Here is a 47,191-nt window from a genome sequence, read left to right on the forward strand (position 1 = left end):
CTCGCCGCCGCGCTGTACGTGGTCACCAGCACGACGTGGAGCGCGGTGGAACGGGCCGTCCTCTACCCGTAAGGGGCCTGGTTACGGTCCAGTACGTGAACAAGGTCTTGCGGAGTGGACCGGGTGATTGGAGGATCAGCCAAGTCCTCCGATGGCTGCACACGTCGGCCGGGCGCCCGCGATCGAAGGAGAAGGTGACCATGAAGCTGCTGCGAGTCGGTACGGCGGGAGCGGAGCGGCCCGCGCTGCTCGACGCCGAGGGAACCCTCAGAGACCTCTCGGGAATCGTGGCCGACATCGACGGCGAGCTCCTCGCCGACGCGGCCGCGCTCGGCCGGGTACGGGCCGCCGCCGAGTCCGGCGAGCTGCCGGTCCTCGACGCGACCGGGCTGCGGATCGGACCGCCGCTCGGCCGCATCGGCAAGATCGTGTGCATCGGGCTCAACTACCACGACCACGCCCGCGAGACCGGCGCCGAACCGCCCGCCGAGCCGGTCGTCTTCTTCAAGGCGCCGGACACGGTCGTCGGGCCGAACGACACCGTGCTCGTCCCTCGCGGCTCCCGCAAGACCGACTGGGAGGTGGAGCTGGCCGTCGTCATCGGGCGTACGGCCCGCTACGTCGAGTCGGCCGAGGAGGCCTTGGGGCACGTCGCGGGGTACGCCGTCGCGCACGACGTCTCCGAGCGGGAGTTCCAGATCGAGCGGGGCGGGACCTGGGACAAGGGCAAGAACTGCGAGACGTTCAATCCGCTCGGGCCCTGGCTGGTGACGGCCGACGAGGTCGCCGACCCGCAGGACCTCTCGCTGAGGCTGTGGGTCAACGGCGAGCTGAAGCAGGACGGCATGACGGCCGAGCAGATCTTCCCGGTGGGCGAAGTCGTGCGGTACGTCAGCCAGTTCATGACCCTCTACCCCGGGGACGTCATCAACACGGGGACGCCGGCGGGGGTCGCGATGGGACGGCCCGAGCCCAAGCCGTATCTCCGCGCCGGGGATGTGGTGGAGCTGGAGATCGCCGGGCTCGGCCGTCAGCGCCAGGAACTGAAGGACGCGTAGGCGCTCCGCTGGAGGGCCGGGGAACTGCGGTTTCGTTGTCGGGTGCGGGTGATTCGTGGCTGGCCGCGCCCACGCGGCGGAGCCGCATATCAAACACAGCCCCGCCCCCCTTCGGGGCGCTGCCCCTCACTTCAGTAGATCGGCCAGCCTGCGCCACTCCTCCCTCGGCAGCGCCTCCCTCGCGCCGCCGGTGACGATCTGCAGGGCCACGTGGTCCGCGCCGGCCTGGTGGAAGGTGTCGATGCGGTCGCGGACATGGTTCTCGTCGCCCCAGGCGAAGACCGCGTCGACCAGGCGGTCGCTGCCGCCGTCGGCCAGGTCGTCCTCGGTGAAGCCGAGGCGCAGGAAGCTGTTGGTGTAGTTCGGCAGGGCGAGGTACATCGAGAGGGTCCCGCGGGCCAGGGTGCGGGCCCGGTCCGGGTCGGGCTCCAGGACCACCTTCAGCTCGGGCGCCAGCAGCGGGCCCTCGCCCAGGATCTCGCGGGCCTGGGCGGTGTGCTCGGCGGTGGTCAGGTACGGCACCGCGCCCGCCGCCCGCTCGCCGGACAGCTCCAGGATCTTCGGGCCGAGGGCGGCCAGCACCCGGCGCCCCGCGGGCACCCCGGCCGCGTCCAGCGCGTCGAGGTAGTCGACCAGCGCCGCGTACGGGCGGCGGTACTGCTCGGCGAGCTTGGCGTGGCTCACGCCGAGGCCGAGCACGAAGCGGCCGGGGTGGGCCGCCTCCACCTCGGCGAAGGCCGCCGCGCTGATCTCCGCGTCGTACTGCCAGATGCTCTGGATGCTGGTGCCGACGGTGAGGCGGTCGGTCCCCTCCAGGAGCGGTACGGCGTGCGGGGCGGCGCTGCTGCCGCCCAGCCATACGGCGCCGAAGCCGAGTTCCTCCAACTCGGCTGCCGCTTCTGCGAGTTCACCGCGCCGGGCGGGATCCTCCGACCGCAGACCGATGTTCCAGATGCCGTACCGGCCGATGCTGTCCTTCAAGGTGCTCGCGGTGCTCATGGGGTGTCCCTCCGGATGAGGCCTTGATCGTCTGATCGTCACGTCTGCAGCCATTCCCAACCGGAGGGATCCCGCCACGAATTCCCGGCAGGTGTCACCTGGTAACCGGAGGATGTCCCGGCCTTCAGGCCGGGGAGGAATCCGGCTTCCCGCGTGGCGGAGCAGGGTGAGCCTGATCGCTGCCAGGGCGATCAGGCGTCCCGGAAGACGTGGTGGCGAGAGCAACCTCAAGCAGATGCAGGATCTCGGAGTTGATGGACCGCCGGTCGGCAGCCGCCTGAGCGGTGAGCCGGGCGTGGAGATCTTCGGGAAGGCGCAACGCGAAGCGAATCATGATGCTACGGTAACCGCATGACGACATCATCGGTAGCCGAGATCGCCGGGTATGCCCGGTGGACGTTCCGGCTGCGCGTGTCGTCCACCGCCCACACTGCGCTGATGACGGAATGGGACCGCTGCCGCTGGATCTGGAATGAATGCGTCGCCAAGTCCAAGGCCGTACACCTGCGCAACAAGGCCACCGGAGACAAGCAGACGTGCGGCCCGGCGCAGCTCGACAAGATGCTGACCCAGGCCCGTGCCCGCACCCCGTGGCTGCGCGAGGGCAGTTCGGTCCCGCAGCAGCAGCTCATCCGTGACTTCGGCAAGTCCCGCGCCAAGGCACAGAAGGACATCAAGGACCGGCTGCCCCCGCACCGCCGCGCGGGGATGCCCGCGTACAAGAAGAAGCGCGAAGCCGACCCGAGCCTGAACTACACCAAGCGCGGCTTCCGCCTGAAGGACGGACGACTGCACCTGGCGGGCGGGATCACCCTGACGGTCGTGTGGTCCCGCGGTCTTCCTGCCGACCCATCCAGCGTCCGTGTCTATCGGGACGGTGTCGGCTACTGGTACGCGTCCTTCGTGGTTCCCGCCCCCGTCGAACCGCTGCCGCGAACCGGTGCGGTGATCGGCATCGATTGGGGCGTGACCCAGACCGCGTCCACCACCTCCGACGCCCACGACCTGCACCATGCCCAGCACGGGAAGAAGGCCCGGGCGAAGCTGACCCGGTACGACCGGATGATGGCCCGCCGCAAACCGAAGAAGGGCCACGCCGGATCGAAAGGCTACCGGGAGGCGAAGAAGTGGCGGGCGAAGACCTACGCGAAGATCGCTCGGCAGCGGCAGGACACCGCCCGCAAATGGGCCAAGCGCGTTGTCGCCGACCATGATGCCCTGGCCGTCGAGGACTTCAAGCCGAAGTTCCTTGCCAGGACAACGATGGCCAAGAAGGCCGCTGACGCCGCCATCGGCGCCACCAAGCAGGCCCTGATCGAAATGGGCCGCAAGCACGGCCGTGCCGTGCACCTGGTCCACCCCGCGCACACCACGATGGACTGCGCGCAGTGCGGAGCGAGAGCCAAGCACGCACTGCCGCTGGGAATGCGTACCTACACCTGCACCGCGTGCGGGGCCGTGTCCCCCAGGGACAAGAACTCCGCACGCGTGATGCTCGTCCGGGCTGGTCTCAACCCGGCTGGTGCCGAGGGCGTAAGACCACCGGGAGCGCCGCTCCCGGAGGCTGCCTGAGCCAGGAATCCTCTCCCCTCCGGGGAGAGGGGGATTCAAACCTTCAGGAACTCTTCCAATGCCGCCACGACGAACCTGTGGTCGTCCAGCTGGGGCAGGCCGGAGACCGTCACGGCGCCGATGACGCCCACGTTCTCGACGTTGATCGGGAACGAGCCGCCGTGGGCCGCGTAGACGTCGGGGTCCAGGCGGGAGGAGTCCTCGAAGGTGGTGCCCTTGGCGCGGAAGCGGGCGCCGACGAGGTAGGAGGAGGCGCCGTAGCGCTCCACCACGCGGCGCTTGCGGGCGATCCAGGCGTCGTTGTCCGGGGTGGAGCCGGGCAGGGCCGCGTGGAAGAGCTGCTGGCCCGCGCGGTGGATGTCGATCGCGACCGGCGCCTGGCGCTCGCGGGCCAGCTCGACCAGGAGCGAGCCGAGGGCCCAGGCGTCGTCGTACGTGAACTGACGGAACACCAGGCGGCGTTCCTGTGCCGCCAGTTCCTCGACGGACGGGGTCAGTTCGGGGGTCGAGCGGGGAGTGATCTGGGGCATCAGAGGGTCACCGTCACCTTGTCCTGGGCCGAGCGGCGGGCCGCTTCGAGCACGTCGAGGGCGGCGGCCGCCTCCAGGGCGGTCACCGGGTTGGGGCCGGTACCGCGCAGGGCGTCGGCCACGGCCGCGTAGTAGGCGGGGTAGTCGCCCGGCAGGGTCGGTACGGGGGTGCCTCCGCCGGTCAGCGGGGACTCGCCGGCGCCGATACGGCCCCACAGGGGCTCGGGCTCGGCACCCCACCGCGGGCCGGGCCGCAGGCCTTCCCGCAGCGCCCCCTCCTGCGGATCCAGGCCGTACTTCACATAGCCAGCCGCCGAGCCCAGCACCCGGAAGCGCGGGCCGAGCTGAGGGGTGGTCGCGGAGACGTAGAGGTGGGAGCGGACGCCGTTCGTGTGCGTGAGGGCGATGAAGGTGTCGTCGTCGGTCTCGGCGCCGGGGCGGCGGACGTCCGCCTCGGCGTACACCTCGGCGGCCGGGCCGAACAGGACCAGGGCCTGGTCGACGACGTGGCTGCCGAGGTCGTAGAGGAGACCTCCGATCTCTGCCGGGTCGCCGGACTCGCGCCAGCCGCCCTTGGGCTGGGGCCGCCAGCGCTCGAAGCGGGACTCGAAGCGCCGTACGTCACCCAGCTCTCCTTCGGAGATCAGCTTGCGCAGGGTCAGGAAGTCGTTGTCCCAGCGGCGGTTCTGGAAGACGGACAGGAGCAGGCCGCGCTCCTCGGCGAGGGCTGCGAGGTCGCGGGCCTCGGCGGCGGTGCCGGCGAGCGGCTTGTCCACGACCACCGGCAGGCCCGCCTTGAGGGCGGTGGCGGCCAGCGGCACGTGCGTCTTGTTCGGGGACGCGATGACGACGAGGTCCAGCTCACCGGCGCGGTCGAACAGCTCCTCGGGGGTGCCGGCCGTGCGGACGTCCCCGAACTCCGACCGGGCCTGCTCCTGCCGCTCGGGGTTCGAGGTGACCACGGTGTCCAGGGCGAGGCCCTCGGTGGCGGCGATCAGCGGGGCGTGGAAGACGGAGCCGGCGAGGCCGTAGCCGATCAGGCCGACGCGGAGGGGGGTGGCAGCAGTCATGGGTTGGGCCATGCGTCCCACTTTCGCAACGCTGTTGCCAAAGTGCAAGTGGCGGGGACAATGGGTGGCGTGAACAGGACGAGGGCGAGGGCGGGGGCCGGGGCGAATCTGCGGGCGGTGCGGTCGCACAACACCGCGCTGGTGCTGGGGCTGCTGCGGGACGCCGGAGCGGGGGGCATCAGCCGGCTCGAACTCGCCGAGCGCACCGGGCTGACCCCGCAGGCCGTCAGCAAGATCACCGCGCGGCTGCGGGAGGAGGGCTTCGCCGCGGAGGCGGGACGGCGGGCCTCGACCGGGGGCAAGCCGCGGACCGTACTGCGACTGGTGCCGGAGGCCGGGCACGCGGTGGGCGTGCATCTGGACCGGGACGGGCTGCGGGCGCTGCTCGTCGATCTGGACGGGGCCGTGGTGGCGGAGCGGCGGGCGGGGCTGGATCTGGGGGCCGGGGCGGAGACGGTGCTCGGGGTGGTCGTCCGGGCGGTGGAGAGGCTGGTGGCGGATGGCCTGGGGGTGGGTGACGGGAGCCCTTCCGGTGCCGGGAGCCTTTCCGCTGCCGGGACGCTGCTCGGGGTGGGGGTGGCGTTGCCCGGACCGCTCGACCATGTGCGGGGCGTGCTGCACCGGATGACCGGCTTCCCCGAATGGGACGGCTTTCCGCTGCGGGACGCGCTGGAGGCCCGGCTGGGGGTGCCGGTGGTGGTGGACAAGGACACCAACGCCGCCGCGCTGGGGCTCTCGGTGGGCGGTGAGGGCGGATCGGGCTCCTTCGCGTATCTGCATCTCGGTACGGGGCTCGGGGCCGGGTTGGTGATCGGCGGAAGCGTGCACCGGGGGGTGCGGACCGGGGCGGGGGAGTTCGGGCACCAGGTGATCCAGCTGGACGGGCCGTTGTGCCCGTGCGGGAACCGGGGGTGCGTGGAGGTGCTGTGCCTCGGGGCCGTGGAGCGCGGGGAGCCCGGGGAGGCGGCGCGGGTGCTGGGGGTGGGAGCGGCCAATCTGGTGGGGCTGCTGGACATCGACGCGGTGCTGCTCGGGGGGCGGACGGTGGCGGGGGCGCCGGAGGTGTTTGTGCGGGGAGTCGGTGAGGTGCTGGAGGACCGGGTCCGGCGGGAGGGGCGCGGCGGGGAATCGGTACCGGTTCGCGTGGCGGCGGGCGGAGAGCGGGTCGTCGCCGAGGGGGCTGCGCAGTTGCTGTTGGGGCCGTTGTTCGGGCGGGGGGATGGGTGAGGGCCCTGTGCGAGGGCTGGGGCTCGGTCGGGTGGAGGGCGCGGGTTGGCTGGGGCTGGGCGGGGTCGCTTGCCGGGGCGTGCAGGGTGCCTCCCCCACGCTCGGCTTCTCCCCCACGCTCGGCTTCGCTCGCGCGGGAGGTGCCCCCATCGCGGGGGGACCCCCATCGCCCACCCGTGCCGCCCTGGGGGTACCCCCTGCTCGAAGAGCTTGGGGGAGGCACGATTGCCCGGAGCTGGGGCGGCGCGCGATCACCCGCGGCTGCGGCTGCCCGCGGCTGCGTGCGTCGGCTCATCGCCCCACCATGGAATCAACCGCATCAATCGACTCGACGGGCGACTCCCGTCCCGCAGGACGCACCAGTCGCCGCAGTGAGGAGTGAGCATGCGCTGCTCCCGTACCCACTCCAGGATTTTCATCGCCGCCGCCCTCCTGGCCTTCGCCGGGCCGGTCGCCGTGTCGCCCGCCTTCGCCGCTTCGCCCGCCTTCGCCGCCTCGCTGGTCGGCACGGTCAGTCCCGCCAAGGTGAAGGCCGGTCAGGACGTCCATCTCACGCTCGCCGGATGCAGCAAACCCCGCGAGGGCGGTCGCGCCGAGGGAGCGCTCATCGAGACGGTCGACCTCACGCTCAAGGTGACCGGCACCCTGGTCGGGACCGCCCGGATCGACCCGGACGCGCATACGGGCGAGACACAGATCCACCTGGCCTGCGTCTCGGACCCGGACGACGTGGCCACGGTGGACGTCACGATCACCAGCTGACCCGGCGACCCGGCACGGCACCCTGGATCCTGCGCTGATCGAGCGGACTTCGCAGCCGCTGCGGGGTGGCATCCCGCGCACCCGCAGGGGCCCGGCATGGTTATGTGTTCATGCGATGGTTCGCCTCTCCGCCCGTGTCCCTGTCCCTGTCCCGACGCCTCGCGGTGGCCGCCGTCGCCGCCACCGCCCTCGTTCTCGTGTCGCCGCAAACCGCCCGGGCGGCCGCGGCCGCCCCACCCCCCGCCTGCGTCGGCGTGAACGCGCACGCCTTCCCGCTCACCGCCCGGATCCGCGGTGGACCGGGCTCGTACGAACCGGGCGGTGGCTACGGCACCTGGTACATCGACCTCGGCAACACCACCCGCCACACCTGCACCGGCATCCATCCGGTCGTCGTCCTCGTCGACAGCAAGCGCACGCTGAAGCCGGGCCAGCCGCAGCTGGACTTCTACGACGGCGCCAAGGCCCGCCCGGTGTCGTTCGAGACCACCGATGAGCAGGAGCTGGTCGGGGTGCTGGACGGCCAGGGGTTCGGCGGGTTCGCCGTGCCGGCCGGCGGGACCGTGAGTGTCAAGGTCAGGCTCGCCCTCACCTCCGACGCCCCGGCCGACCAGGTCACCGCCAGCGCCGCCGTCGTCCAGCGCCGGGGTGAGGACGGGGACTGGGTCGGGCAGTCCAACGCGTACCGGTTCGCCATCGCGCAGGACGGGGAGAAGCGCGGGGAACGCACGACGTCCGACCCCGGCCGTACCCAGGACGGCGGAGGTCTTCCGCCCCGCCCCGCCTCTGCCACCTCCACCGCTTCCCCCCACACCACCGCCCCCAGCCTCCCCTTCGCCGAAGCGGCGGCGGAAGCCGGTGAGCGGGCTCGCGAGCTGGCGCGTACCGGGCTCGGCCTCGCCCACGGGCTGTTCGCGGCCGTCCTCGCCCTGCTGGCCGTCGGCGGCAGCGCGTACCTCCTCGTCCGCCGCCGGCGCTGACGTCGGGTCCCGTGCCGGCCGTCCCCACCCCGTCTGCGACGATCCCTGCGTGGACTACCCGAACGACCAGGCCCCCGGCGCCCCCGTCCGCTCCGGCATCCCCGAGCACGGGCGCATCCCCAAGTACTACGCGGTGAAGGCGCGGATCGCCGCGCTCCTCGACGAGCTGGGGGAGGGCAGGTCCATCCCCACCGAGCGGGATCTGGCCGAGCGGTACGACGTCGCGCGCGAGACCGTGCGGCAGGCGGTACGGGAACTGGTGCTGGAGGGGCGGCTGCGGCGCCAGGGCCGCGGGACCGTCGTCGCCGGGCCCAAGCTCGAACAGCCGCTGTCCCTCGCCAGCTACACCGAGGGCGTGCGCCGCCAGGGCCGTACCCCCGGCCGTACCCTCGTCACCCTCGACCGGTTCCCGTGCCCGGACGCCCTCGCCGCCGAGACCGGGCTCACCCGGGGCGAGCCGGTGTGGCACCTGGAGCGGGTGCTGCTCGCCGACGAGGAGCGGGTCGGGCTGGAGAGCACGTACGTCGCCGTCGCCCGGGTGCCGCGGCTGGCCGACGACTTCGATCCCGACTCCTCCTTCTACGGCTACCTCACCGCCCAGGGCATCGCCTTCGGTGACGCCGACGAGCGCATCGAGACCGTGCTCGCCACGCCCCGCGAGGCCCTGCTCATCGGCACCCCGCCCGCCCTGCCCATGCTGCTGATCCACCGCGTCTCCCGGGACACGGGGGGCCGGCCCCTGGAGCGCGTGCGCTCGCTGTACCGGGGAGACCGGTTCTCCTTCACCGCCCACCTCAAGGGCTGAAAAACGCCGATATCGACGCCCACTCCAGTGTCACGAAAAGGTAACGGGTCTAGCCCAAACGTGATGGGTCGTTCACGCTCTCGTTGTCAGCCGGATGCCTCCGGTTACCCGATCCCGAGGAGCGTTGCCGCCGTGAGAGTGACAGTCGTCGGAGCAGGCGTGGTGGGCACCATGCACGCCTGGCAGGCAGTGGAGCGCGGCCACCAGGTCGTCCAGATCGAGCGTGAGGCGGAGGCGCGCGGCGCCTCGCTGCGCAACTTCGGGCAGATCTGGGTCAGTGGCCGCGCGGGCGGAGAGGAGCTGGAGACCGCGCTGCGGGCGCGGGAGCTGTGGGAGGGCATCGGTGCCCGTGTGCCCGAGCTCGGCTTCCGGGCCAACGGGTCGCTGACCCCGGTGCGCGGCGCCCTCGAACTCGCCGTCGCCGAGGCCGCCGTCGCCCGCCCGGACGCCGCCGCCCGCGGCTACAAGCTGCTGCTGCCTGGCGAGGCGCGGGCCCTCAATCCCGCCCTGCGCGGCGACTTCACCGCCGCCCTGTACTGCGAGCGGGACGCGGCCGTCGAGCCGCGCACCGCCCAACTCGCCCTGCGCGAGGAGCTGTTGAAGTCCCCGAACTACACCTTCCTGCCGGGGCGGGAGGTACGTGACGTGGTCGGCGCCGGAGCAGTACGGGACGACCACGGGGACGTCCACCACGCCGACGCCGTCGTCCTGTGCACCGGCGCCTGGCTCGGCGGACTCGTCCGCGAGCTGGCCGGGCCCGAGTTGCCCGTGCGCCGGGTCCGCCTGCAGATGATGCAGACCGACCCGCTGGGCGAGCCGCTCACCACCTCGGTCGCCGACGCCGACAGCTTCCGGTACTACCCGGCCTACGCCTCCCCGGCACTGGACGCGCTCAACGCCGAGCAGCCGCAGCCGGAGACCGCCGCCGAACACCGGATGCAGCTGCTCATGGTGCAGCGCGCCGACGGCGGACTGACCATCGGCGACACCCACGAGTACGAGCACCCCTTCGCCTTCGACACCGTCGAGGAGCCCTACGAGCACCTCGTCGCAGTCGTGGAGTCCCTGCTCGGCCGGCCGCTGCCGCGCATCCGCCGCCGCTGGGCTGGTGTGTACGCGCAGTGCACCGACCCGGGCCGGGTCGTGCACCGGCAGCGGGTGGGCGACGGGGTGTGGCTGGTCACCGGGCCCGGCGGGCGCGGCATGACCTGCGCCCCCGCGATAGCCGAAACGACCGCGAACGAACTGGGCTGGTGAGCACCACGATGACCACCACGATGACCACCACAGCAACTGCTTCCGACATCCGACTCGTCGTCCTCGACATGGCCGGCACCACCGTCGCCGACGGCGGCCTCGTCGAGCGTGCCTTCGCCGCCGCCGCTGCCGAACTCGGCGTCGAGCCCGGCTCGGCCGAGCACGCCGGGCACCTCGCGTACGTCCGCGCCACCATGGGCGAGTCCAAGATCTCCGTCTTCCGGCACCTGTTCGGCGCCGAGGAACGCGCCCAGCGGGCCAACACCGCCTTCGAGAAGGCGTACGGCGACCTCGTCGACGAGGGCCTCGTCGCCCCCGTCCCCGGCGCCCGCGAGGCCATCGAGGAACTCGCCGGCAGCGGCCGTACCGTCGTCCTGACCACCGGCTTCGCCCGCGTCACCCAGGACGCGATCCTCGACGCCCTCGGCTGGCGGGACCTCGTCCCGCTCACTCTGTGCCCGGCCGACGCGGGCGGGCGCGGGCGGCCGTACCCCGACATGGTCCTGGAGGCCTTCGTCCGCACCAAGGCCGCCGAGGACGTCCGGCAGATCGCCGTCGCCGGGGACACCTCGTACGACGTGCTCAGCGGGGTGCGCGCCGGAGCCGGGCTGGTCGCCGGCGTACGCACCGGGGCGCACGGGGACACGGAGTTCCGCGCCGCCGGCGCCACCCACGTCCTCGACTCCGTCGCCGGCCTGCCCGCACTGCTGGCGGGAGACCGGTGAAGCGGCCGCCGGGAGCTGACTGACCTGGACAATCCTGGAGCAGACCGGGATCAAGATCAGGCCACTGAACATTAGGCTGTGGGCGTCGGTACGTCGTGGTTCCGGCGCCCCATCTTCTTGACCGTACGCACACGACGTCGACGAATGATGATGACTGACGCTCCCGCCCCCCGCCGCCGCGCGCGCCGCCGCCAGGAGACGCACAACGTGACTCCACCCACGCGTAAGCGCGCGGGCTTCCTGTGTCGGTGGCTAGGCCACGTCGCAGAGGGCCAGCCCGGCCCTGTTGAGAACATTCGTCGCGCCGACGTGGTCCGCGTTCGCGGTGAACCCGCACGCCATGCACTGGAATTTGGCTTGGCTGACGCGGTTCTCCTTCGCGACGTGCCCGCAGCCCCCAAGCGAGGGCGGGCACGTGCGGGAGGTGTTGCGCGCGTCCACGGGTACCGTGAGGCGACCGGCGCTCTCAGCCTTGTTCGCCAGGATCCCGAGGAACTGCGCCCAACCCGCGTCGAGGATACTGCGGTTGAGTCCAGCCTTCGCGGCAGCACCGTTCGGCAGGAAGCTGCCAGGCGTGTCCGGGTCGGCCTTGGGCGCGGGCGTCTTGGTCATGCCCGCGGTGTTGAGCCGCTCGTGCGCGATGACGTCGTGGTCACGTACCAGCGCGTGTGCGGTCTTGTGGTGGAAGTCGAGGCGCTGCCGCCGGATCTTGGCGTACAACTTGGCGACCTTCCGGGCGGCGGCGCGGTGGCGCTTGGTGCGCTGCCGAGTCCGCTTGGGGAACGTCGCAAGGTGACGCTGGGCTTCGGCGAGGCCTTCTGCTGCTGCGCCAAGAAAGCGAGGGTCGGCGACGTGCTCGCCGTCCGAAGTGGTCAGAAAATGCACGGTGCCCATGTCGATACCCACGGTTGCGCCGGTGGGCGGCAGTTCCTCGGCGCGGGCGAGGTCGCACACGAGGATCACGTACCAGCGGCGTCCTTCACGCTTGACGGTGATCGTCTTGACGCGGCCCTGTACAAGCCGGTGCTGGTGGACGCGGATGTGGCCGACACCCTGGAGGCGCACGCGGGTCTGCCGATCGTGCGGGGTGGATTCCCAGCGGCAGCCGTCGCCGTCCTTTGGGAACGTGACGCTGTCGAAGTGCCCGACACCCTTGAACCTGGGATAGCCGGGTTTCTCACCGGCCTTGGCTCGGCGGAAGAACGCCTGGAATGCCTTGTCCAGGCGACGCAGGGTGGCCTGCTGGCTGGAGAACGACCAGCGGCCCTGACGTTCTGGGTCGAATGCCCGGATCGCCTTGAGCTGTGCGGACTGGTCGCCGTACCGGACGGTGGTCTTCGAGACGTGCCGGTACGCGGCGCGGCGCTCCTGAAGTGCGCCGTTGTACAGGGAGCAGTGGTCCCGAAGCATGTCGGTGAGCGCTGCCGCCTGCCCCTTGGTGGGGCGCAGGAGGAACTTGTACGCCCGGATCACGGGCCGTCCTCCTTCCGCTCCCTCCAGGGCCGCTCCCACTGGGTGTCGATGTACCGGCGAATGGTGTCCGCGGACACGTCGCCGACCGACGCCGCGAAGTACGAGGACGACCACAGTGTCGGGAGTTGTGACTTCAGGTGCGGGAATTCGTCGCGCAGGACGCGGGACGTGAAGCCCTTGAACTGGTTCGCGACGTATGAGGCGGACGACTTCGGGTCGTGTTTAACGAACAGGTGGACATGGTCGGGCATCACTTCGAGTGCCGCGATCTCCCATCCTCGTTCGTCGGCCTTCTGCCGGATCAGCTCGTCCAGACGTGTCGCGACCCGGCCGCTGAGGACCGGACGGCGGTACTTCGGGCACCACGCCACGTGGAGCCTGAGGTCGTACACGCCGCCGGAGAACCGGCGAACCTTCGTGGTCGCAACCATGTATCGATTATACACGCGGCATGTGTCTAATAGTCCGCGAACGTCGTGGCCGACGCCGACAGTGCGGATCAGTGGACAACGCTGAGGTCAGAGCAGTGCTGAGAAGTAATTCCCGCCGGCTGAAGCCGGTGGTCCCCTTGCTAGGAGGATTGATGGCAGACCGCAAGCCGATCGAGTCGTGGCTCACCGACATGGACGGTGTCCTGATCCACGAGGGCGTTCCGATCCCCGGCGCCGACGCCTTCCTGAAGAAGCTGCGCGAGTCCGGGCGGCCCTTCCTGGTGCTCACCAACAACTCCATCTACACCGCCCGTGACCTGCACGCCCGGCTGCGGCGGATGGGCCTGGACGTGCCGGTGGACAACATCTGGACCTCGGCTCTCGCCACCGCCCAGTTCCTGAACGACCAGCGGCCCGGCGGCAGCGCCTACGTCATCGGCGAGGCCGGCCTGACCACCGCGCTGCACGACATCGGCTACATCCTCACCGACCACGAGCCCGACTTCGTGATCCTCGGCGAGACCCGCACCTACTCCTTCGAGGCCCTGACCAAGGCCGTCCGGCTGATCAACAACGGCGCCCGGTTCATCGCCACCAACCCGGACAACGTCGGCCCCTCCACCGAGGGCGACCTGCCCGCCACCGGCTCGGTCGCCGCCCTGATCACCGCCGCGACCGGCAAGAAGCCGTACTTCGTCGGCAAGCCCAACCCGCTGATGATGCGGGCGGGCCTGAACGCCATCGGTGCCCACTCCGAGACCTCCGCGATGATCGGCGACCGCATGGACACCGACGTCCTCGCGGGCCTGGAGGCCGGTATGCGGACGTTCCTGGTGCTCAGCGGGGTCACCCAGCCCGACGAGGTCGACCAGCACCCCTTCCGGCCGTCGAAGGTCGTCGACTCCATCGCGGACCTGGTCGACCTCGTCTGAGCAGGCATTTTCAAACCTCTCCTCGCTCGAATGGAGCAATCGGGCGCCCTCCGAGGATGCGGGGGCGCCTGGTGCGGGGGAGCCTCCAGATAACTGGAGGTTCACGATGGGCTCACTACGCCTCACTCTCTGTACCGGAATCCTGGCCGCCGCCGCGCTCACACCGTCGGCTCACGCCGTCGACGGCGGCTCGGTCGACGTGACCCCCGGCTCCCCGGGGCCCGGCACCGATGTGTCCCTGCGGGTCCACGGCTGCTCCGGGCCCGAGGGCACGGCCGTCTCGACCGCCTTCGTCGCCGACGCCCGGCTCACCGGCAGACAGGGCACCCTGTCCGGCGAGACCCGCGTCCGCTCCTCCCTCGCACCCGGCACCTACGACGTGCGGGTCACGTGCGCCGACTTCGTCTTCAACAGCAGGCTCACGATCCCCGACCGAGGCATCGGGGCCGGCCGGGGCACGGACCAGGGAGCCGGCCCGGGCACGGATCACGGCACCGACCCCGGATCGGGCCAGGGAATCGGCCGGGGAACGGACCAGGCGAGCGGCTGGGGAACGGACCAGGGAGCCGGCCGGGGCACAGACCACGGCACGGATCACGGCACCGACCGCGGATCGGGCCAGGCAACCGGCCGCGGATCCGACCAGGGCGCCGGCCAGGGAACGGACCAGCGGACCGGTCCGATGGACCAGCCCGACCCGCGGCCCGATGCGGCGGCCTCGCCCGTCGCCCCCGTCCACGCGGGCGGCGGTGGCACGGCCACGCACTTCGCCACCGTGGCCACCAGCGAGTCCGGACCCGGCACCGCCCAGACGCTCACCGGCCTCGGACTGGCCGGGATCGCCGCGCTCGCCGTCGGGCTCCGCGCCCATCGGGGCCGTAACGGCCGCGACCGCGGCAACCCCCGCTGACCGGCCGTATGACCGGCGACCGCGAGCACCCGCACACCACCACCGGCACCGGGCGTCTGCTCACCGTCCTGGCCTGGGCGGTGCTGCTGTTCGGGCTGTGGCTGTGGGGGCGGGAGATCACCGGCCTGCCGGACCGCACGGGCGGCCCGGCCACCGGTGACGTGTTCGCCGTCGGCATCGCTCCCACCTCGCTGCCCCGCCCGGCCGCGCCGCTCGCCGACGCCGTGCCCCAGCGTCTCGACATCCCCCGGCTGGGCGTCCAGGCACCCGTGGTCACCCGCGGCCTGGACGCCCAGGGCGCCGTCGACCCGCCGCCCTTCGACCAGCCGGGCGTGGTCGGCTGGTACGGCGCCGGTCCCAAACCCGGCGCCCAGGGCGCCGCCCTCCTCGTCGGGCACGTCGACACCGAGACCCGGCCCGCTGTCTTCTACAAGCTCAGCACGCTCACCCCGGGCGCCACGGTCCGGGTGGTCCGCTCGGACGGCACGGTCGCCGAGTTCACCGTCGACGACGTCCGCGTGCTGCCCCGCACCGACTTCGACGCCCGCCAGGCCTACGGCCCCCACCGGGCCGGCCGCGCCGAACTCCGCCTGATCACCTGCGGCGGCAGCTTCGACCGCGCCACCAACAGCTACACCGCCAACGTGGTCGTCTCCGCCTACCTCACACGAACCACGCCCTGAGTCATGAGCACCACGCACTGCGTACTGCCCCCGCGCGCCCCGTCACGCGACCTCGTGGCGAACCGTCCCGATATGCCAGCATGGGACGGCATTCGGGCCAGTGCGCCCATGACCAGTGCGCCCATGACCAGTGCGCCCATGGGGGACCAGGGGGGAATCGCATGTACGACAACAGGGGGGCCCGGCCGACCGCGCGGGCGTCCGCGGCGGCGGTGCTGGGGGCGGCACTGCTGCTCGCCGGCTGCTCCTCGTCAGGCGGGGGCGGGGGCGGGGGCGGCGGCAAGAACACCGACCCGGGGGCGCCGATCACCCAACAGCCCACGTCCGCCGACCCGTTCTGGGTGAACCCGGACGGCACCGCCGCCCGTCAGCTCGCCGCCTACACCAAGGCTGGAAAGACATCCGACGCGGAACAGATCCGGAAGATCGCCGAGCAGCCGGTGGGGGAGTGGATCGGCCCGGAGAACCCGGAGCAGGAGGCCCGCGGCTTCACCGAGGCCGCCCAGCACGCCGACCGCACGGCCCTGCTCGTCCTCTACGACATCCCGCACCGCGACTGCGGCCAGTACTCCCAGGGCGGCGCGGCCGACGGCGACACCTACCGCGCCTGGATCGACGGCGTGGCCCGGGGCATCCAGGACCGCCCCGCCGTCGTGATCCTCGAACCGGACGCCGTACTGCACCTCGTGGACGGCTGCACGCCCGCCCCGTTCCACGAGGAGCGCTACGACCTCCTCAAGGGCGCGATCACCACGCTCAAGTCCCTGCGGAACACCAAGGTCTACCTGGACGCGGGCAACGCCGGCTGGGGCCGGCCGGACCAGATCTACCAGTCCCTCCAGCAGGCCGGCATCGACCGGGCCGACGGCTTCGCCGTCAACGTCTCCAACTTCTACTCCACCCAGGACTCCCTCGCCTACGGCAAACAGCTCTCGGCGAAGGTCGGCGGCAAGCACTTCGTCATCGACACCAGCAGAAACGGCAACGGCCCCGACACCTCCGGCGACCCCTCCCAGCGCTGGTGCAACCCCCCGGGCCGCGCCCTGGGCGAAACCCCGACGACGCGGACGTCGGACCCCCTGGTGGACGCCTACCTGTGGGTCAAGCGCCCGGGGGAGTCCGACGGGACGTGCAAGGGAGGGCCGAAGGCGGGGGAGTGGTGGGCAACCTACGCTCTTGAACTGGCGAAGAACAGCCAACCTTAAGGGGCGCGGGGAACTGCGCGACCAGCCACGACGAGCCCGCAGCCGCCGAACCAGCGCAGTTCTCCGCCCCTTTCGCGCTACGGAACCCGAACCCACTGCGCCTTACTGGGCGTCCCCTGATCGTCATCCACAAACAGCATGTACCACCCCGAGGTCACCAGATTCCGGTTCCCCGGCACCGTCACCGTGACCTTGTCCCCGGCCGTCTTGAAGTCGAGTGCAATGGACCGCTGATCCACATCCGTCACATGCGTCGACGCACTCGGCCGAATCAACCGCACCTTCTTGATGTCGGCCGCGTGATCCGACGTGAACGTCCCCGAAGCGCCGCGGGCAATCGTCTGCGGACCGCCGCCGAGCGACGGCCGTGAGCCCCGGTACAGATACGGCGGGGTGTAGATCTCGATCCGCTGCTCGAACTTCCCCGGCTTGGTGTTCGCCTTGTCGCCGTACAGCGAGTCGGACCCGAAGAACATCACCCGCCCGTCCGGCAGCAGGATCGACCCGGAGTGGTAGTTCCGCCCCACCAGCGGATCGGCGACCCGGGTGAAGCTGTTGCTGTCGGGGTGGTAGAGCCGCGCCTGGAGAATGTCGGAGTCACCGCGCCCCCGGTAGTCCTGCGAGCCGCCCGAGACCAGCACGGTGTCGTCGGGCAGGATCGAGGACTGCGGATACCGGGTCCCCTCCGCCAGCTCGGGCCCGTCCACGAACCGGGGGCTCCTGGCCTTCAGATCGATGAGCCGCGTCTTCCTGCTCGACAGCTTCGACTCACCGACACCCCCACCCCCGATCACCAGGAACTTCTCGTCCTGCGCCGGCGGCAGCAACACCGTCCCGGAGGTCTCCATCATGTTCGGATCACTGAGCCCGGGCAGCTTCACAAAGGCATTGGTGTCGACGTCCCACACCCCCGGATCCCGGCCCACGTCGTCCGGCCCGTACCCCGCGTTGGACCCCGAGTAGAAGATCTTCCCGTTCTGCATCAGGAACAGCGCCGGGTACGTCGGGAACTGCCGGACGGTCTTCGTGTACGTCCACTTCTTCGTCGCCGGGTCGAAGGTCTCGTTCTTGCCCGGCACCAGCTGACCGATGTCGTCCAGCCCGGAGACGCTGAGGATCCTGCCGTCCGACAGCGTGGTGAGCGTCGGGTACCAGCGGGCCTCGTTCATCGGGTCCACCTTGATGTACCGCTCGGCGACCGGATCGAACTCGTAGGCGTCCTTGATCCCCTCGAAGTCCTTCTTGTCGAGGGCGAGTTTCTGCGCGATGCCGTAGGTGTTGCGCTCGTCGGCGCCGGTCAGGCCCTGGATCCGGTAGTTGTCCTGGGTGCCGGTCTCGTACTGACTGCCCTCGCGCGGCGCCTCGACGTAGACCCGGCCGTAACCGGGGTTGTTCCGCAGCCACTTGCCGGTCCGGTCGAAGACCTTCGTCGCGCGGGGGATCAGCACCGGGTCCTGGGAGAGGAACGTCCTGCCGTTCTGCCTGCCGGTGAACCGTGTGCCCGCCGGCAGGGTCATCGGCTTGTCCGGGTTCTCGTTGTAGAGGATCATGACGCCGCCGGCCTTCTTGACGTCACCCTTGAGCTTCTCGTACCGCTTGGTGCCGCCGGCGATCAGGATGTCGCCGTTGCCGAGCTGGGTGTGGCCGGTGCAGAACAGGTCGGCCGGGGTGGGCACCTTCTTGATCGTGCCCTTGACCGGGTCCCAGATCCGGGTGTCGAACTTCTTCGCGTTGAAATTGTCCTGGTTGTTGCCCGAGCCGGCGATCATCAGGATCTTCCCGGTGCGCAGCAGGCTCGCGTGGATGGTGTCCTGCCGGAACTCCTTGGGGAACTCGATGATGTCCCAGTGGCCGTTCTCGGCCTTGTACTCGGGTCTGTTGATCTTGTAGTGGTGGTACTGCGCGGTCCCGAAGCGGTAGACCCACGGCCCGTTCATCCCGGCCAGCGCGAGTACCACCGCCGTACCGATCGCGAACCGGCGGGCGCGACGGCGGCCGGACTGGTCCTTCATTCCTCACGTCCCCCCAGTCCGCCGAGGGCGATCCGCATGGTCTGCTCGCTGTCCCCGGCCGCCCAGGCGGGCCGCGGCTGGGGCACGGGCATGGGCACGGGCACGGCGTCGCGCGGTTCGGCGACCGCCCCCGGCTTCGCCTTCCGTTTCTCCTGCCGCAGCGTGTACCGCCAGGCGAGGATCGGCGAGGCGGTGATCAGCAGCGCGAGACTTCCCCAGACGATCATCGCGGGGTGGGGGTGCCCGAGCGCGAAGCCGGCGCCGAGCGAGCCGCCGAAGACCAGGATGAAGAACCAGTGGATGCGGAAGGTGCCGAACAGCGTGTCGGGGCTGGCCGATTCACCCTTCGGCGTCACCACGAACCTGCTCTTGCGGCGCAGTACGGCGTCCATGAGCGAGCGGGCGTAGACCGGCGCGGACAGCGCGGACATCACCATGCCCGCCACACCGCCCGACCCCTCCGGCTCGTGCGGGGAGACATTGTGCCGCCGGTTCCAGATGTACAGCCCGATCTGGAGCGCGGAGGCGTTGCCGTACAGCATCAGCCACACCGTCGGGTCGATGTTCACCCCCGACGCGCCCAGGCCCAGGAACAGCGCGCAGCTCAGCGCGGCGAGGATCCAGTTGAGGGCGGACATCGGGTAGAAGATGATCATCATGGTGTAGTTGAAGAGCTTGCCCGGCCCCAGGGTGAACAGGCCCCTCCAGTACTGCTTGAGGATCGTCTCGTACGTGCCCCGGGACCAGCGCAGCTGCTGGGTGAAGAAGTCCGTCCAGGCGGCCGGGCCCTCGCCGACGGCGAGCACGTCCGGGGTGTAGACGGACCTCCACTTCCGGCCCGTGGCGGGGTTTCTGGCGCGGTGCATCTCGAACCCGGTCGCCATGTCCTCGGTGATCGAGTCGTAGAGCCCGCCGATCTGCTTGATGGCGCTGATCCGTACGGCGTTGGAGGTGCCGACGAACATCGGGGCGCCGTAGCGGTTGCCGGCGCGCTGGATCAGGGCGTGGAAGAGGAACTGCTGGGACTCGGCGGCCTTGGTGACGAACGTGTCGTAGTTGCCGTAGACCTGCGGGCCGATGACGAAGCCGACGTCCGGGTCGCGGAAGTAACCGAGCATCCGCTCCAGGTAGTTGGGCAGCGGGACGTGGTCGGTGTCGACGGAGGCGAAGTAGTCGTAGCCGTCGCCGTGCGCCTCCAGCCAGGCGTTGTAGTTGCCGTGCTTGGTTCTGGCGCGGTGCGGTCCCGTGGGCCGGTTCCACCTCTCGACGCCCTTGCGGGAGAAGTGGTGGACCCCGAGCCGGGCGCAGACCGCCCTGACGGCCGGGTCGTCGCCCTCGTCCAGCAGCCACACGTGCAGCAGCCCCCGGTGCCGCAGCTTCACCGCCGCCTGAAGGGTCTTCGTCACCATCTCCAGCGGCTCCTTGCCGGGCACGAAGGTGGTGAGAAAGGCGACGCGGGTACCGGTCTGCGGGACCACCGGGACCGGGTCGCGGGCGACGAGGGTGGCATGCGCGTTGGACAGCACGTTCATGCAGCGGAAGAACTCGATCAGACCGATCGAGACGAGCATGACCGTGTCGAGGGCCGGCAGGAAGCCGTAGGCCGGATGGTCGCGTGCGGTCCAGTGCTCCGGACGCAGCAGCCAGAACAGCAGCACGAGGGAGAGGACCGGGGCCGCACCCAGCATGAGCGCGGCGCGCAGGCGATGCGGTTCCTGCGACAGCAGCGACCGGTACCGCACCCGGTACGGCTTCGTCGGATCGGGCTGGGTGAGGGGGCCCGCGAGCCGGCTGTAGTGCTCGTAGTCGTATCTGGGCAGGTTCTTCCTGGCGGTCCGATGTCCCAGCACCCTCAGGTGCAACGTGGGTGATCGGTCGTGTGCGTACGGTGACTGGTCGCGGCTGTGCCCGGCGCCCGTCGGCGTCGACGTCATGAGTCATTCCCCCCACACGCGAGTCCTCGCGTGTCTGTCTAATTCCCCCCAACTGCCGCCAATCGGCGGCAGCTTGGACATCCAGGGTTCTACGCCGCTCCGCATGATCGCAAGCATGGAAACCTGGTGTTTACCGGTCAAACCCCTTCATTGGGGCGCGTGTGGGGCTCGGGAGAATGGGGTGCGCCGGTGCTCTCGGGGAGCCGGGGTGCGCCGGTGGTGGAGAGGCGTGCGTCGGCCATTCAGGGCATACGAAAGGCCCCCCGCTGTCGCGAGGGGCCTTTCGGCAGGGGGTGTGGGTGGCGGAGCCCCCACAACGCGCGGCGGAGCCGCGCAACAACAGAGATGGCGAGCCAGGTCCGCGCTATGTGCGGACGTGGCTCGCCATCGTCATCGTGCGCCGCCAGGGACTCGAACCCCGGACCCGCTGATTAAGAGTCAGCTGCTCTAACCAACTGAGCTAGCGGCGCCTGCTGACAGAGAGAACTCTACCTGACCTGGAGGGGTGCTTCCGACCACCCCCGGGTGGCCGGGAGGGTCGATCGGGGCCGCGTACATCATTCGGACCGTCAAAGTGGCGGTCCGCTGGACAGTTGGAAAAATGATCAACGTGCACACTCGCGGACAAATCTCCCCCGAATGTGAGGCAGATCGCATGACGGCTCCGGTGTTCGAGGAATTCGACCCCGCGGGCGACTGCGACTGCCCGGGCTGCGTCCAGGCGCGCCGGCTGGGCGAGCCGGGCACCCGCGCGCTGTCCCGCCGCCCGGCCGTCCGCGGTCTCGTGGTCGTCGCCGCCGCGTCCGCCGTCGTCCTCGGCGCGGCCACCCCGGCCGCCGCCCTCACCACCGGCCGGCCCGCCGTCCAGCGTCCCCACGTCCCCGGGGACGGCGAGCCCGCGACCCCCCAGGGCGCCAAGACCCCGCTGCACGGTCCGGGCGGCAGGCCGACCGGGTCCGATCCGGTCCGGCTCCCCGCCACCACCCGCACCGCGATCATCAAGCGGGCCAAGGTCTGGGCGGCCGCGCAGGTGCCGTACAGCATGAGCGCCTACTGGAGCGACGGCTACCGGCAGGACTGCTCCGGCTATGTCTCCATGGCCTGGGGTCTCGGGACCAACGAGTGGACCGGCAGCCTCGGCCAGTTCGGCGTGAAGATCACCAAGAAGGAGCTGGAACCCGGCGACATCCTGCTCTACCACAACCCCGACGACCCCGAGCGGGGCTCCCACGTGGTGATCTTCGGGGGCTGGACCGACTACACGCGCACCTACTACACGGTCTACGAGCAGACACCCCCGCACACCCGCAGCCAGGCCACGCCCTACCCCTACTGGAGCAACACCGACAAGTACGTCCCCTACCGCTACAAGGGCATCACCCCGGCCACGGGCGCGGCGGCCGGCGGCACGACCAAGGCCGCCTACGGCGTGCCCGGCTTGTAGGTCCCCCCACGTTCACGACGCAACCGGCGCGGAGGCTGGAGGCACACATGAGTACGACCATGTCACACACACCACAGGAATCCGAGGAGCCCCCGGAGGGCGCAGTGGACGCGGCCGGCCTGCCGGCCCGGCTGATCCAGAACGAGGTGACCACCGAGATCCCCGTCCACCTGCTGTTCCGCGGCGACCCGGACCCGGCGAACCCGGTGAGCCCAGCTGATCCGGTGAGCCCAGGTGACCCGGTGAACCCGGTGAGTCCCTTGAAGGTGCCGATCAGGCCCGCCGTGGTGGACCGCCGGAAGGGCCTCGGCGAGCAGCCGCGCGGCCGGCGCTCGGCGCCCGTGTGCGGCCGGGTGCTGCCGGAGGTCGATCCTGAACTGGCCGAGCGCCCGGCGCGGGTGCTGCCGGGGGCGGTCGGGGTGCTCGCCGGGCTGAGCGCGGTCGCCGGGTGTGCGGCCACCTCGTGGTGGGCGGGGCTGCTGCCCCCGCTCGCGATGGCGGCGCTGCGGCTGCCCGCGTCGGCCGGCGAGGGCCTCGGCCCGGCGCAGTGGGCAGCGTACGGCGGCGCCGGGGCGCTCGCGGCGTTCGGCTTCGGCGGGCTGACCCGGGGGCGCACCGGGCGGGCCTGGGTGCTCGGCCTGTTCGGCCGCTACCGGGGGACCGTCCGGCGCACCGGGCTGCTCTGGGTGAACCCGCTGGTGCCGCGCAGCCGGGTGGACGTCCGGCTGCGCCACTGGCGCAGCGAGGCGATGCCGGCGGCGGATCCGGAAGGGCTGGGGCTCCGGGTGGTCGTACTGGTGGTGTGGCGGGTGCGGGACACCGCGCGGGCACTGCTCGGCATCGACGACCATGAGGCGTACCTGCGTGAGTGCGTGGAGGCGGCGCTGGCCCGGGTGCCGGTGGAGTCCGCGGACGGGACGCGGGACGAGGACGCGCTGACCCGGCTGGTGGCGGCGGAGACCGCCCCGGTCGGCCTGGAGGTGTTCTCGGTGCGGCCGGTCCAGGTGGAGTACGCCCCCGAGGTCGCCGCCGCGATGCACCGGCGCCGGATCGCCCAGCTGGAGGCCCGGCAGCGGGCCGACGTGCTGAACTCGGTCGTCGACTCGGTGGAGGACACGGTGACCCGGCTGACCGCGCGGGGCCTGGTCGAACTCGACGACCACGAGCGGAAGGCGCTGGTGCGGGACCTGACGGTCGCCTTCTGCTCGGGGCGGGGGGAGCCGTCGTAGAGCTCCGGCTCAACGGGTGGCGAAGCCGCGCAAAAACGACGATGACGAGTCAGGACCGCGATTTTGCGGTCATGACTCGCCATCGTCATCGTGCGCCGCCAGGGACTCGAACCCCGGACCCGCTGATTAAGAGTCAGCTGCTCTAACCAACTGAGCTAGCGGCGCATGACTCTCGCCCTCCGCCGGTTTTTGTTTCCCGCGGCTGGCGACGAAGAAAATACTACCTGGTCCTGAGGGGTGCTCGTGACCACCTAGAGGGTGAGTGAGAGAAGGACGGGTGCCGCGCTGCGGTTGAGCGCGTCCGCGGCCTGCTTCAGCCGGTGCGCGTGCTCCACCGGGAGCGAGAGTGCCAGGCAGCCGACCGAGGAGCCCGCGGTGATCGGGACGGCCGCGCAGACCGTGCCGATCGCGTACTCCTGGAGGTCGAGCACCGGCACCGTCGGCGGCTGGGACTCCAGGCGGGAGAGCAGCAGCTTGTCGCTGGTGATGGTGCGCGAGGTGAGGCGGGCCATCTTGTGCCGGGAGAGGTGGTCCCGGCGGGCGTTGTGGTCGAGCTGGGTCAGCAGGCTCTTGCCCACGGCCGTGGCGTGCGCGGAGTAGCGGAAGTCCACCCACTCGTTCACCGCCGGGGTGCCCGGTCCGGCGGCGTACTGGGTGACCCTGACCTCGCCGTCGACGTACCGGCTGATGTAGACCGCCGCGCCGACCGAGTCGCGCAGCCGGTCCAGGGTGTGCTGGAGCTTTTCGCGCAGGGCCCGCTCGCGGTCGTGCGCCGAGGTGAGCCGGCGCAGGGTGTCTCCGGTGACGTACGCCCCGTCGGTGATCTGCTCGACGTAGCCCTCGCGGCGCAGCATGCGCAGCAGCGCCGTCAGCCGCTCGGTGCCGAGGCCGGTGAGGCGGGCCAGCTCGGTGTCGGTGACACCGGCGGAGTGGCGGGCCACGGTCTCCAGCACGCGCAACGCGTCCTGGGCGGAGTGGTACGGGGCGGTCGGCTCGTGCATCAGCGCCACGGTGTTCCCCTTGCGCTCGCCTGTCGGTGGCCGCGGAATCCCTACCACGATATCGAGCAGGGAGCCGTTGGGGAGAGGGTGTTGGCAAGATTGTGGTGCGCGTATCCCTCTCCCAACTGGGTGCTAACCCCCTGGCATATGCCAGAGGCACCATCAGAGGACGGCGCCGAGGAATTCCCGGGTGCGGTCCTGCTCAGGGTCGCCGAAGATCTGCTCCGGCGGGCCCGACTCGATGATCCGGCCGCCGTCGAACATCAGTACCTGGTCGGAGATGTCCCGGGCGAAACCCATCTCGTGGGTCACACAGAGCATCGTGATGTCGGTGCTGCGGGCGATGTCCCTGAGCAGATCGAGCACGCCCGCGACCAGCTCCGGGTCGAGCGCGGAGGTCACCTCGTCCAGCAGCAGCACCTTCGGGCGCATCGCCAGCGCGCGGGCGATCGCGACCCGCTGCTGCTGCCCGCCGGACAGCCGGGTCGGCTTCGCGTCGGACTTGTCGGTGAGCCCCACCAGCTCCAGCAGCTCCCGGGCGCGCGCCTCGGCCTCGTCCTTGGACATGCCGAGGACCTGCACCGGCGCTTCGGTGATGTTGCGCAGCACGCTCATGTTCGGGAACAGGTTGAACTGCTGGAACACCATCCCGATCTTCTTGCGGACCTCCCGGACCTGCTTCTCCGGCGCCGGGAACAGCGGCTCCCCGTCGACGGTGATCCTGCCCTCGTCCGGCTCGGTGAGGGTCATCAGCAGCCGGAGGATCGTGGTCTTGCCGGAGCCGGAGGGCCCGATCAGGGTCACGTGCTTGCCGGACCGGACGGAGAAGTCGAGGTGGTCCAGGACGGTGTTCGCGCCGAAGCGCTTGGTGACCTGGTCCAGGCGGATCAGCTCACCCGGCGCGGTGCCGGCGGCGGGGGACTTCGTACGGGGCTCAACGGACAAGGCGACGCTCCAGGGCTCGCAGCAGAAGGGAGGCCAGGTAGGAGATGACGATGAAGGCCACTCCGATCACGGTCAGGGGCTCGGTGAACTGGAAGTGCTGCTGGGAGAAGAGCCGGGCGCGGCCGAGCATGTCCAGCACGGTGATCACCATCAGCATCGGGGTGTCCTTGAGCATGGAGATCACGTAGTTGCCGAGCGCGGGGATCACCCGGCGGACCGCCTGCGGCAGGATCACCGCGGTCCAGGTCCGCCGCCGGGGCAGGTTCAGCGCGGTCGCCGCCTCCCACTGGCCGACGGGCACCGCCTCGATCCCGGCGCGGTAGACCTGCATCGTGTACGTCGAGTAGTGCAGGCCGATCGCGAAGACGCCGGTGGCGAGGGCCGAGAAGGTCAGCCCCCACTCGGGCAGCACGTAGAACAGGAAGAACAGCTGGACCAGCAGCGGGGTGTTGCGCACGAACTCCGTGACCACCCCGACCGGCCAGCGCACCCACCGGCTCGGCGTCCGCATCAGCAGGGTCCAGACCAGACCGAGGGTGAAGGAGAGCAGCGAGCCCAGGGCCACCGCCTCCAGGGTGACGAGCAACCCCTGCCAGAACTGCGGCATGAAGTCACTCACGGCGTTCCAGTCCCACTTCACGCGACACCACCCCCCACTCCGGTCGTCTGCGCGCGCTTGAGCTCACGCGCCGCCGACTCGGTGGCGGGGCCCTTGCCGACCCCGGCCTTCAGCCGCTTCTCCAGGGCGCGCATCAGCCGGGTGAGCACGAAGGCGATCGCGAAGTAGATCAGCAGCACGTACGTGTAGATCTCGGCGCTCTGCTGCAGCGCGAGCCGCACCAGATTGGCGCTGAACGTCAGATCGCCCATACCCATGACCGACACCAGCGCGGTGCCCTTGAGCAGTTCGATCAGCAGATTGCAGAAGGAGGGGATCATCTCCGGCACGGCCTGCGGCAGCACGATCAGCCGGAGGCGCTGCGCCGGCGTGAAACTGAGGGCGATCCCGCCCTCCTTCTGCGCCGGGTCGACGGCCTGCAAGGCCCCGCGCACGATCTCCGAGCCGTACGCGCCGTACGTCAGCCCGAGCGCCAGCGTGCCCGCCCACATGGGCACCAGCTGCCAGCCGAAGGCGATCGGCAGCACGAAGAACACCCAGAAGATCATCACCAGCGCCGAGGTGCCGCGGAACACCTCGGTGTAGAAACCGGCCACGAAACGCACGATCCAGAGCCGGTGCGTCCGCGCGATGCCGACGACGAACGAGACGGCCGCCGCGAGCAGCGCGCTGAACACGAGCAGCTGGACGGTGGTCCAGACACCCTTCAGTACGAGTTCCCAGAGTCCCGTGGTCATCCGCCGCACAGCTCCTTCGCGGTGAGGTCGGTCATCTCGGCCTGGGTGAAACCGAAGGGCCGAAGGATCCGGAACAGCTCCCCGCTCTTCTTCAGCTTGTGCAGCTCGACGTTGAACGCGTCCCGCAGCCGGGTCTCGGCCGGCCGGAACGCGAACGCCCCGCCGTCGACATGCGGCTTGCCCTTGACCAGCGGCGCGAACGCCGGCGTGGCCTCCGCCTTGCCGGACTTCTTCACGACCTCGCGGGTGGTGAGCGCCGTACCGGCGAAGACGTCGACGCGCCCGGCCTCGACGGCGTTCAGCCCGGCCACCTGGTCCGGGACGATGAGGATGTCGCTCTGCTTGTACCCGGCCTCGACGGCGTACTCGATCTCGGCGTATCCGGTGCCGGTGGCGAACTTGGCCTTCTTCGCGACGACGTCCTGGTAGCTGTGCAGGCCGAGCGGATTGCCCTTGCGCACGATGAACGAATCGAGCATCTGGTAGTCCGGATCCGCGAAGATCACCTGCTGGCAGCGCTCGGGATTGACATACATCCCGGCGGCCACGACATCGAACTGCTGCGAGTTCAGCCCAGGGATCAGCGACCCGAACTCGGTGGGCACAGGCTGTACCTTGTCCACCCCGAGCCGCTTGAAGACGACCTTCGCCAGCTCGGGCGCCTCCCCGGTGAGATGCCCGTCCTTGTCGATGTACCCGAAGGGGATCTCCCCGGCTATCCCGAGCCGTACGACCCCCTGCGCCCGGAGCCGTTCGAGCAGGTCACCGCCCTTTGTACCGGACGCGGCGGCCACCCGCGTGCACCCGGCCGCCCCCAGCGCCCCGAGCGCCGCGAGACCGCCGAGCACGGACCGCCGGCTGCGTCTGTCTCCCGACCGGATTGTGTGTACGTCGTTCCCAAGTGGTGGAGCCATGGCGGCGCGGCTACCCAAGCGCACCCGGCCTATGCACCCTGGATCACATGGCCGATCGCTTCGTCACCGTCTCACTCGACAAGCGGAACGTGCACTGCACAGCCCGCCTCCTGACCGACCGAGCGCCCCTGACCTGCGAAGCGGTATGGGAAGCCCTGCCGCTGTCGGGCGACGTCTACCACGCCAAATACGCCCGCAACGAGATCTACGCCCTCTTTCCGCCGTTCGCCTCCACGGAACCCCCACTGGAGAACCCGACGGTCACCCCGATTCCCGGCGACCTCTGTTACTTCTCCTTCACGGGCGCCGAACTGGGCACCAGGGCCTACGGCTACGACCGCGAGGTCCGCCCGGGTACGACGGTGGTCGACCTGGCCCTGTTCTACGAACGCAACAACCTGCTGCTGAACGGGGATGTGGGGTGGGTGCCCGGCATCGTCTGGGGCCAGGTGGTGGAGGGGCTGGAGGCGATGGCGGAGGCGTGCAACGACCTGTGGCGGAGGGGGGCGGAGGGGGAGAGGCTGGGGTTTCGGCGGGGGTGAGGGTCTTACCCTGCACAGCCCTGACGAGTAGTTCCGATGGTCATGGCGGGGGTGTCAGTGAAGCCAGCGCGGTCGGCTGCACCGCGCCGGCGGCGGCCGAGCCGAGCAGCAGGTCGGCCAGGTCATGGGGGCGCGCCTGCTCACCGGTCGGAGCCGCCGCGGTGATGCGGTCCAGCCGGAAGCCTCGGCCGGCCTGCCGCGTGCGGCACCAGGCGATGAGGTACCACTTGCCGTCGGCGGTGAGCAGGCCGGCCGGTTCAACGGCGCGGTCGCTCTCCTGCCCGGCCGCGTCGACGTAGGACAGCCGCAGCACCGTGCCGTCCGTGAGAGCCTGCTCGACCGCGGTCCGGACCGACTCCACGGTCCGTGTCGGCAACGCGACGATCCGGGCGGCGAGTTGCTGGGCCGCCGTCGAGGCGGGGCCGGTCATCGAGGCCGCGATCTTCTGGGACGCCGTACGGACCGCGCCGGTGTAGGGGGCGGAGGCGTCGGCCACGGCGAGCGCGGCGACCAGCGCAGCGGCCTCTCCGGCGGTGAAGCGGACCGGCGGGAGAGTCATCGCCGGGTCGATCGACCAGCCGCCGCCCCGCCCGCTTGTGGTGCGCACCGGGACACCCGCCTCCATCAGCGCCTGGAGATCGCGCTGCACCGTGCGCGTGCTCACCTCGAACCGCGCGGCGAGCGCAGCGACCGTCAACGATCGCGGCGCCGCAGCGCGCAACTCTTCCACCAGTGCGTAGAGCCGAGGAGTGCGGTTCACGGGACCGACGCTACCGTCACGCACCGGCCAGGAAGTCCCGCTCCCGCTGCTGTTCGCGTGCGGTGATGGTCGACGGGAACAGCGTGAAGCCGTGCATCGCGCCCGAGACGACGCCGAGTTGCACGGGCGCCCCGGCCGCCTGCCATCGCTGGGCCAGGAAGAGCGAGTCGTCCAGCAGCGGATCTTGAGTGCCGACGACGATCCGGGCGGACGGCAGGCCGGTCAGATCGGCGTACAGCGGCGAGACCTCCGGGTCGCGGCGCTCCTCCGGACCCATTCCCGGTGTGAAGAGCTCGTAACTTCCCTGCACCGACTCGGAGTTGCTCAGCAATCGCCGGGAGCCGAACAGCCGCTGGCTCGGTGTCATCGACAGGTCGTACGCGCCGAAGGCCAGGTGGGCCGCGCGGAACGTGCCGGTGATGCCGTGCCGGTCGCGAAGCCGCAGCAGGGTCAGGACGCTCAGGTGGGCACCGGCCGACTCGCCACCGATCAGCAGCCGCCCAGTACCGAACTCGGCCTCTGCGTGGTCCACCAGCCACCGTGCAGCCGCCTCACAGTCCTCGGGTCCGGCGGGGAACGGGTGCTCCGGCGCCAGGCGGTAGTCCACGCTCAGCACGGCCAGCCGGGCCTCCACGGCAAGCCGCCACAGCTTCTCGTCCTGCCCGTCCGCAGAGCCGAACGCCCAGCCGCCGCCGTGTATGTGCAGGTACACGCCGTCGACGTGATCCGGCACGAACGCCCGGACCTTCACCCCGCCCGCGACGACGCGGTCCTGGCCCTGCGGCAGTCGCACCGGTGGCGCGTCGCCACCGAGCCGGTTGCGCCGCAGAAGTGCCAGCACGTCCGCATCCGGCGCTTGCCCACGAGGTGGACGGCTCGCGGCAGCAGCCTCGAACTGGGCGTTGAATGCCAGGGTCTCGGCGAGGCAGTCCTCATCTGTGATCGTCATGCGTCGACAGTCGCAGCTGCCTGCGACAACACCCTGTCACCCTTTCCCCGTGAACTGCGTCACGTTGCCCGACGTCCTGACTGCCCGACGCCATGAGCGAGCCCGCTCGAAGATGCGCGGATGTCCGCAGTCACAGGGATGTCCGCTCCGGCGAGAGGCGAGACGCTACGCCCTTGCGACGGCGGTGACCGTCGGCGCAGCCACCACCCCCGCGTCATACAGCGCATGCGCCGCCCGCAGCACCAGATCGTCCCGGTGCCGGGCGGCCACGAGCTGCATGCCCACCGGCAGCCCGTCCCCGTCCGTCCCCACCGGGACGGTGGCCGCGGGCTGCTGGGTCAGGTTGAAGGGGTAGGTGAACGGGGTCCAGCCGGTCCAGCGGTGGTGGGCCGAGCCCCTCGGCACCTCCAGGCCCGCCTCGAACGCCGTCACCGGCAGGGTCGGCGTCACCAGCACGTCGTACGTCTCGTGGAAGCGGCCCATCCGGCGCCCGAGGTCCATGCGGACGTCCACCGCGGCCAGATAGTCCAGCGCGCTGTACCGGGCGCCCTGCACGCAGATCTCCCGCAACCCCGGGTCCAGCAGCTGCCGCTTGCGTGGGGAGAACCGCTGGGTGAGCCGGGCCGCGCCGCTGAACCACAGGGTGTGGAACGCCTCCACCGGTTCACTGAAGTCGGGGTCGGCCTCCTCGACGTACGCGCCGAGGTCGGCGAGGGACGCCACCGTCCGCCGTACCGCCGCCGCGACCGCGGGCTGGACCGCCACCTGGCCGCCCAGGGACGGGGAGTACGCCACCCGCAGGCCCCGCACGCCTCCCCGCAGAGCCTCGGTGAAGGAGCCCGGCGCGGGTGGCAGGGCCGACCAGTCGCGGGCGTCCGGCGCGCCGATCACGTCGAGCAGCAGGGCCGCGTCGGCCGCGTCCCGGGTCATCGGGCCCGCGTGGGAGAGGGTGCCGAACGCGCTCGCCGGGTACAGCGGCACCCTGCCGTACGTCGGCTTCAGGCCGAAGATCCCGCAGAACGCGGCCGGGATCCGGATGCTGCCGCCGCCGTCCGTGCCCAGCGACAGCGGGCCCGCGCCGAGCGCGACGGCGGCCGCGCTGCCCCCGCTGGAGCCGCCGGCGGTGCGGGAGAGGTCGTGCGGGTTGCGGGTGATCCCGGACAGCGGGGAGTCCGTGACGCCCTTCCAGCCGAACTCGGGTGTCGTGGTCTTGCCCAGGAACACCGCGCCGTGCTCGCGCAGCCGCGCCACCGACGGGGCGTCCTCCTCCCAGCTCCCGGATTCGGACACGGTCCAGGAGCCGCGCAAGGTCGGGTGGCCGGCCAGCAGCAGGATGTCCTTCACCGTCACCGGCACCCCGTCCAGCAGCCCCGCCGGCTCACCGCGCCGCCAGCGTTCCGCCGACTCCCGCGCCCGCGCCCGCGCGTCCTCCTCGGTGAGCCGCACGAACGCGTTCACCTCCGGCTGGATCCGCCGGGCCCGTCCCAGCGTCTGTTCGGTCGCCTCCACCGGACTGAACTCGCCCTTGCGGTACCCCTCGATGAGCTGAACGGCGGTCAGGTCGGTGAGCTGCATGCACCCTCCCAGAGGTGTCAGTGACCGGGGACGTAGCCGCGTTTCTTGTCGACCACGTTCACCAGAGGTCTGCCCGCCGCCCACCGCTCGTACAACTCCACGAACTGGTCACCCAGTTCGTCCCGCCAGCCGACCGTGTCACCGCTCATGTGCGGGGAGACGATCAGACCGGGCAGCTGCCACAGGGGGCTGTCCTCGGGAAGGGGCTCGGTGGTGAAGACGTCCAGTGCGGCGCCTGCTATCCAGCGCCGGGTCAGGGCGTGGGCGAGGGCGTCCTCGTCGACGAGCTGACCGCGGCCGACGTTCACGAAGAACGCGGACGGCTGCATCACGTCGAACCGGTGGCTGTCGAACATGCGGTACGTCTGCTCGGTGAGCGGTGCCGCCGCGATCACCCAGTCCGCGCGGGAGACCAGCCGGTCCAGGTCGGCGGGGCCGTGGACGCCGGTCCGCGCTTCCCGTCCCACCAGGGCCGTCGTCACGCCGAGTGCCCGCAGCGTCCGTACGATCGCCCGGCCGATCGGACCCGAGCCGACCACGCACGCGCGCGTGCCCGCCACCCGCCGGCTCTCCCGGTGCCGCCAGGCCCGCTCCCGCTGGTGCTCCAGCGTGCGCGGCAGATCCTTGGCGACCGCCAGCACCAGGGCCGCCACGTACTCGGCGATCGCCTGGTCGAAGATCCCGCGCGCGTTGGTCACCACCGTGTCGGACGCGGCCAGCTCCGGGCACATCAGATGGTCCACGCCCGCGCTCGCCGTGTGCACCCAGCGCGGCCTGGGCCCGTCGCCCGGCCAGGCCTCGCGCACCGCGTGCGAGGTGAAGTCCCAGACCAGCAGGACGTCCGCCGCGGGCAGCCGCTCGGCCAGGCGCGCCGCGTCCGTGCGGACGATCCGGGCCCGGCCGGTGAGGCGGCCGAGCCGGGGCGGCGGCTCGGCATCCAGGACGAGGAGCGTGGGAAGGGTCGTCATACGGGGCGGCTCCGGGCGTCGTCCGACATGCGTGATCAAGCGACCGGCATGCGCGGCTCAAGCGTCCGACATGCGTGATCAAGCGTCTGGCATGCCTGGCTCAAGCGTCTGACATGCGTGGATTATCCGTGGATTGACCACGCTCGCACCCGAACCTACCTTCGTCAACACGGGCGTACACGCCATCCCTTGCCCCTCGTTCTCCTCTCCTTCTCCGCGTGAGGCGGTGCCTGTCATGGAGGTCTCCTTTCTCGGCGGACCCCGCCCGCAGCGCGGTGTGGGGGTCGTCGCCCCTTTTGACTTCGCCCTCGACCGGGAGCTGTGGCGCTGGGTCCCGGACGAGGTGTCGCTGCATCTGACCCGCACCCCGTTCGTGCCGGTCGAGGTGAGCCTGGACCTGGCCCGGCTGGTCAGCGAGCACGAGACCCTCGGCGACGCGGTCCGCGCGCTGACCGCCGTCGCCCCCGAGGTCATCGGCTACGCCTGCACCTCCGGCAGCTTCGTCGGCGGGATCGCCGGGGAGCGGGCGATGTGCGCGGCGATGAGCCTCGCGGGCGCACCGGCCGCGGTGACGACCTCCGGCGCGCTGCTGGAGGCGCTGACCGAGCTGGGCGTACGCCGGGTCGCGCTGGTCACGCCGTACACCGTGTCCGTCACCCGGGTGCTCCAGGAGTACGTCGCCGAGGCCGGCGTGCAGGTGACCGGGTGCGCCTTCATGGGGCTGACCCGGGAGATCTGGCGGGTGCCGTACCGGGACGTCGTCGCCATGGCCCGGCAGGCGGTCCGGCCCGGCGCCGCCGACGCGCTGTTCATCTCCTGCACCAATCTGCCGACGTACGACGTGATCCCCCAGCTGGAGGCCGAGCTGCGCATCCCGGTGCTGTCCGCCAACCAGGTCACGATGTGGGCGGCGCTGCGCAGGCTGGGTACCCGAGCCGTGGGGCCCTATCAGGCGCTGCTCGACGAGTCGGCGCGCGTCTGGCCCCCCGTACTGCCGGAAGAACAGCAGGAGCATCAAGAAGGGGCGTCATGACCGCACTCGGATTCCTCTACCCGGGCCACTCCGGCGAGGACGACTACCCGCGCATCGAGCAGCTCCTCGGCAGCGACATCCGGCTGGACCTGGTCCACACCGACATCGGCGAGGACGCGCACCGGGTGGACGCGCTGCGCGAGATGGGCTCCGAGCGGCGGCTCGCGGCCGGGGTGGCCGAGCTGCGGCTCACGGGCGCGGAGGCGGTGGTGTGGGCGTGCACCAGCGGCAGCTTCGTGCACGGCTGGGAGGGTGCCCGGGACCAGGTGCGCACCCTGGCCCGGCTGGCCGGCATGCCCGCCTCCTCGACGTCGTTCGCCTTCGTGCACGCGGCCCAGGAGATCGGGGTACGCCGGGTCGCCGTCGGCGCGACCTACCCGGACGACGTGGCCGCACTGTTCGCCGACTTTCTGCAGGTCGGCGGCCTGGAGGTGACCGGGGTGCGCTCGTCGGGGATCGTCACGGCGGCGGAGGTCGGCACGTGGGGGGAGGCGGAGGTGCTGGCGCTGGCGCGGGCCGCCGACACTCCGGATGCGGAGGCGGTACTGCTCCCGGACACGGCCCTGCACACGGCCGCACACCTCCCGCTGCTGGAGAAGGAGCTGGGCAAGCGGGTGCTCACGGCCAACCAGGTGACGGTGTGGGAGGGCCTGCGGCTGGCCGACCGGCGGGTGAACGCGCCGAGGCTGGGGGCGCTGTTCACGCGGGAGCCGATCGTGCAGGTCTGACGCTCGACGCCGACGGCTCGGCGAGGAATAAGCGGAGACAGCCTCCTGTTAGCCGAAGGCGAGGACAGCCCACGCCACAAACAGGAGGCCACACCGTGTCGGCAGACGAGGCAGACGAGATCCGGGGTGCGACGCTCGGCACCGCCCCCGTCCCCCTCTCCGTACTGGACCTGGTGACCGTCGGCGCGGGCAGTACCGCCGGTGACGCCCTGCGCACCAGTGTGGCGCTGGCCAAGTTCACGGAGGCCCGCGGGTTCCACCGGTACTGGGTGGCCGAGCACCACTCCATGCCGGGGGTCGCCTCCTCCTCGCCCGCCGTGATCCTCGCCCACCTCGCCGCCCACACCGACCGCATCCGGCTCGGCTCGGGCGGTGTGATGCTGCCCAATCACGCCCCGCTGGTGATCGCCGAGCAGTTCGGGACGCTGGAGGCGATGGCGCCGGGCCGGGTGGACCTGGGGCTCGGGCGGGCGCCGGGCACGGACGGGGCCACGGCCGCGGCCCTGCGCCGTAGCGAGACGCTCAACGAGGGCGCCGACGACTTCCCGCAGCAGCTCGCCGAGCTCATCCGCTTCCTGGACGACGACTTCCCCGACGGGCATCCGTACCGCCGTATTCATGCCATCCCCGGGCCGGTGCAGGCGACCAGCCCCGGTGGCGTCCAGTCCCCGCACCGCCCGCCCGTCTGGCTGCTCGGCTCCTCCGGCTTCAGCGCCCGCCTCGCCGGGATGCTGGGCCTGCCGTTCGCCTTCGCGCACCACTTCTCCGCGCAGAACACCATCCCGGCTCTCGACCTGTACCGGCAGACGTTCCGCCCCTCCGCGGTCCTCGACGAGCCGTACGCCCTCATCGGCGTCTCCGCCCTCGCCACGGACGACCCGCGCGAGGCCGGCCGCCAGACCCGGGCGATGGCCCTGAACATGCTCCGGCTGCGCACCGGCCGCCCCGGCCTCTTCCCCGGCCCGGCCGAGGCCGAGCAGCACGAATTCAGCCCGATGGAGGAGGAGTTCGTCACCTCCTGGACGGCCAACATCGTGCACGGCACCGCCGACGAGGTCCGCTCCGGCCTGGATGATCTGCAGAAGCGCACCGGCGCCGACGAGCTGATGCTGGTCAGCCACGCCCACCGCGGTGAACTGCGGCTGCGTTCCTACGAGTTGATCGCGGACGCCTACGGCTTGCCGACCGCGTAGGTCTGTTCGCCGAGCAGCTCGGAGATACGATCCGGCGGCACCGGGCGGGAGTACAGCCAGCCCTGGCCGGTGTCGCAGCCGATGCGGCGCAGCCGGGTGGCCTGGGCGGAGGTCTCCACGCACTCGGCGGTGACGGTGATGCCCAGGCGGTGGGCCAGCTGGATCATCGCCTCGACGATGACCTCGTCCGCCGGGTTCGGCGCGATCGCCTTCTGCTCGCCCTCGTACTGGAAGCCGCGCACGAAGGAACCATCCAGCTTCAGCGTGGAGACGGGCAGGCGGCTGAGGTAGGCGAGGTTGGAGTAGCCGGTGCCGAAGTCGTCGATGGCGATGCGCACACCCATGTCGCTGAGGGCCTGCAGGGCCTGGAGCGGGCGGCCGGCCGAGCCCATCACCGCCGACTCGGTCAGCTCCAGCTGGAGGAGGTGGGGGGCCAGGCCGGTCTCGGCGAGCACCTCGGCCACGTCGGCCACCAGGTCGGAGTCCCACACCTGCCGTACGGCCACGTTGACGCTGACGAAGATGGGCGGCTCGCCGGGGTGGGCCAGCTGCCAGCGGCGGGCCTGCCGGCAGGCGGTGCGCAGCGCCCAGCGGCCGAGCTGCACGATCGAGCCGTCCTCCTCGGCCAGCCCGATGAACCGATTCGGCGTCAGCGTGCCGAACTGCGGGTGATGCCAGCGCACCAGCGCCTCGACCCCGGACAGGCGGCCGTCCTCCATGCCGACCAACGGCTGGTATTCGAGGGCGAATTCGCCACGCTCGATGGCGGGGCGCAAGGTGGAGGACAGGGCCTGACGGGTCATCCGGTGCGCGTTGCGCTCGGGGTCGAACAGGGTCCAGCGGCCCTTGCCGTCGGCCTTCGCCCAGTACAGGGTCGTGTCCGCGGCCTGCATCAGACCGGTGGCCGTCGTACCGGCCGCGTGGCGCTCCACGACGCCGATGGAGGCGGTCAGGGACAGCCGCTGGCCCGACAGGTCGAAGGGGTCCTCCAGGGCCTTGAGTGCCGACTCGGCGAGATCCGCGAGCTGTTCGGTGCCGGTGGAGTCCTCCACGAGCAGCGCGAACTCGTCACCGCCGAGCCGGGCCACCAGGGGGGTCGCGGCGCGGGCGTACCCGGCCTCGTCGGCGACCCGGGTCAGCCGTTCGGCGACGGCCGCGAGCAGCCGGTCGCCGACCCGGTGGCCGAGGGTGTCGTTGACGGCCTTGAACCCGTCGAGGTCCAGATAGCACAGGCCGATCCGGCCGGTGCCGCTCTCCTCGTACGACTCCGCCTCCAGCGCGGCCGACAGGCGCTCGAAGAACAGGGTGCGGTTGGGCAGCCGGGTCACCGGGTCGTGCATCTGCAAGTGCCGCAGCCGCGCCTGGAGTTCCCGGCGGGCGCTGACGTCGGCGACCGACAGCAGGACCCCGGGTTCGCCGCTCAGCGGGGCCACGGTGACCTGCACCCACACCGAGTGCCCCTCGGGGTGCTTCAGCCGGCGGGTGCAGCGCAGGCGGGCCTGCCGGCCGCGCAGGACCTCGCGGTAGGCGTGCCAGCTGCGGGTGTCGGAGGCCAGGTCCACCAGATCGGCGGCGACCCGGCCGGTGAGGGTGTCCGCAGCGATGCCCAGCAGCTCCCCGAAGGCCGCGTTGGCACGGACGACGAGTCCCGCGCGGTCCACGACGGCCATGGCGAGGGGGGCGGCCGCGAAGACACGGTGATAGGTGGTGTGGTCACTGTCTGTGACGGCTGACCGGTCGAGGTCTGCCGCGGGCGTCGGCCCTTCGGACGTTCCGCTCACCGCTCGCTCCCGCAGTGCACTCGATCTGTGTCCGTGCCTGTCCGTGCCGGAAAGTGTGCCGATCATAGAGGCTGGCCCCGAGCCCTTCCAGCCACTCTCCAGTGTCCCGGATCGAGCAAGGGTTCTGACAGATCGTTTCTGCCCGCACCTGGACGGGTTCTTCAGGCCCCCGACCAGTTGTGACGTTCCGTGAGTGCTTCGGGGTGTCGAGCGCCGGAGCGCGCCGTGAGCGCCGCGGAGCGCACTCACCCTTCTGGTGCCGGATAACAGGGCAAAGCGTATTCAACCCCCTCAAGGTGGAATGCGGGTCCCGTGAACCGCGTCCGGAGGTCAAGTCCGTGCCCAAGCTGCGCAGCGCCGCCGCCGTGTGCACCACTTTGTCGGCGCTCGCCGCCACCTCGATCCTCTCCGGCCCCTCGGTCGCCGAGTCCTTCTCCACCGCCCCCTGCGCCCTGCACCGCACCGACGCCCACCACTCGGAGGGCGCCGACACCTGGAACCCGGACTACACCCGCCCGACCGGCACCTTCGACGCCGTCCTGATCTACCTGTCCTTCCCGGACGCCACCCCGCGCACCACCCCCGCCCAGCTGACCGCCGACCACTTCCCGGCCACCAGCCGCTACTACGCGCAGGCCTCCTACGGCCGCTTCACCCTGCGCCCGCACCCGCTGAACCACTGGCTGCGCATGCCGAAGCCCTCCACGGCGTACGCCATGAAGCGCGACTGGAGCGCCGAGAGCCGCGCCACCTATCTGCAGGACGCCTTCGCCACCGCCGACCCCCAGGTGGACTTCTCCCGCTACCAGGTCGTGTACTTCGTCGCCGACCCCGACGCGCCCGGCGTCGACTCGGACGCCACGAAGGTCGTGAACCTCGACACGCCGGTGCACGTGGACGGCACGGACGTCCGCCGTGTCGTCACGGTCTTCGAGAAACACCCGCCGGACCGCCTGGTCCTCGCCCACGAGACCGGCCATGTCTTCGACCTGCCGGACCTCTACCACCGCCCGGTCGACGGCAAGGGCGACTGGGACACCTACGTCGGCGACTGGGACCTGATGGGCAGCCAGTTCGGCCTCTCGCCCGACTTCTTCGCCTGGCACAAGTGGAAACTCGGCTGGCTGGACCCGCGCCAGGTGGTGTGCGTGCGCGGCGCGGGGCCGACCCGGCTGTCCCTGGAGCCGCTGGAGGCCGGCCCGGGCGTGCCGGTGCGGGGCACGGCGGGCGCCCCGGCCTTCGGCCTCGGGCACGGGGTGAAACTGGCGGTCGTGCGCACCGGCCCGGACAGCGCCCTGGCCTTCGAGGTGCGCGTCGCGGCCGGCAACGACCGGGCCGGCTGCCGGGAGGGGGTGCTGGTGTACCGGATCGGAAGCGGCGCGGAGTCCGGCGCCGGCCCGGTGGAGGTCGTGGACGCCCACCCGCACACCGCGGCCTGCTGGGAGAACTCGGTCTACCCGCCGCTCGCCGACGCCCCGGTCGCCCTGGGGGAGAGCTTCACCGTGCCCGGGGAGGGCGTGAAGGTGGAGGTGGAGGACCGGACGGCCGCGGGGGAGTGGACGGTGAAGATCACGCCGGGAGTCAGAGACTGACCGTCGAGGGTGGCGTGTGCACGAAAACGGCGGGTCCGATTCTTTCGAATCGGACCCGCCGTCCTCTTTCGCGTGCGCCGCCAGGGACTCGAACCCCGGACCCGCTGATTAAGAGTCAGCTGCTCTAACCAACTGAGCTAGCGGCGCCTGCTGACGTCGTAGACATTAGCATCCTGGTCGGCGGGAGGAAAAATCGATATCCGCACCGCCGCCCTGGCCGCCCGCACGGCCGCCCAGAGGACCACCTCCGGGCCCGGCAGCCAGGGGTGACGCTGGTCCGGGGCCACCAGCCAGCGGCAGTCGCCCGCGCCGGTGCCCTCGCCGCCCGGGGCCGGGACGGTCACCTCGTCGCCGGTGCCGTGGCACAGCAGCGGCGGCACCGCGTCCGTACGGTGCGAGCCCCACTCCTCCCAGGCCAGCAGCGAGGGCAGCCGGTGGGCCGTGCCCGGGGCGGCGAACAGCAGCATGCGGCCCCGGAACACCGCGACCGGGCCCGAGCCCGGCCCCTCGTCCCACAGCCGATCCAGCATCCGGCGGCCGAAGATCGCGGGGGCGCTCACCACGTCGAAGGCGGTGCCGCAGGGCAGGACGAGCGGGGTGTCCGGGTGGCGCTCCCAGCGGGCGAGCGTGCGCCAGGGGTACGTTCCTGCCGAGGCGAGCCAGGCGACGCCGTCGGAGGTGACTCGGGTGACGTTCGGTGCGCTGCTCATGCCACCTAGATGTACCGGGTGTGAGCGCTTCGTTCTTCTGAGTTGCCGAAAACCCGGACAACAGCGGCGGGAGAGGAGTATCTTGCCCGCCCGGCATATGCCAGACGGGTTGCCTCATCGCTCACACGGGGTCGGGGGACGTGCGCCCCTCGCCGTTGCCCCGCATCAGGTCTCGCCCGAACTCGACCATCTTCTTCGCGTAGTCCTCGGTCCACTCCGCGCGCTCGGCGATGTCCGCCGGGGTCAGCCGGTCGAAGCGGCGCGGGTCGGCGAGCTGGGCCGCCGCGACGGCCTGGAACTCCACGGCCCGGTCTGCGGCCGCGCGGAAAGCCTGGGCCAGCTCCGTCGCCCGGCTCAGCAGCGCCCGCGGATCCTCGATCGACTCCAGGTCGAAGAAGTGCTCGGGATCGCCGGCCGCCTCCGCGGGCTCGAAGATCAGGGGCGCGGGGCGTAGCCGCGGTTCGGTACGACGCGGCGTGGGCTCCGCCATGTCTTGTCTCCTCCTCGTACGGTTCGCAGGGCACCGCCTTCAGGTGGGCCACCGTCCATTGTCCCGCGCCCCCGCAAGGGCCCCTCCCGGACGACCTACGGCTTCCAGCCCACCCGGCGCCGGGAGGGTGGTGTCGGGGGCGGGGCGGGTTCGGTCATGGCCGCCAGGTCACCCGGTGTTCCGCCAGGTGGGCCAGGACCGCGTGGTTGGCCTCCCAGCCGTCAGGGCTGTGTCCATCGGCCGCCTCCGGCGGCGTGCCGGCCTCCGTCCGGCGGGAGGGTGGTGTCGGGGGCGGGGTGGGTTCGGTCATGGCTTCCAGGTCACCCGGTGTTCCGCCAGGTGGGCGAGGACCGCGTGGTTGGCCTCCCAGCCGTCGGGAAACTTCACCAGCGTGCCCAGCTGGACCGGTTCCGTGGAGGGGTAGTCGTCCAGGAGGTCGCTCACGCCGGCGCGGCAGACCACGATGCACGCGTGGCGGTGGCGGGAGGCCAGGACGCACAGGCGGCCGGTCTCCAGGTGGAAGGCGGTGGCGTCGGGGCGGCCGGAGAGCGGGTGCAGGACGACCGTCACGTCGTACTCGCGGCCCTGGAGGCGGTTCGCCGTGTCGACCGTGACGTCCGCCACGCCCGGGCCGGCGAGGGCCGCGCGGACCGCCGCCGCCTGGTCGCGGTGGGCCGTGCCGACGGCGATGCGGTCGGGAGTGAGGGGGGAGGGGGCCGGTGAGCGCTCCGAGGTGGCTGCGCCGCCTCGGTCCAGCAGGCGGCGGACCACCGCAGCCACCGCGCGGACCGCCTCCGGGTCCGTGCGCGGGGTGTGCCGGGCGGGCAGCTCCAGCAGGCCCCAGCCGGAGCGCGCCGCCTCGTCGATCACCCGGTCCGGGCCGGAGCCGTCCGACGGGACGGCGAAGGCCAGCGCGCGGTCGGCGTGGTCCGTGCCGCTGCGGAAGGGGGTGTAGGGATAGAACGCGTCCGAGACCAGCGGCGCCGCCGAGGCCGGGAGCCGCCAGGAGACCGGGAGACGGTGCTGGGGGAGGGCCGGGTTGTGCGCCAGGAGCGTGGTGACGGCCGAGGCCGAGGGGTCGTACGACAGGCCCGCCCACTGCTCGCTGCCGACGATCGCGAACGGGTCCAGCTGTCCCGGGTCGCCCACGAACAGCGCCCGCTCGAACAGCCCGGCCACGGCCAGCAGCGCGTCCGAGCGCATCTGGTACGCCTCGTCCACGATCGCGTGCCGCCACGGCTCGTCCACCGTGACGTGCGCCCACTTCGCGGCCGTGGAGAGGACCACCGGCAGGCCCTTCAGGTCGGCCGCCTTCGCCGACGTACGGACCTGCGGCAGCGCGTCCAGCGCCGAGTCGTAGGCGTCCGCGTCGCTGCTGTGCAGCCGGCCGACCGGCAGCTCCGGGTTCTTCTCGGCGAGCCGCAGGACCAGGTCGTCCACCTGGGCGTTCGTCTGCGCCACCACCATCAACGGGCGCTCCGCGTCGGCCAGTTCGAGCGCCGCGCGGACCACCAGCGTCGACTTGCCGGCACCCGGCGGGGAGTCCACGACCACGCCCCGCTCGGTGCCGTGCAGGGTGTCGCGGAGGATCGCGTCGGTGGCGCGGGCGGCCGCGGCACCGGGGTCGAAGCCGGCCGCCGGCACAGCGCTCACGGGGCTCACAGGACGTCCTCCTCGGTCACGGCGTCGGGCGCCTCCGGCGCGGACTCGCCCGGCGGGCCGCCGTGCGTCCACGGGGTCTGCTCCGGGTCGGGCAGCTTCGGGCCGCCGCGCTGTTCGTGCTCGAAGAGCGTGAAGCAGATCCGGTCGCCCTTCTCCGGCACCGACCCGGGCTCCGGCTCCTTGCCGCGGCCCATCTTGTCCAGCACGCGCAGGACCAGGACGCTCTCGGCCTCCTGCCCGACGAACTCCGCCGACTGCGGCTTGCCGGCCAGCGAGCGGTACACCTTCACCCGCTCCGTCAGCTGCGGCAGATCGTCCGTGCGGACCGTCACCAGCGGGCGCGGGCTCGGCCGCTTGCCCTCGCTGTACGCCATGACGACGTCCAGCACCTCGCCCGCGAACGCCTCCCCGGCCAGCCGCCGCCCCGCCATCACCAGCGGGTCGTCCAGCGCCTCCTGCGCCTCCAGCCGGGCCTGCTCGCGCTCGCGCGTGGCCAGCTTGTTCGCCGCCGTCACCGCGTCGTCCCGGCGCGGCTGCGGAGGCTCCCCGGCCAGCACCCGGTCCCGGTGAGCGGTGAACGACCAGCGGTCCCGGATCCAGCGCTCCTCGGCATGCGCGCCCTCCGGCAGCGCCCGCAGCAGGTCCAGGCCCCGCCACACCGCGTCCCAGGTGGGCCGGGTACGGCTCGCCACCAGGTCGCGGATCTCCCGCTCGGCCGCGGTGAGCGCGGCCAGCCGGTCGTCGGCGGCCACGGGGTCCTCGGCGGCGGCGAGGGCGGCACGCGCGCGGTCGTAGCGCTCGATCGCCGGGGCCAGCAGCCTGTTGTCGAACGCCGGATCGGTGGCGGGGCCGGCCGGCGGGCACAGCAACTGGCCGTCGGCGTCCCGCGCCAGCTCCGCCACGCGCGCGGCCTCGGCGCCGGTCATCTTCTCGGGCGGGTCGATCCAGGCGAGCAGCGCGCCCAGGTGCTGGTCCTCCAGGCTGGACTGGCCGGTCGCCCAGTGCCGGGACAGCACGTCGGTGAGGGCCAGCAGGAGCGAGGAGCCGGGCACCCGGGCCCGCTCGCCGTAGTGGGTCAGCCAGCGGCCCAGCAACGGGATGTGCGGCGGCGCCGGATGCGGCGCCTGAGGGTCCTGCTCGGCCGTACGGCGAAACCGCATCGAGCGGCCCAGCAGCCGTACGAAGTCCAGGCCCGTGCGGCTCGGCACGATCAGCTGGGGCGCGTCCGCGCACAGCTCCACCTCGACCTTGACCCGCTTGCCGGTCTCCGGGTCGGTCTCGGTGCGCTCGGCCGCCTCCACCGCCTGCGCGTGCGCGTCGATGTACGGCAGGATCACCTCGGCCAGGTCGGCGAGGAAGCCGAACCGCAGTTCGCGGTCGCGGGGCTGCGGTACGACCAGCAAGCGCGGCTCGTCCCGGTCGGTGCCGACCAGCGCGCCGAGCGGGGCGCCGGTCTCGCCGGCCGTGGTGAGCGGCACGAACACCAGCGGGCGCGCGGACAGATGACGGTGCCGGACGGTCGCGAGGGGCTGGGCCCGGCCGCTGTCGACGGCCTCCAGCCGGGCCAGGGTGGTGATCAGCGACACGCGGCCACCTCCGCCCCCGCCCGTGCCTTCGCGCCCTCCAGCGCCTCGGCGCGCAGGGCCGCCGCCCGGCGCAGGGCCGCCACCGCCGGGTCGTCCGGGTCGCCGCTGAAGCCCCGGGCCGCCGCGAGGACCTCCTCGACCGTGGCCAGACCGCCCAGTTCGGCGCGCAGCGGCCGGCCGAGGCGGGTGACGGCGCCCGCCTCACGCGCGCGTTCCCGGCAGTGGAAGGCCAGTTCGCACGCCGACAGACACTCCGGCGCGTACGTCGCCGGCACTGCCGCCACCGCCGCCGTCAGTTCCTCGGCACTGCGGTCGGGCGCGAAGCACGTGCCCTCGGGCAGGGCCTCGGCGATCTCCTCGATCCGGGTGAGCCGGGCCAGCTGGCGAGCGGTGACCGCGCGCTGCTTGCGCACGTCCACGGCCGAGGCGGCGGCCAGGTTGGAGAAGTCCTTCGGGCACACCAGCAGCACCCGGTGCCGTACGACCGCGGCGCGGGTGCTGTCATGGGCGCTTTGCCTCCGGGGACCCCTGTCCCCCTCGGCACCGGCGTGCCCCTCCGGCTCCGCACCGATGCGCTCGGCCACTTCCTCCAGGGCCAGCACGTACACCGCCGCCTGGCGGGCCGCCGCGCCGACCTTCGCCGGGTCCGCCGCGCCGTCCAGCATCGGGAACGACTTGATCTCCACCACCGACCAGCTGCCGTCGGGGTGCACCACGACCGCGTCCGGCTCCAGGAAGGCGAGCGAACCCGCCACGTCCAGCGCCAGCATCGGATGGTCGAGCAGCGTCCAGCCGCCCGCGCGCGTGGCCTCGCGCAATGCCAGCGCCGTACGGGCCGTACGCCCCTCGGGGCCGTGCGCGGTCAGGTCGGGTACGGCGGCCGCCTCGGGCGGCTCGGCGCCCGGGTCGAGGCGGGCGTGCGCCAGGCGCAGCAGCTCCGCGCCGCCGTCCGCCTTCACCCGCGCCTCGAACGCGTTGCCCCGGGTCAGCGCGAACTGCGACTGCCCGAATCCGGACGGCGCGCCCAGCGCGCCCGCCAGCCGCACCTTGTCCACCCCGGCGCCGTCCAGGATCGCCCGCCGGCGGCACCCGGGGTTCGCGGCGAGCGCCGCGAGGGCGCGCGCGTCCAGGGCCTTGGCCGGTACGTCGGGACCGCGCAGCTCAGCGAGCCGGTGCCGCAGCGCCTTCGCCCTCGTCGCTGGGGGAGGCGTCCGCTGCGGACCCGGCGTCGGGCTGGGACGCGCGCTGGCGTGGAATTCGCTCACCCGCGGAAGTCTGGCATCCGCCACTGACAATCGGGGGAACCGTGGCGCCCGCGACGGCCGTGGAGCGCGGGAACAGGCGGGCCCGCAGCCGGTCCAGGCCCCGCATCACGCGCGGCGCCAGCAGGTGGCCGACGCCCATCACGGCGACGCCCGCGACCGCGTCCAGCAGGTAGTGGTTGGCGGTTCCCATGACCACGAGCGCGGTGCCCAGCGGATAGGCGACACCGAGGATCTTCGCGACGCGCGTGCCCCCGTGCCGCCACAGCATCACCCCGCACCACAGCGCCCAGCCGACGTGCAGGCTCGGCATCGCCGCGTACTGGTTGGTCATCCCGCCCAGGCCGCGCGGCGCGCTGGCCTCGCCGCCCCACCAGCCGTAGGAGCTGTAGTGCGCCATGGTGTCCACGAAGCCGTGCCCGGCGGACAGCAGCCGGGGCGGGCAGGTCGGCAGCAGCGTGAAGCCGATCAGACCGATGAACGTGGACGTCATCAGCCAGGTGCGGGCCCGCCGGTAGTGCTCGGCGCGGGCCCGGAACAGCCAGATCAGGATGGCGGGCGTGATCAGGTAGTGCAGCGAGGCGTACCAGAAGTCCGCCGGCACACCGAGCCAGGACTCGCGCGTGAACAGGCGGTTGAGCGGGTGCTCGGCGTTCAGGTGCAGCGCCTTCTCGATGCGCAGGATCGCCAGACCGTGGTCGACGGCTGAGGCGACGTCACCGCGCGCGAGGAGGCGGCCGGCCGAGTAGCAGCCGTAGACCAGGAGGATCAGGGGCAGCTCGGTCCACCAGCGCAGCCGGGTACGCGGGACCGCCTCGGTGCCCGGTGTCTCGGTCTGCGGCATCCGATCGCCCTCCCCCTTGTCGTGCTGTGCGGTGCGGTACGCCCCGGCGGGCGACCGTGCCACTTTACGGTGTCCGTACATCGCCCACGCGGGCGCTCCCTCATGGCTTGAGGGCGACCCGAGCGTTTGCCCAGGTACGCGCCCGCGCGGGCGCTCAGCCCTCGAAGACGCCGAGATCGCCCACCGGGTTGCCCGGGTACGCGGTGAGCGATGATGGAGGGGTCTCCTTCGCATCCGGAAAGGTCTCCCATGGCACCGCGCATCCTGCTGGCCCGGCACGGACAGACCGAATGGTCACTGTCCGGCAAGCACACCGGCCGGACGGACATACCGCTGCTGGAGGAGGGCCGGCGCGGGGCCAAGCTGCTCGGTGAGCGCCTGCACCGGGCCCCGCTGGACGGCCTGCCGGACGTGGAGATACGCACCAGCCCGCTGGTACGCGCGCGTGAGACGTGCGAACTGGCCGGCTTCGGCGACCGTGCCACCACCTGGGACACGCTCATGGAGTGGGACTACGGCGCCTACGAAGGCCTCACCCCGGCCGAGATCCACGCTCAGCGGCCGGGCTGGCTGATCTGGCGTGACGGGGTGCCCGAGGGCGAGACCCTCGCCGAGGTCTCCGCGCGCGCGGACGAGGTGGTCTCCTGGGCGCGCTCGGCCGACCGGGACGTCCTGATCTTCGCCCACGGCCACATCCTGCGCTCCATCGGCGCCCGCTGGCTGGGCCTGCCGCTGGACTTCGCGGCCCGGATCCGCCTGAACCCGACCTCGCTGTCCGTGCTGGGCTGGGCCTACGGGGAACCGGCGATCGAGAGCTGGAACGACGTGGGTCACCTGGTCGCGTAGCCGGGGCGCGACTGCCCAGGGGCCGTCAGACCCGGCCCGTTCTCGGCACGGAAGCATGCCGGTCCAGAAACTCGGAGACCCCGGACGCCCGCCGGTGCGGCAGCAGAACACGCGCCGTACCGGCCAACATGCCCTGGATGCGCGAGGACTGGACCTGGTCCAGCAAGGTGAGTACGCGCAACCCCGCCTGCGCCGCCTCGTCGGGACGGCCTTCGCGCGCGAGGTCGTCGGCCAACTCGGCCGTATAGAGCGCGATGTTGCGCGTGAAGTGAGGATCCTGCAGCTCGGTCGCGCGATACGCGTGACGTGACGCCCGCCGCCAGTCGCCCAGCGTGGACCAGCACTGCGCCTCCAGCCCCTCCAGCTCGGCCTCGCCGTAGAAGCTCATCCACTCGGGGTCGGCGTCCGAGTGGCCGCGTGCGAAGAAGGCCTGGGCCCGGGCGAGGGCCTGCTCGCAGCCGGTGCGGTCGGCGAGCCCCGCCCAGCCGCCCGCCTCGCGCAGGGCGAGCAGCGACATCAGGCGCGCCGAACCCAGCGGCGCGGCCGCGCGCTGGGCGGCCTGCGCGGCGCGGACCGCCTCCCGGGGCCGGCCTGCGTCCCGCGCCAGGAACGCGGTGTTGCAGAAGGCGTGCGCCTCCAGGCCCGGATCCCCGGTCATCCGGGCGGTGGCCAGCGCCTCCGCGTAGTGCGAGCGGGCATCGTCGAAACGGCCGGAGTCATGGGCCAGCCAGCCCACGGAGATGGCGAGTTCACCGGCGCCGGAGTGCAAACGGTCCGCGGTGGTCTGCCGGGTCGCGCCGGCGTCCAGGAGCGCGTAGGCCGCGCGCAGCGGAGCCGCCGCGCGCCGGTAGAGCCCGTCCGCGCCGTGCCGGTCGTCGAGCAGCCGGATGCGGCGGACGGCCTCCTCCAGGGCGCTTGCCTCGGCCGTGCCGGGCCGCCCGGGCCGCCCGACCGCGGCCGCGACGTCCATGGTGGGCCCCAGCGGGGCCAGCGTGACGGCGGCCACCGTGGCGCCTCCGCCGGTCATGAATGCGCGACGCAGCACGTCGCTCTCCTCGTGGTTCAGGTGGTGGTTCTCGTACGGCTCGTGCGGGTCATACGGCTCGTGCGGGTCGTACGGGTGGTGCTGGTCGTGCGGATGGTGCGGGTCGTACGCGTGGTCCGTGTCGTCCCGCGGGTCATACGGATCGCACGCCCCCCGTGACTCACCGGACGG

General features: G+C 71.8%; 45 protein-coding genes, 3 tRNA genes and 2 pseudogenes (1 of these 50 running past the window's edge). 21 read left to right on the forward strand and 29 right to left on the reverse strand.

The features are described 5' to 3' along the window. Together LE548_RS09765 and LE548_RS09770 are read left to right on the forward strand one after the other, a co-directional pair. Positions 1-72, forward strand: the 3' portion of a protein-coding gene (locus LE548_RS09765; RefSeq protein WP_225096277.1) for a YidC/Oxa1 family membrane protein insertase. Its footprint begins 654 nt before the window's first position; 72 of the gene's 726 nt are visible here — the last part of the coding sequence; the start codon falls outside the window, past its left edge; the stop codon is at positions 70-72. A gap of 128 nt (positions 73-200) precedes the next feature. After that, a complete protein-coding gene (locus LE548_RS09770) occupies positions 201-1,058 on the forward strand; it encodes a fumarylacetoacetate hydrolase family protein (protein WP_225096278.1) in 858 nt (285 codons plus the stop codon). Positions 1,059-1,184: 126 nt separating this feature from the next. Here the strand turns inward: LE548_RS09770 and LE548_RS09775 are convergent, their stop codons facing one another. Together LE548_RS09775 and LE548_RS45980 are read right to left on the reverse strand one after the other, a co-directional pair. Then, positions 1,185-2,057, reverse strand: a complete 873-nt coding sequence (locus tag LE548_RS09775; protein WP_225096279.1) for an LLM class F420-dependent oxidoreductase — start codon at positions 2,055-2,057, stop codon at positions 1,185-1,187. A 124-nt stretch (positions 2,058-2,181) separates the two neighbouring features. Beyond that, the gene (locus LE548_RS45980) at positions 2,182-2,391 is read right to left on the reverse strand and encodes an Arc family DNA-binding protein (protein ID WP_308030111.1); all 210 of its coding nucleotides are present in this window, start codon (positions 2,389-2,391) and stop codon (positions 2,182-2,184) included. A gap of 17 nt (positions 2,392-2,408) precedes the next feature. Between LE548_RS45980 and LE548_RS09785 the strand changes: the two genes are divergently transcribed. Continuing rightward, entirely contained in the window at positions 2,409-3,629 is a 1,221-nt protein-coding gene (locus tag LE548_RS09785) for an RNA-guided endonuclease TnpB family protein (protein WP_225096280.1), read from the forward strand. 35 nt (positions 3,630-3,664) lie between these two features. Here the strand turns inward: LE548_RS09785 and LE548_RS09790 are convergent, their stop codons facing one another. Next, the gene (locus tag LE548_RS09790) at positions 3,665-4,159 is read right to left on the reverse strand and encodes a heme-degrading domain-containing protein (protein ID WP_225096281.1); all 495 of its coding nucleotides are present in this window, start codon (positions 4,157-4,159) and stop codon (positions 3,665-3,667) included. Then, positions 4,159-5,229: a Gfo/Idh/MocA family oxidoreductase gene (locus LE548_RS09795; RefSeq protein ID WP_225096282.1), complete on the reverse strand. Its 1,071-nt coding sequence runs from the start codon at positions 5,227-5,229 to the stop codon at positions 4,159-4,161. Before LE548_RS09795 ends, LE548_RS09790 begins: the two co-directional genes overlap by 1 nt. A gap of 60 nt (positions 5,230-5,289) precedes the next feature. On the opposite strand from LE548_RS09795, the gene LE548_RS09800 reads away from it, so the two are divergent. The 6 genes from LE548_RS09800 (at position 5,290) to LE548_RS09825 (ending at position 10,985) form a co-directional block, all read left to right on the forward strand. Further along, entirely contained in the window at positions 5,290-6,456 is a 1,167-nt protein-coding gene (locus tag LE548_RS09800; RefSeq protein ID WP_225096283.1) for an ROK family transcriptional regulator, read from the forward strand. A gap of 384 nt (positions 6,457-6,840) precedes the next feature. Beyond that, positions 6,841-7,218, forward strand: coding sequence for a hypothetical protein (locus tag LE548_RS09805; RefSeq protein ID WP_225096284.1), 378 nt, complete (start codon positions 6,841-6,843; stop codon positions 7,216-7,218). 134 nt (positions 7,219-7,352) lie between these two features. Beyond that, positions 7,353-8,198, forward strand: coding sequence for a hypothetical protein (locus LE548_RS09810; RefSeq protein ID WP_225096285.1), 846 nt, complete (start codon positions 7,353-7,355; stop codon positions 8,196-8,198). 49 nt (positions 8,199-8,247) lie between these two features. Beyond that, positions 8,248-9,003, forward strand: a complete 756-nt coding sequence (locus LE548_RS09815; protein WP_225096286.1) for a GntR family transcriptional regulator — start codon at positions 8,248-8,250, stop codon at positions 9,001-9,003. 132 nt (positions 9,004-9,135) lie between these two features. Continuing rightward, on the forward strand, positions 9,136-10,260 hold the full coding sequence (locus LE548_RS09820) for a TIGR03364 family FAD-dependent oxidoreductase (protein WP_225096287.1): 1,125 nt from the start codon (positions 9,136-9,138) through the stop codon (positions 10,258-10,260). A 20-nt stretch (positions 10,261-10,280) separates the two neighbouring features. Beyond that, on the forward strand, positions 10,281-10,985 hold the full coding sequence (locus LE548_RS09825) for a phosphonatase-like hydrolase (protein WP_225096449.1): 705 nt from the start codon (positions 10,281-10,283) through the stop codon (positions 10,983-10,985). Positions 10,986-11,237: 252 nt separating this feature from the next. On the opposite strand, the gene LE548_RS09830 is transcribed toward LE548_RS09825, so the two are convergent. Both LE548_RS09830 and tnpA read right to left on the reverse strand, forming a co-directional pair. After that, the gene (locus tag LE548_RS09830) at positions 11,238-12,458 is read right to left on the reverse strand and encodes an RNA-guided endonuclease TnpB family protein (protein WP_225096288.1); all 1,221 of its coding nucleotides are present in this window, start codon (positions 12,456-12,458) and stop codon (positions 11,238-11,240) included. Continuing rightward, on the reverse strand, positions 12,455-12,889 hold the full coding sequence (gene tnpA / locus LE548_RS09835) for an IS200/IS605 family transposase (protein WP_225096289.1): 435 nt from the start codon (positions 12,887-12,889) through the stop codon (positions 12,455-12,457). Before tnpA ends, LE548_RS09830 begins: the two co-directional genes overlap by 4 nt. A gap of 152 nt (positions 12,890-13,041) precedes the next feature. On the opposite strand from tnpA, the gene LE548_RS09840 reads away from it, so the two are divergent. From LE548_RS09840 to LE548_RS09855, 4 genes and pseudogenes are all read left to right on the forward strand, one after another. After that, positions 13,042-13,821, forward strand: coding sequence for an HAD-IIA family hydrolase (locus LE548_RS09840; protein ID WP_225096290.1), 780 nt, complete (start codon positions 13,042-13,044; stop codon positions 13,819-13,821). Between the two features lie 106 nt (positions 13,822-13,927). After that, positions 13,928-14,248, forward strand: a pseudogene (locus LE548_RS46440) (hypothetical protein); the annotation flags it as partial. 491 nt (positions 14,249-14,739) lie between these two features. Beyond that, on the forward strand, positions 14,740-15,414 hold the full coding sequence (locus LE548_RS09850; protein WP_225096291.1) for a class F sortase: 675 nt from the start codon (positions 14,740-14,742) through the stop codon (positions 15,412-15,414). Between the two features lie 161 nt (positions 15,415-15,575). Then, positions 15,576-16,619, forward strand: a complete 1,044-nt coding sequence (locus tag LE548_RS09855) for a glycoside hydrolase family 6 protein (RefSeq protein WP_225096292.1) — start codon at positions 15,576-15,578, stop codon at positions 16,617-16,619. A gap of 77 nt (positions 16,620-16,696) precedes the next feature. Here the strand turns inward: LE548_RS09855 and LE548_RS09860 are convergent, their stop codons facing one another. From LE548_RS09860 to LE548_RS09870, 3 genes are all read right to left on the reverse strand, one after another. Continuing rightward, positions 16,697-18,631 carry a kelch motif-containing protein gene (locus tag LE548_RS09860; RefSeq protein WP_225096293.1) on the reverse strand — a complete coding sequence of 645 codons (1,935 nt, stop codon included), beginning with the start codon at positions 18,629-18,631 and terminating at the stop codon, positions 16,697-16,699. Next, complete coding sequence (locus LE548_RS09865) at positions 18,628-20,565, reverse strand: glycosyltransferase family 2 protein (protein ID WP_225096294.1); 1,938 nt, start codon at positions 20,563-20,565, stop codon at positions 18,628-18,630. Before LE548_RS09865 ends, LE548_RS09860 begins: the two co-directional genes overlap by 4 nt. Before the next feature lie 396 nt (positions 20,566-20,961). Continuing rightward, positions 20,962-21,035: transfer RNA gene (locus LE548_RS09870), tRNA-Lys, on the reverse strand. A gap of 185 nt (positions 21,036-21,220) precedes the next feature. Between LE548_RS09870 and LE548_RS09875 the strand changes: the two genes are divergently transcribed. Further along, entirely contained in the window at positions 21,221-22,009 is a 789-nt protein-coding gene (locus LE548_RS09875) for a hypothetical protein (protein ID WP_308030120.1), read from the forward strand. Between the two features lie 47 nt (positions 22,010-22,056). After that, entirely contained in the window at positions 22,057-23,238 is a 1,182-nt protein-coding gene (locus LE548_RS09880) for an SPFH domain-containing protein (RefSeq protein WP_225096295.1), read from the forward strand. Between the two features lie 91 nt (positions 23,239-23,329). On the opposite strand, the gene LE548_RS09885 is transcribed toward LE548_RS09880, so the two are convergent. From LE548_RS09885 to ehuB, 6 genes are all read right to left on the reverse strand, one after another. After that, positions 23,330-23,403: transfer RNA gene (locus tag LE548_RS09885), tRNA-Lys, on the reverse strand. A gap of 86 nt (positions 23,404-23,489) precedes the next feature. Then, complete coding sequence (locus tag LE548_RS09890) at positions 23,490-24,248, reverse strand: IclR family transcriptional regulator (RefSeq protein WP_225096296.1); 759 nt, start codon at positions 24,246-24,248, stop codon at positions 23,490-23,492. Positions 24,249-24,401: 153 nt separating this feature from the next. Next, positions 24,402-25,184: an ectoine/hydroxyectoine ABC transporter ATP-binding protein EhuA gene (gene ehuA, locus LE548_RS09895; protein ID WP_225096297.1), complete on the reverse strand. Its 783-nt coding sequence runs from the start codon at positions 25,182-25,184 to the stop codon at positions 24,402-24,404. After that, positions 25,174-25,824, reverse strand: coding sequence for an ectoine/hydroxyectoine ABC transporter permease subunit EhuD (gene ehuD / locus LE548_RS09900; protein ID WP_225096298.1), 651 nt, complete (start codon positions 25,822-25,824; stop codon positions 25,174-25,176). The genes ehuA and ehuD overlap by 11 nt, the downstream gene beginning before the upstream one ends. Beyond that, on the reverse strand, positions 25,821-26,540 hold the full coding sequence (gene ehuC, locus LE548_RS09905) for an ectoine/hydroxyectoine ABC transporter permease subunit EhuC (RefSeq protein WP_225096299.1): 720 nt from the start codon (positions 26,538-26,540) through the stop codon (positions 25,821-25,823). The genes ehuD and ehuC overlap by 4 nt, the downstream gene beginning before the upstream one ends. After that, positions 26,537-27,454: an ectoine/hydroxyectoine ABC transporter substrate-binding protein EhuB gene (gene ehuB, locus LE548_RS09910; RefSeq protein ID WP_225096300.1), complete on the reverse strand. Its 918-nt coding sequence runs from the start codon at positions 27,452-27,454 to the stop codon at positions 26,537-26,539. Before ehuB ends, ehuC begins: the two co-directional genes overlap by 4 nt. A 47-nt stretch (positions 27,455-27,501) precedes the next feature. Between ehuB and LE548_RS09915 the strand changes: the two genes are divergently transcribed. Then, positions 27,502-27,996 carry a DUF3830 family protein gene (locus LE548_RS09915; RefSeq protein ID WP_225096301.1) on the forward strand — a complete coding sequence of 165 codons (495 nt, stop codon included), beginning with the start codon at positions 27,502-27,504 and terminating at the stop codon, positions 27,994-27,996. 40 nt (positions 27,997-28,036) lie between these two features. Here the strand turns inward: LE548_RS09915 and LE548_RS09920 are convergent, their stop codons facing one another. The 4 genes from LE548_RS09920 to LE548_RS09935 all read right to left on the reverse strand — a co-directional run bounded on the left by LE548_RS09920 (position 28,037) and on the right by LE548_RS09935 (position 32,248). Next, entirely contained in the window at positions 28,037-28,756 is a 720-nt protein-coding gene (locus LE548_RS09920) for a YafY family protein (protein ID WP_225096302.1), read from the reverse strand. A 16-nt stretch (positions 28,757-28,772) separates the two neighbouring features. Beyond that, positions 28,773-29,705: an alpha/beta hydrolase gene (locus LE548_RS09925; RefSeq protein ID WP_225096303.1), complete on the reverse strand. Its 933-nt coding sequence runs from the start codon at positions 29,703-29,705 to the stop codon at positions 28,773-28,775. 165 nt (positions 29,706-29,870) lie between these two features. Then, a complete protein-coding gene (locus LE548_RS09930) occupies positions 29,871-31,280 on the reverse strand; it encodes an amidase (RefSeq protein WP_225096304.1) in 1,410 nt (469 codons plus the stop codon). A gap of 17 nt (positions 31,281-31,297) precedes the next feature. Then, on the reverse strand, positions 31,298-32,248 hold the full coding sequence (locus LE548_RS09935; RefSeq protein ID WP_225096305.1) for a D-2-hydroxyacid dehydrogenase: 951 nt from the start codon (positions 32,246-32,248) through the stop codon (positions 31,298-31,300). A 235-nt stretch (positions 32,249-32,483) separates the two neighbouring features. Here LE548_RS09935 and LE548_RS09940 point away from each other — a divergent pair, with 235 nt between their 5' ends. The 3 genes from LE548_RS09940 (at position 32,484) to LE548_RS09950 (ending at position 35,202) form a co-directional block, all read left to right on the forward strand. After that, positions 32,484-33,281: a decarboxylase gene (locus LE548_RS09940; RefSeq protein WP_225096306.1), complete on the forward strand. Its 798-nt coding sequence runs from the start codon at positions 32,484-32,486 to the stop codon at positions 33,279-33,281. Continuing rightward, positions 33,278-34,009 (forward strand): decarboxylase, encoded by a 732-nt coding sequence (locus LE548_RS09945; RefSeq protein WP_225096307.1) that lies wholly within the window; start codon positions 33,278-33,280, stop codon positions 34,007-34,009. The genes LE548_RS09940 and LE548_RS09945 overlap by 4 nt, the downstream gene beginning before the upstream one ends. Positions 34,010-34,104: 95 nt before the next feature. Next, a complete protein-coding gene (locus tag LE548_RS09950) occupies positions 34,105-35,202 on the forward strand; it encodes an LLM class flavin-dependent oxidoreductase (RefSeq protein ID WP_225096308.1) in 1,098 nt (365 codons plus the stop codon). Here LE548_RS09950 and LE548_RS09955 read toward each other — a convergent pair. Continuing rightward, positions 35,181-36,983 (reverse strand): bifunctional diguanylate cyclase/phosphodiesterase, encoded by a 1,803-nt coding sequence (locus LE548_RS09955; protein ID WP_225096309.1) that lies wholly within the window; start codon positions 36,981-36,983, stop codon positions 35,181-35,183. The two genes, LE548_RS09950 and LE548_RS09955, sit on opposite strands and share 22 nt — an antisense overlap. 338 nt (positions 36,984-37,321) lie before the next feature. Here LE548_RS09955 and LE548_RS09960 point away from each other — a divergent pair, with 338 nt between their 5' ends. Then, positions 37,322-38,575 (forward strand): M6 family metalloprotease domain-containing protein, encoded by a 1,254-nt coding sequence (locus LE548_RS09960; RefSeq protein ID WP_225096310.1) that lies wholly within the window; start codon positions 37,322-37,324, stop codon positions 38,573-38,575. Between the two features lie 73 nt (positions 38,576-38,648). On the opposite strand, the gene LE548_RS09965 is transcribed toward LE548_RS09960, so the two are convergent. From LE548_RS09965 to LE548_RS10000, 8 genes and pseudogenes are all read right to left on the reverse strand, one after another. After that, a tRNA-Lys gene (locus tag LE548_RS09965) sits at positions 38,649-38,722 on the reverse strand. Then, positions 38,713-39,303: pseudogene (locus LE548_RS09970) on the reverse strand (hypothetical protein); the annotation flags it as partial. The gene LE548_RS09965 and the pseudogene LE548_RS09970, both read right to left, overlap by 10 nt. A 103-nt stretch (positions 39,304-39,406) precedes the next feature. Further along, entirely contained in the window at positions 39,407-39,775 is a 369-nt protein-coding gene (locus LE548_RS09975; RefSeq protein ID WP_225096312.1) for a hypothetical protein, read from the reverse strand. Positions 39,776-39,929: 154 nt separating this feature from the next. Next, positions 39,930-40,085 (reverse strand): hypothetical protein, encoded by a 156-nt coding sequence (locus tag LE548_RS09980; RefSeq protein ID WP_225096313.1) that lies wholly within the window; start codon positions 40,083-40,085, stop codon positions 39,930-39,932. Then, positions 40,082-41,428: an AAA domain-containing protein gene (locus LE548_RS09985; protein WP_225096314.1), complete on the reverse strand. Its 1,347-nt coding sequence runs from the start codon at positions 41,426-41,428 to the stop codon at positions 40,082-40,084. Before LE548_RS09985 ends, LE548_RS09980 begins: the two co-directional genes overlap by 4 nt. A gap of 5 nt (positions 41,429-41,433) precedes the next feature. Then, on the reverse strand, positions 41,434-43,023 hold the full coding sequence (locus LE548_RS09990; protein WP_225096315.1) for a hypothetical protein: 1,590 nt from the start codon (positions 43,021-43,023) through the stop codon (positions 41,434-41,436). Continuing rightward, positions 43,014-44,288 (reverse strand): hypothetical protein, encoded by a 1,275-nt coding sequence (locus LE548_RS09995; protein WP_374116049.1) that lies wholly within the window; start codon positions 44,286-44,288, stop codon positions 43,014-43,016. The genes LE548_RS09990 and LE548_RS09995 overlap by 10 nt, the downstream gene beginning before the upstream one ends. Then, complete coding sequence (locus LE548_RS10000; RefSeq protein WP_225096451.1) at positions 44,185-45,129, reverse strand: phosphatase PAP2 family protein; 945 nt, start codon at positions 45,127-45,129, stop codon at positions 44,185-44,187. Before LE548_RS10000 ends, LE548_RS09995 begins: the two co-directional genes overlap by 104 nt. Positions 45,130-45,378: 249 nt before the next feature. On the opposite strand from LE548_RS10000, the gene LE548_RS10005 reads away from it, so the two are divergent. Then, complete coding sequence (locus LE548_RS10005) at positions 45,379-45,975, forward strand: histidine phosphatase family protein (RefSeq protein WP_225096316.1); 597 nt, start codon at positions 45,379-45,381, stop codon at positions 45,973-45,975. A gap of 25 nt (positions 45,976-46,000) precedes the next feature. On the opposite strand, the gene LE548_RS10010 is transcribed toward LE548_RS10005, so the two are convergent. Further along, on the reverse strand, positions 46,001-47,191 hold a 1,191-nt coding region (locus LE548_RS10010), incomplete at its 5' end, for a hypothetical protein (RefSeq protein ID WP_225096317.1).

The sequence above is a fragment of the Streptomyces sp. CoH27 genome, from assembly GCF_020181035.1.
In the GTDB taxonomy this organism is placed as follows: Bacteria; Actinomycetota; Actinomycetes; order Streptomycetales; family Streptomycetaceae; genus Streptomyces; species Streptomyces camelliae.

Coding starts and splice junctions, on each gene's coding strand:
- LE548_RS09770 (WP_225096278.1), top strand. CDS start 201: ATGAAGCTGCTGCGAGTCGGTACGGCGGGAGCGGAGCGGCCCGCGCTG.
- LE548_RS09775 (WP_225096279.1), bottom strand. CDS start 2,057: ATGAGCACCGCGAGCACCTTGAAGGACAGCATCGGCCGGTACGGCATC.
- LE548_RS45980 (WP_308030111.1), bottom strand. CDS start 2,391: ATGATTCGCTTCGCGTTGCGCCTTCCCGAAGATCTCCACGCCCGGCTC.
- LE548_RS09785 (WP_225096280.1), top strand. CDS start 2,409: ATGACGACATCATCGGTAGCCGAGATCGCCGGGTATGCCCGGTGGACG.
- LE548_RS09790 (WP_225096281.1), bottom strand. CDS start 4,159: ATGCCCCAGATCACTCCCCGCTCGACCCCCGAACTGACCCCGTCCGTC.
- LE548_RS09795 (WP_225096282.1), bottom strand. CDS start 5,229: ATGACTGCTGCCACCCCCCTCCGCGTCGGCCTGATCGGCTACGGCCTC.
- LE548_RS09800 (WP_225096283.1), top strand. CDS start 5,290: ATGGGTGGCGTGAACAGGACGAGGGCGAGGGCGGGGGCCGGGGCGAAT.
- LE548_RS09805 (WP_225096284.1), top strand. CDS start 6,841: ATGCGCTGCTCCCGTACCCACTCCAGGATTTTCATCGCCGCCGCCCTC.
- LE548_RS09825 (WP_225096449.1), top strand. CDS start 10,281: ATGACCACCACAGCAACTGCTTCCGACATCCGACTCGTCGTCCTCGAC.
- tnpA (WP_225096289.1), bottom strand. CDS start 12,889: ATGGTTGCGACCACGAAGGTTCGCCGGTTCTCCGGCGGCGTGTACGAC.
- LE548_RS09840 (WP_225096290.1), top strand. CDS start 13,042: ATGGCAGACCGCAAGCCGATCGAGTCGTGGCTCACCGACATGGACGGT.
- LE548_RS09850 (WP_225096291.1), top strand. CDS start 14,740: ATGACCGGCGACCGCGAGCACCCGCACACCACCACCGGCACCGGGCGT.
- LE548_RS09855 (WP_225096292.1), top strand. CDS start 15,576: ATGTACGACAACAGGGGGGCCCGGCCGACCGCGCGGGCGTCCGCGGCG.
- LE548_RS09860 (WP_225096293.1), bottom strand. CDS start 18,631: ATGAAGGACCAGTCCGGCCGCCGTCGCGCCCGCCGGTTCGCGATCGGT.
- LE548_RS09865 (WP_225096294.1), bottom strand. CDS start 20,565: ATGACGTCGACGCCGACGGGCGCCGGGCACAGCCGCGACCAGTCACCG.
- LE548_RS09875 (WP_308030120.1), top strand. CDS start 21,221: ATGACGGCTCCGGTGTTCGAGGAATTCGACCCCGCGGGCGACTGCGAC.
- LE548_RS09880 (WP_225096295.1), top strand. CDS start 22,057: ATGAGTACGACCATGTCACACACACCACAGGAATCCGAGGAGCCCCCG.
- ehuC (WP_225096299.1), bottom strand. CDS start 26,540: ATGACCACGGGACTCTGGGAACTCGTACTGAAGGGTGTCTGGACCACC.
- ehuB (WP_225096300.1), bottom strand. CDS start 27,454: ATGGCTCCACCACTTGGGAACGACGTACACACAATCCGGTCGGGAGAC.
- LE548_RS09915 (WP_225096301.1), top strand. CDS start 27,502: ATGGCCGATCGCTTCGTCACCGTCTCACTCGACAAGCGGAACGTGCAC.
- LE548_RS09925 (WP_225096303.1), bottom strand. CDS start 29,705: ATGACGATCACAGATGAGGACTGCCTCGCCGAGACCCTGGCATTCAAC.
- LE548_RS09930 (WP_225096304.1), bottom strand. CDS start 31,280: ATGCAGCTCACCGACCTGACCGCCGTTCAGCTCATCGAGGGGTACCGC.
- LE548_RS09935 (WP_225096305.1), bottom strand. CDS start 32,248: ATGACGACCCTTCCCACGCTCCTCGTCCTGGATGCCGAGCCGCCGCCC.
- LE548_RS09940 (WP_225096306.1), top strand. CDS start 32,484: ATGGAGGTCTCCTTTCTCGGCGGACCCCGCCCGCAGCGCGGTGTGGGG.
- LE548_RS09945 (WP_225096307.1), top strand. CDS start 33,278: ATGACCGCACTCGGATTCCTCTACCCGGGCCACTCCGGCGAGGACGAC.
- LE548_RS09975 (WP_225096312.1), bottom strand. CDS start 39,775: ATGGCGGAGCCCACGCCGCGTCGTACCGAACCGCGGCTACGCCCCGCG.
- LE548_RS09980 (WP_225096313.1), bottom strand. CDS start 40,085: ATGACCGAACCCACCCCGCCCCCGACACCACCCTCCCGCCGGACGGAG.
- LE548_RS10000 (WP_225096451.1), bottom strand. CDS start 45,129: ATGCCGCAGACCGAGACACCGGGCACCGAGGCGGTCCCGCGTACCCGG.
- LE548_RS10005 (WP_225096316.1), top strand. CDS start 45,379: ATGGCACCGCGCATCCTGCTGGCCCGGCACGGACAGACCGAATGGTCA.